Annotated in this window: 52 protein-coding genes (2 of these 52 cut by a window edge); 29 read left to right on the top strand and 23 right to left on the bottom strand. The window is 72.6% G+C overall.

Features of this window, described 5'->3' with window-relative positions; genetic code table 11:
* The 3 genes in view from JF597_RS18625 to JF597_RS18615 are tightly spaced (at most 60 nt apart) and all read left to right on the top strand, a layout consistent with a single transcriptional unit that may run on beyond the window.
* A protein-coding gene (locus JF597_RS18625; RefSeq protein WP_293996151.1) for a PepSY-associated TM helix domain-containing protein crosses the window boundary here: on the top strand, positions 1-244 show its final stretch. Its footprint begins 1,169 nt before the window's first position; the window shows 244 of its 1,413 coding nt (coding positions 1,170-1,413); the start codon falls outside the window, past its left edge; it ends in the stop codon at positions 242-244.
* Between the two features lie 60 nt (positions 245-304).
* Positions 305-721, top strand: coding sequence for a BlaI/MecI/CopY family transcriptional regulator (locus JF597_RS18620; RefSeq protein ID WP_293995980.1), 417 nt, complete (start codon positions 305-307; stop codon positions 719-721).
* A gap of 6 nt (positions 722-727) precedes the next feature.
* Entirely contained in the window at positions 728-1,648 is a 921-nt protein-coding gene (locus JF597_RS18615) for a M48 family metalloprotease (protein ID WP_293995978.1), read from the top strand.
* Between the two features lie 67 nt (positions 1,649-1,715).
* Here JF597_RS18615 and JF597_RS18610 read toward each other — a convergent pair whose 3' ends face one another.
* Together JF597_RS18610 and JF597_RS18605 are read right to left on the bottom strand one after the other, a co-directional pair.
* The gene (locus JF597_RS18610) at positions 1,716-2,075 is read right to left on the bottom strand and encodes a tetratricopeptide repeat protein (RefSeq protein WP_293995976.1); all 360 of its coding nucleotides are present in this window, start codon (positions 2,073-2,075) and stop codon (positions 1,716-1,718) included.
* Positions 2,076-2,302: 227 nt separating this feature from the next.
* Positions 2,303-2,599, bottom strand: coding sequence for a hypothetical protein (locus JF597_RS18605; protein WP_366916419.1), 297 nt, complete (start codon positions 2,597-2,599; stop codon positions 2,303-2,305).
* 214 nt (positions 2,600-2,813) lie between these two features.
* On the opposite strand from JF597_RS18605, the gene JF597_RS18600 reads away from it, so the two are divergent.
* Positions 2,814-3,386, top strand: coding sequence for a dihydrofolate reductase family protein (locus JF597_RS18600; RefSeq protein WP_293995974.1), 573 nt, complete (start codon positions 2,814-2,816; stop codon positions 3,384-3,386).
* Between the two features lie 39 nt (positions 3,387-3,425).
* Here JF597_RS18600 and JF597_RS18595 read toward each other — a convergent pair whose 3' ends face one another.
* Positions 3,426-4,208, bottom strand: coding sequence for a DNA-formamidopyrimidine glycosylase family protein (locus JF597_RS18595; protein WP_293995972.1), 783 nt, complete (start codon positions 4,206-4,208; stop codon positions 3,426-3,428).
* Positions 4,209-4,398: 190 nt separating this feature from the next.
* Here JF597_RS18595 and JF597_RS18590 point away from each other — a divergent pair, with 190 nt between their 5' ends.
* Together JF597_RS18590 and JF597_RS18585 are read left to right on the top strand one after the other, a co-directional pair.
* Positions 4,399-4,614, top strand: coding sequence for a hypothetical protein (locus tag JF597_RS18590; protein WP_293995971.1), 216 nt, complete (start codon positions 4,399-4,401; stop codon positions 4,612-4,614).
* Between the two features lie 141 nt (positions 4,615-4,755).
* Positions 4,756-5,610: a chitosanase gene (locus JF597_RS18585; RefSeq protein ID WP_293995970.1), complete on the top strand. Its 855-nt coding sequence runs from the start codon at positions 4,756-4,758 to the stop codon at positions 5,608-5,610.
* 72 nt (positions 5,611-5,682) lie between these two features.
* On the opposite strand, the gene JF597_RS18580 is transcribed toward JF597_RS18585, so the two are convergent.
* Genes JF597_RS18580 through JF597_RS18570 form a run of 3 tightly spaced genes read right to left on the bottom strand, consistent with a single transcriptional unit; the run spans position 5,683 to position 7,670 of the window.
* Positions 5,683-6,489 (bottom strand): SAM-dependent methyltransferase, encoded by an 807-nt coding sequence (locus JF597_RS18580; protein WP_293995968.1) that lies wholly within the window; start codon positions 6,487-6,489, stop codon positions 5,683-5,685.
* Between the two features lie 36 nt (positions 6,490-6,525).
* Positions 6,526-6,798, bottom strand: a complete 273-nt coding sequence (locus tag JF597_RS18575) for a DUF397 domain-containing protein (protein ID WP_293995967.1) — start codon at positions 6,796-6,798, stop codon at positions 6,526-6,528.
* Complete coding sequence (locus JF597_RS18570; protein ID WP_293995965.1) at positions 6,795-7,670, bottom strand: helix-turn-helix transcriptional regulator; 876 nt, start codon at positions 7,668-7,670, stop codon at positions 6,795-6,797. The genes JF597_RS18575 and JF597_RS18570 overlap by 4 nt, the downstream gene beginning before the upstream one ends.
* Positions 7,671-7,956: 286 nt before the next feature.
* On the opposite strand from JF597_RS18570, the gene JF597_RS18565 reads away from it, so the two are divergent.
* From JF597_RS18565 to sbnA, 7 genes are all read left to right on the top strand, one after another.
* Positions 7,957-8,397, top strand: a complete 441-nt coding sequence (locus tag JF597_RS18565) for an ATP-binding protein (RefSeq protein WP_293995964.1) — start codon at positions 7,957-7,959, stop codon at positions 8,395-8,397.
* Positions 8,398-8,475: 78 nt separating this feature from the next.
* Entirely contained in the window at positions 8,476-8,751 is a 276-nt protein-coding gene (locus tag JF597_RS18560) for a hypothetical protein (RefSeq protein WP_293995962.1), read from the top strand.
* 335 nt (positions 8,752-9,086) lie between these two features.
* The gene (locus JF597_RS18555; protein ID WP_293995960.1) at positions 9,087-11,666 is read left to right on the top strand and encodes a Pls/PosA family non-ribosomal peptide synthetase; all 2,580 of its coding nucleotides are present in this window, start codon (positions 9,087-9,089) and stop codon (positions 11,664-11,666) included.
* 13 nt (positions 11,667-11,679) lie between these two features.
* A complete protein-coding gene (locus JF597_RS18550) occupies positions 11,680-14,961 on the top strand; it encodes a non-ribosomal peptide synthetase (RefSeq protein ID WP_293995958.1) in 3,282 nt (1,093 codons plus the stop codon).
* A gap of 39 nt (positions 14,962-15,000) precedes the next feature.
* Positions 15,001-16,005, top strand: coding sequence for a TauD/TfdA family dioxygenase (locus JF597_RS18545; RefSeq protein ID WP_293995956.1), 1,005 nt, complete (start codon positions 15,001-15,003; stop codon positions 16,003-16,005).
* Positions 16,002-17,072, top strand: coding sequence for a 2,3-diaminopropionate biosynthesis protein SbnB (sbnB, locus tag JF597_RS18540; protein ID WP_293995954.1), 1,071 nt, complete (start codon positions 16,002-16,004; stop codon positions 17,070-17,072). Before JF597_RS18545 ends, sbnB begins: the two co-directional genes overlap by 4 nt.
* A gap of 36 nt (positions 17,073-17,108) precedes the next feature.
* On the top strand, positions 17,109-18,200 hold the full coding sequence (gene sbnA, locus JF597_RS18535) for a 2,3-diaminopropionate biosynthesis protein SbnA (protein WP_293995952.1): 1,092 nt from the start codon (positions 17,109-17,111) through the stop codon (positions 18,198-18,200).
* Positions 18,201-18,282: 82 nt separating this feature from the next.
* On the opposite strand, the gene JF597_RS18530 is transcribed toward sbnA, so the two are convergent.
* Positions 18,283-19,488: a cytochrome P450 gene (locus JF597_RS18530; protein ID WP_293995950.1), complete on the bottom strand. Its 1,206-nt coding sequence runs from the start codon at positions 19,486-19,488 to the stop codon at positions 18,283-18,285.
* A 125-nt stretch (positions 19,489-19,613) separates the two neighbouring features.
* Positions 19,614-20,012 carry a VOC family protein gene (locus JF597_RS18525; protein WP_293995948.1) on the bottom strand — a complete coding sequence of 133 codons (399 nt, stop codon included), beginning with the start codon at positions 20,010-20,012 and terminating at the stop codon, positions 19,614-19,616.
* A 92-nt stretch (positions 20,013-20,104) separates the two neighbouring features.
* Here JF597_RS18525 and JF597_RS18520 point away from each other — a divergent pair, with 92 nt between their 5' ends.
* Positions 20,105-21,094 carry a YafY family protein gene (locus JF597_RS18520; protein ID WP_293995946.1) on the top strand — a complete coding sequence of 330 codons (990 nt, stop codon included), beginning with the start codon at positions 20,105-20,107 and terminating at the stop codon, positions 21,092-21,094.
* Positions 21,095-21,148: 54 nt separating this feature from the next.
* Here the strand turns inward: JF597_RS18520 and JF597_RS18515 are convergent, their stop codons facing one another.
* Both JF597_RS18515 and JF597_RS18510 read right to left on the bottom strand, forming a co-directional pair.
* Entirely contained in the window at positions 21,149-21,577 is a 429-nt protein-coding gene (locus tag JF597_RS18515) for a VOC family protein (protein WP_293995944.1), read from the bottom strand.
* Positions 21,578-21,623: 46 nt separating this feature from the next.
* Positions 21,624-23,111 (bottom strand): FGGY family carbohydrate kinase, encoded by a 1,488-nt coding sequence (locus tag JF597_RS18510; RefSeq protein ID WP_293995942.1) that lies wholly within the window; start codon positions 23,109-23,111, stop codon positions 21,624-21,626.
* A 355-nt stretch (positions 23,112-23,466) separates the two neighbouring features.
* Between JF597_RS18510 and JF597_RS18505 the strand changes: the two genes are divergently transcribed.
* On the top strand, positions 23,467-26,229 hold the full coding sequence (locus JF597_RS18505; protein ID WP_293995940.1) for a lectin: 2,763 nt from the start codon (positions 23,467-23,469) through the stop codon (positions 26,227-26,229).
* A 173-nt stretch (positions 26,230-26,402) separates the two neighbouring features.
* A complete protein-coding gene (locus tag JF597_RS18500; RefSeq protein ID WP_293995939.1) occupies positions 26,403-28,076 on the top strand; it encodes an esterase-like activity of phytase family protein in 1,674 nt (557 codons plus the stop codon).
* Positions 28,077-28,131: 55 nt separating this feature from the next.
* Here the strand turns inward: JF597_RS18500 and JF597_RS18495 are convergent, their stop codons facing one another.
* Positions 28,132-29,112, bottom strand: coding sequence for a D-cysteine desulfhydrase family protein (locus JF597_RS18495; protein WP_293996147.1), 981 nt, complete (start codon positions 29,110-29,112; stop codon positions 28,132-28,134).
* A gap of 55 nt (positions 29,113-29,167) precedes the next feature.
* Here JF597_RS18495 and JF597_RS18490 point away from each other — a divergent pair, with 55 nt between their 5' ends.
* The gene (locus tag JF597_RS18490; RefSeq protein WP_293995936.1) at positions 29,168-29,371 is read left to right on the top strand and encodes a hypothetical protein; all 204 of its coding nucleotides are present in this window, start codon (positions 29,168-29,170) and stop codon (positions 29,369-29,371) included.
* Positions 29,372-29,402: 31 nt separating this feature from the next.
* Here the strand turns inward: JF597_RS18490 and JF597_RS18485 are convergent, their stop codons facing one another.
* From JF597_RS18485 to JF597_RS18460, 6 genes are all read right to left on the bottom strand, one after another.
* Entirely contained in the window at positions 29,403-31,283 is a 1,881-nt protein-coding gene (locus JF597_RS18485) for a DUF2264 domain-containing protein (protein WP_293995934.1), read from the bottom strand.
* The gene (locus tag JF597_RS18480) at positions 31,280-32,260 is read right to left on the bottom strand and encodes a hydroxyacid dehydrogenase (RefSeq protein ID WP_293996145.1); all 981 of its coding nucleotides are present in this window, start codon (positions 32,258-32,260) and stop codon (positions 31,280-31,282) included. The genes JF597_RS18485 and JF597_RS18480 overlap by 4 nt, the downstream gene beginning before the upstream one ends.
* Before the next feature lie 23 nt (positions 32,261-32,283).
* A complete protein-coding gene (locus tag JF597_RS18475; RefSeq protein WP_293995932.1) occupies positions 32,284-33,147 on the bottom strand; it encodes a carbohydrate ABC transporter permease in 864 nt (287 codons plus the stop codon).
* Entirely contained in the window at positions 33,144-34,124 is a 981-nt protein-coding gene (locus JF597_RS18470; protein WP_293995930.1) for a carbohydrate ABC transporter permease, read from the bottom strand. The genes JF597_RS18475 and JF597_RS18470 overlap by 4 nt, the downstream gene beginning before the upstream one ends.
* Positions 34,125-34,153: 29 nt before the next feature.
* Entirely contained in the window at positions 34,154-35,506 is a 1,353-nt protein-coding gene (locus JF597_RS18465; protein ID WP_293995928.1) for a sugar ABC transporter substrate-binding protein, read from the bottom strand.
* 103 nt (positions 35,507-35,609) lie between these two features.
* Positions 35,610-36,752, bottom strand: a complete 1,143-nt coding sequence (locus JF597_RS18460) for a substrate-binding domain-containing protein (RefSeq protein ID WP_293995926.1) — start codon at positions 36,750-36,752, stop codon at positions 35,610-35,612.
* Between the two features lie 351 nt (positions 36,753-37,103).
* Here JF597_RS18460 and JF597_RS18455 point away from each other — a divergent pair, with 351 nt between their 5' ends.
* Positions 37,104-39,059, top strand: a complete 1,956-nt coding sequence (locus JF597_RS18455) for a PAS domain S-box protein (RefSeq protein WP_293995924.1) — start codon at positions 37,104-37,106, stop codon at positions 39,057-39,059.
* A gap of 61 nt (positions 39,060-39,120) precedes the next feature.
* Here the strand turns inward: JF597_RS18455 and JF597_RS18450 are convergent, their stop codons facing one another.
* The 4 genes from JF597_RS18450 to JF597_RS18435 all read right to left on the bottom strand — a co-directional run bounded on the left by JF597_RS18450 (position 39,121) and on the right by JF597_RS18435 (position 42,937).
* The gene (locus tag JF597_RS18450) at positions 39,121-40,677 is read right to left on the bottom strand and encodes an oxidoreductase (protein WP_293995922.1); all 1,557 of its coding nucleotides are present in this window, start codon (positions 40,675-40,677) and stop codon (positions 39,121-39,123) included.
* A gap of 360 nt (positions 40,678-41,037) precedes the next feature.
* A complete protein-coding gene (locus JF597_RS18445; protein ID WP_293995920.1) occupies positions 41,038-41,739 on the bottom strand; it encodes a response regulator transcription factor in 702 nt (233 codons plus the stop codon).
* Between the two features lie 78 nt (positions 41,740-41,817).
* Entirely contained in the window at positions 41,818-42,495 is a 678-nt protein-coding gene (locus JF597_RS18440; protein ID WP_293995918.1) for a CBS domain-containing protein, read from the bottom strand.
* Between the two features lie 40 nt (positions 42,496-42,535).
* A complete protein-coding gene (locus JF597_RS18435; RefSeq protein ID WP_293996143.1) occupies positions 42,536-42,937 on the bottom strand; it encodes a cyclic nucleotide-binding domain-containing protein in 402 nt (133 codons plus the stop codon).
* A 325-nt stretch (positions 42,938-43,262) separates the two neighbouring features.
* Between JF597_RS18435 and pflB the strand changes: the two genes are divergently transcribed.
* From pflB to JF597_RS18410, 5 genes are all read left to right on the top strand, one after another.
* Positions 43,263-45,521, top strand: coding sequence for a formate C-acetyltransferase (gene pflB, locus JF597_RS18430; protein WP_293995916.1), 2,259 nt, complete (start codon positions 43,263-43,265; stop codon positions 45,519-45,521).
* On the top strand, positions 45,518-46,255 hold the full coding sequence (pflA, locus tag JF597_RS18425; protein ID WP_293995914.1) for a pyruvate formate-lyase-activating protein: 738 nt from the start codon (positions 45,518-45,520) through the stop codon (positions 46,253-46,255). Before pflB ends, pflA begins: the two co-directional genes overlap by 4 nt.
* 247 nt (positions 46,256-46,502) lie before the next feature.
* On the top strand, positions 46,503-49,199 hold the full coding sequence (locus tag JF597_RS18420) for a bifunctional GNAT family N-acetyltransferase/acetate--CoA ligase family protein (protein ID WP_293995912.1): 2,697 nt from the start codon (positions 46,503-46,505) through the stop codon (positions 49,197-49,199).
* Positions 49,200-49,219: 20 nt separating this feature from the next.
* Positions 49,220-49,948, top strand: coding sequence for a CBS domain-containing protein (locus JF597_RS18415; RefSeq protein ID WP_293995910.1), 729 nt, complete (start codon positions 49,220-49,222; stop codon positions 49,946-49,948).
* A 16-nt stretch (positions 49,949-49,964) separates the two neighbouring features.
* The gene (locus tag JF597_RS18410) at positions 49,965-50,459 is read left to right on the top strand and encodes a flavodoxin domain-containing protein (RefSeq protein WP_293995908.1); all 495 of its coding nucleotides are present in this window, start codon (positions 49,965-49,967) and stop codon (positions 50,457-50,459) included.
* Positions 50,460-50,560: 101 nt separating this feature from the next.
* On the opposite strand, the gene JF597_RS18405 is transcribed toward JF597_RS18410, so the two are convergent.
* Positions 50,561-51,430, bottom strand: a complete 870-nt coding sequence (locus JF597_RS18405; RefSeq protein WP_293995906.1) for a DUF1918 domain-containing protein — start codon at positions 51,428-51,430, stop codon at positions 50,561-50,563.
* 16 nt (positions 51,431-51,446) lie between these two features.
* Entirely contained in the window at positions 51,447-51,704 is a 258-nt protein-coding gene (locus JF597_RS18400; protein WP_293995904.1) for a DUF1876 domain-containing protein, read from the bottom strand.
* A 330-nt stretch (positions 51,705-52,034) separates the two neighbouring features.
* Between JF597_RS18400 and JF597_RS18395 the strand changes: the two genes are divergently transcribed.
* The 6 genes from JF597_RS18395 to JF597_RS18370 all read left to right on the top strand — a co-directional run.
* Positions 52,035-52,940, top strand: coding sequence for a universal stress protein (locus JF597_RS18395; RefSeq protein ID WP_293995902.1), 906 nt, complete (start codon positions 52,035-52,037; stop codon positions 52,938-52,940).
* Between the two features lie 406 nt (positions 52,941-53,346).
* Positions 53,347-54,414 (top strand): zinc-dependent alcohol dehydrogenase family protein, encoded by a 1,068-nt coding sequence (locus tag JF597_RS18390; protein ID WP_293996141.1) that lies wholly within the window; start codon positions 53,347-53,349, stop codon positions 54,412-54,414.
* A gap of 23 nt (positions 54,415-54,437) precedes the next feature.
* Positions 54,438-55,139, top strand: a complete 702-nt coding sequence (locus JF597_RS18385; protein ID WP_293995900.1) for a pyridoxamine 5'-phosphate oxidase family protein — start codon at positions 54,438-54,440, stop codon at positions 55,137-55,139.
* A 217-nt stretch (positions 55,140-55,356) separates the two neighbouring features.
* Positions 55,357-56,094 carry a CBS domain-containing protein gene (locus JF597_RS18380; protein WP_293995898.1) on the top strand — a complete coding sequence of 246 codons (738 nt, stop codon included), beginning with the start codon at positions 55,357-55,359 and terminating at the stop codon, positions 56,092-56,094.
* Entirely contained in the window at positions 56,091-56,693 is a 603-nt protein-coding gene (locus tag JF597_RS18375) for a hypothetical protein (protein WP_293995896.1), read from the top strand. The genes JF597_RS18380 and JF597_RS18375 overlap by 4 nt, the downstream gene beginning before the upstream one ends.
* A 112-nt stretch (positions 56,694-56,805) precedes the next feature.
* A protein-coding gene (locus JF597_RS18370) for a universal stress protein (RefSeq protein ID WP_293995894.1) crosses the window boundary here: on the top strand, positions 56,806-57,239 show its 5' portion. Its footprint extends 439 nt past the window's final position; 434 of the gene's 873 nt are visible here — the first part of the coding sequence; it begins with the start codon at positions 56,806-56,808; its stop codon lies beyond the right edge, outside the window.

The raw sequence follows: 57,239 nt of genomic DNA, 5'->3' as shown, positions 1-57,239 counted from the left end.
CTACCGCATGTGGTGGCAGCGCGGCCGCGGCTCCGCCTTCGGCCGGCCGATCCCGCGCGGGGCCTGGGCGGAGGTACCGCCGTACCTCCTCGTCCCGGCGATGGCGGTGGTCGCGGTGCTCGGCTACTTCGTGCCGCTGCTCGGCATCCCGCTGGCCGCCTTCCTCGCCGTGGACATCGTGCTCGGCGAGATCGCGCACCGTCGCGGCTGGCGGACGTACGGAGGCAGGGCCGGCGTGAAGTAGCGTGGTCAGACACGCTGGTGAGCGTGTCACCACACGCCGACGCCGGAGGGAGACGGGACTATGGCGCGGGCCCGGCGGGGGCAGGGGGAGCTGGAGGGCCAGGTGCTGGGCGCGCTGCGCGAGGCCGACGGTCCCGTCACCGCGGCCTGGGTGCAGGAGCGGCTCGGCGGCGACCTCGCGTACACCACCGTCGTGACCATCCTGACCCGGCTGCTCGCCAAGGACGTCGTCGCCCGGGAACGGCAGGGCCGCTCCTTCCTGTGGACGCCCACCGCCGACGTGGCCCGGCTCGCCGCCCTGCGGATGCGCCGCCTCCTCGACGGCGAACGGGACCGCGAGGCGGTGCTCGCGAGCTTCGTCACCGCCCTGCCGCCCGGTGACGAGCAGGTGCTGCGGGCCCTGCTGGGGGCCGCCGGGCCGGGCCCGGTGAACACTCGGAACGTCCCGCCCACGGACCACGGCGGTACGGAAGACTGACCGTCCATGGGGGTCTTCGTCTTCCTGCCGCTGGTCCTGCCGCTGTCCGCGTGGCCCGTCGCCCGGCTGGCCGAGGGGCGGCTGCATCCGCGCACCGCCACCCGGCTGCTCACCGCGGTGGCCGTGGTCATGGCCGGGTGCAGCACGCTCTGCCTCGCCCTGCTGATGGTGGTCGGCACCGCCCAGCTCCCCGGCAACCCCCTCCCCGACGGCTGGTCCGACCCGGAGGTGCGGGCCGCCGTCCCGCACGACGAGATCGCCGGCCGCCTCTCCATCCCCGCCCTCGCCGTGGTCGCGGTCCTGTGCGGCCGCGCACTCCACCGGCACCGCCGGGTCACCAGGCGGGCCCGCCGGGCGCTCACCGCACTGCCCGGCCGTACGGTCGCCGTGCTGCCCGACAGCACGCCCTACGCCTACGCGCTCCCCGACCGGACCGTCGTCACCACCGCGCTCCTGGCCGGCCTCGCGCCGGGCGAACGCCGGGCCCTGTTCGCCCACGAACGTGCCCACCGCGCGGCCCGGCACCACCGGCACCTGCTCGCCGTCCACCTGGCGGCACGCGCCAACCCCTTCCTGCGGCCCCTGCGCACCGCCGTCCGCTACACGGCCGAGCGCTGGGCGGACGAGGAGGCGGCCCGCTCGGTGGGGGACCGGCACACCGTCGCGCGGGCCATCGGCAAGGCGGCGCTGCTCTCCGTGGGCACCCCGGCGCCGACGCCGGCCGCGGCGGCCGCCTCCGGTCCGGTGCCGCGCCGGGTCGCCGCCCTGCTGGGTCCCGCCCCGGTGGCCCGCAGCTGGCCCTCCGCGTTCACCGCGGCCGGCCTGGCCGTCTGGGGCGCCGCCGCGGGCACCCTCGTCTCCGCGATGTCCTCGGCGAACTCGGCGGTGACGCTGTTCCTGATCCTGCGCGCGGCGGCGCCGCTGTGACCGCCGCGCGGACGGCGGCGAAAGGGGCCCCCGGCCATGCCGGGGGCCCCTCCTCGTCGGCTGCTGCTCACTCCTCGGGGAAGTCCCCGGCCAGCGCCGAGGCGATCCGCAGATGCGTCTCCGCCTCCTCGTGCCGGGCCTGCCGCTGGAGCGTACGTCCCAGCATCAGCCGGGCGTAGTGCTCGACCGGGTCGCGCTCGACGATCTCGCGCAACTCCGCCTCCGCGCGGCGCAGTTGGGCCGAGTGGTAGTAGGCGCGTGCCAGCAGCAGCCGGGGACCGGTCTGCTCCGGCGCCTCCTCGACGAGTCCGGCGAGCACCTGCGCGGCGCCCGCGTAGTCCCTGGCGTCGAAGAACAGCTGGGCCCGCGCCCAGCGCTCGGCGGCGGTTCCCTGGTCGTAGTAGGCCCTCTCGTACGTCGTGTCCACGCGTGACCTCCTTCGAGGCCGACAACGGACCGAGGTGGTTGAAAATTCCATCAACCTGGGAGCCGTCCCGGCCGGTGCCGCGGGAGCGCCCCGAAGCGACCGGCGGCCCCGGCCGCGAGGCCGTGGTCACCCTCGCCGCGATCCGTGCGGCCCTCGCCGTGGCGGCGGCCGCGGACCCGCTGGTCGTGCCCGCGGGCTGCGCCGGGAGCGGGCGTCCCCCGATGAGATCAGGCCCCGGCGGCGGGTCCCGTGAAGCGGCCCGGCGCGGTACGGGGGCTGCCCGCACGCGGGCCACGGCGGTGACGGACCGCGCCGCCGGTCATCACGGCCAGGGCGAGACAGAAGATCAGCGCCAGCGCGAGACCGGCACAGAAGATCGCCAGCGGGCCGAGGGTGGCGATGGGGTGGTCGAGGACCGACACCGTGTAGCCGGGCCCGCCGGACAGGTTGCCGGCGATCGCCAGGGCGGTGAACGCGACGGTCGCCGCGAGCAGAAGCAGTCCGAGGAACAGCATCCCGGTCATCTCCTCAGGTCCGCAGGTCCTCAGGTCCTCGGGAAAAGGCCCTGGCCGGTCGAGTACCTGCGGTACGGCGGATTACACGGCGTCGCGGGACTCCGGTGGGGCCGTCAGCGCTCTTCCGACAAGCCAAGTTTTCTTGACAAAATTAGTTGTCGGTTGGAGCCTGGGAGGGAACCGCGGGCCACCGCGGCGGACCCCGGACGGCGAGGAAACCCCGATGCGTACCCTCATCAGTACTGCCTTCATCTCCCTCGACGGCGTCGTCGAGGCTCCGGGCGGCGAGCCCGGGTACCGGAACGCCGGATGGACCTTCAAGGGCGTCGAGTTCGTCCCCGAGGCGTTCGAGATCAAGGAGCGGGAGCAGAAGGAGTCGACGGCGATCCTGATGGGCCGGGCCAGCTACGAGGCGTTCAGCCCGGTGTGGCCGGACATGGCGGAGTTCGCGCACTACAGGACGGTGCCGAAGTACGTCGTCTCCACCACCCTCGCCGAGGGCGACCTGGTGTCGAACTGGGGGGAGACCACGATCCTGCGCTCGCTCGGCGAGGTCGCCGCCCTCAAGGAGACCGAGGGCGGCCCCGTCATCGTCCACGGCAGCGCCTCGCTCAACCACGCCCTGTCCGACGCGGGTCTGATCGACCGCTACCACCTGCTCGTCTACCCGCTGCTGCTCGGCGCGGGCAAGCGGCTGTTCAGCGCCTCGGACAAGGACACCCGGCACCTGAAGCTGGTCGAGCACGAGGTCTACGCCAACGGCGTGCAGAAGAACGTCTTCGACGTCGTCCGCTGAGCCCGCGCCGCACCGCGCCGCCGTCTCCGGGTGGGCACGTCAGTGCTGGCAGGCCGGGCACCAGACCGTGCGGCGGCCGTTGATGCGGCAAGAGTGCAGCGGGGTGCCGCAGCGCGGGCAGACCGGCTCGCTGTCGTCGCGGTGGCCGGTGAGCCAGCTGCGGCGGGGCGGTACGCGGGCGGCCCGGCAGGAGGTGGCGAGCACCCGTCGCATCGCCGCGAACACCCGGCGGGCCTCCGCCTCGTCGAGGTCCCGCGCCGGCCGCCCCGGGACGACCCGGGCCCGCCACAGGATCTCGTCGCAGAGCAGGTTGCCGAGACCGGCGACGGCGGACTGGTCCATCAGCAGGCCCTTGACGGCGCCCCGCCGCCCGGCGAGCAGTGCCACGAAGTCCCCGCGGCCGATGCCGAGGGCGTCGGGTCCCAGACCGGCCAGCAGGTGCTCCACCGCGTCGGGTCCGTCGGCCAGCCGGACGCCCTGGAGTTTGCGCTGGTCGCGATAGCGCAGCTGCCGTTCGCCGTCGAGCGTGAGGACGACCCGGTCGTGCCGGTCCAGGGGGTCGCCGATCGAGGCCGCTACCAGCTCGCCGGTCATGCCGAAGTGCCACACCAGGGCCGGGCCGTCGCCGACCGGTGTGACCAGCAGCTTGCCGTGGCGGTGCGGCCGGCCCAGCCGCCGGCCCTCGACCTCGCGCCGCAGCCGTCGTGCGCCGACGCCGCGCAGGACACCCGCGTCCCGCACCTCGACACGCCGGACGCGGCGTCCCCGGCCGCAGGAGTCCAGCACCTCACGGAAGCCCTCGACGTCCGGCAACTCCGGCATGGTTCCTCCCGGCGGCGGTCTCGGCGCGCCCGTCGGGTCCCGGGTAGCCGCATCCGCCCCCGCCAACCGTCGCGAGGAGCGGGAGCCGGAGCGGGAGCCGGAGCCGGAGAGGCGCCGCCGCCCCTTCCACGGGCCGTTCACGAGCGCGGGCCGCCGCATGAACCGCGCCGCTCGGGGGCATCCGGACACTATGGAAGGCGCGCCTGTGATCGTGCAGCCGCCGGGCCCCGACGGCGGCCGGCGGGTCACCATCCGCGGGGAGTACGTCGGCATCGCGTACCACCTGCTCGACATCGTCGAGTTCCTGCGCCGCGCGGGCCTGCCCGAGGCCAGTACGACGGTCGACGATCCCGAGCTGATCGAGTGGCGCGGCATCGGCCCGAAGGCCTGGACCGCCACCGGCTGACCCGCGCCGGCCGCACCCGGACCGCACCGGCGGACTTGTTCGACCCTACGAACTTTTCGCGTGACGGGTACACACCAGTGGATTCGACTGATAGGAAACCTTCCTATCGGTGAAGTCCCCAACCCCCCACTGGAGCCCGCTGTGAGTCATCCGAACGACACCCCGACGAACCCGGTCCTGACCTCCCGACGCACCCTGCTCGCCCTGCTCGGGGCGTCCGCCGTCGGCGCCGGAGCCGTACTGCTGCGCCCGGCGCACGCCTCCGCCGCCGTGCCGGCCGCGAGCTGCGTGGGCCTCGACGACCCGGCGAAGAAGGAGATCGCCATGAAGCTGGTGTCGAGCGCGGAGAACTCCTCGCTCGACTGGAAGGCGCAGTACAAGTACATCGAGGACATCGGCGACGGCCGCGGGTACACCGCCGGGATCATCGGTTTCTGCTCCGGCACCGGTGACATGCTCGACCTCGTCCAGCTCTACACCGACCGCAAGCCCGGCAACGTGCTCGCCAAGTACCTGCCCGCCCTGCGCCGGGTCAACGGCACCGACTCGCACAGCGGCCTCGACCCGAACTTCCCCGCCGACTGGCGCAAGGCGGCCCAGGACACCGCCTTCCAGCAGGCCCAGAACGACGAACGCGACCGCGTGTACTTCAATCCGGCCGTGCAGCAGGGCAAGACGGACGGGCTGGGCACGCTGGGCCAGTTCACCTACTACGACGCCATCGTCATGCACGGCGACGGCGACGACCCCACCAGCTTCCGCAACATACGCAAGCGCGCCCTCGGTCACGCCAAGCCGCCGGCGCAGGGCGGCAACGAGAAGACGTACCTCAGCGCCTTCCTCGACGCCCGGGTGTGGGCCATGAAGCAGGAGGAGGCGCACAGCGACACCACCAGGGTCGACACCGAGCAGCGGGTCTTCCTGAACAAGGGCAACCTGTGCCTGAACACCCCGCTGGACTGGAAGGTGTACGGCGACAGCTACCACATCGGCTGACACCCCCGGGCTGTCGTACCGCACCCCCATGCGGTACGACAGCCCAGGGGCGGATCCCCCCTCGCAGTGGCCTTACGGCTTGATGCCCACCCCGGTCCACAGGCTGACCTCCGCGTCGGTGGCGGTCGGCTCGGCGTCGGGGCGCCAGCGGTGGCCCACCGAGACACCGGGGTCGAGCAGTTCGAGACCGTCGAAGAAGCGCGCCACGTCCGCACGCGAGCGGAACTGCACCGGGGTCCCGGCGTTGGTGTAGATGTCGGTGACCTTCTGCCAGGTGTCCGGGTCGAAGTCGGGCGTGCAGTGACTCAGGGCGAGCGCGCTGCCCGAGGGAACCACGTCCAGCAGCCGGCTCACGATGCCGTACGGGTCCTGCGCGTCCGTCACGAAGTGCATCAGGGCGTTCAGGGACAGCGCCACCGGCCGGCCGAGGTCCAGCACCTCCGCCAGTTCCGGGGCGTCGAGCAGCGACTGCGGGTCGTTGACGTCCGCCTCGATGTAGGTGGTACGGCCCTCGACGGTGCTGCGCATCAGCCGCTCGGCGTACTTGAGCACCAGCGGGTCGTTGTCGGCGTACACCACCCGGGCCTCGGGGACCACGGACTGGGCGACCTGGTGCAGGTTCGGCTCGGTGGGGATGCCGGTGCCGATGTCGAGCCACTGCCGGATGCCGTGCTCACGGGCGAGGACGCGGGTGGCGCGGTGCATGAAGGCACGGTTCTCCCGGGCGCAGACGAAGATGCCCGGGTAGGCGGACGCCACGGTCTCGGCGGCCACCTTGTCGACGTCGAAGTGGTCCTTGCCGCCCAGGTAGTAGTCGTACATGCGGGCGGAGTGGGGCCTGCTGGTGTCGATGTCCCGCGCCGCGGGCGAGTTGGTCATCCTGAACCTTTCAGAGGGGGGTGGGTGGGGGAGAGGTCAGCCGGTGGTGAGGTGGTCGGCGAGGCCCCGTTTGACCCCCGCGACGAACGCGGTGATCTCCTCCGGGGTGTAGATCAGCGCGGGGCCGGCCGGGTCCGTCGACTGCCGCAGCGCGATCCTGCCGTCGGCGAGTTGCTTCGTCTGCACGCACTGACCGCCGTTGGGGCCGCTCCAGGGCGACTCCCAGCCCTGTTCCCCCAGCTCCGATGCGGGCATGCCGTTGTACACGTCGTGGACACTGCCGTCGAAGGAGGTGTCGAAGGTGGTCATGAGTACTCCTTGCGCATGCGGTTCAGGAGCGCCCTGCTCTGCGCGTCGGAAGTGAGCAGGGACATGCGGTTGTGCGCCTCCAGGTGGGCGACGACGTCGGAGCGCTGGTCCAGGTACATCGCGCCGGAGAGGACCTCGGTGTAGACGACGTCCGGCAGTTCGGGCTCCGCGAAGCGGAAGTAGGTGAACGGGGCGCACACGCCCACATGGGCACCGGCGGTGAACGGGACGACGTCGACGCTGACGTGCGCCAGCTCCGAGACCTCCAGCAGCCGCTCGATCTGCTCCCGCATCACCTCGGGCCCGCCGACCACCCGGTGCAGGACGGCCTCCTCCATCACCACCCACAGCGTCGGCGCGTCGGAGCGCTCCAGCAGGGCCTGACGGCGCAGCCGCAGGTTCACCCGCCGCTCCAGGTCCTCGTCGCTGTCGTTGGGGAAGCCGCCGCTGAGCACGTGGCGCGCGTACTCCCGGGTCTGCAGCAGCCCCGTGGCGTAGTGCGGCTCGTACGTGCGCAGGGTCGTCGCGCCGGTCTCCAGGCTCACGTAGGCGCTGAACCAGGTGGGCAGCACATCCCGGTACGTGTGCCACCAGCCGGGCTCGTTGGCCCGCTCAGCGAAGGCGACGAACTCGTCCCGCTCCTGCCGGTCGGCGCCGTAGGTCTCGAGCAGTTTGTCCACGTAGAGGGGCTTGAGCGTGACCTCCGCCTTCTCCAGCCGGCGGATGGTCAGGGGGGTGACCCGAAGCGCCCGCGCGGCGTCCTCCAGCGACACTCCCGCTCCCTGGCGCCGCTCCTGGAGCCTGCGGCCCAGGATCATGCGCAGCACGGTGGGCGCACTGGTGCTCCCCGCGTTCGAACGGCCTTCGCTCACGCCCTACCTCCTGAGGGACTGTCACCCGCACGAGTGTGACAGGCACTTGCTGAAGCAGCCAGACCGATACCGGCATCCTGAAATTATCAGGGAGTCGGTTGCAGCCTGAACTTGCATGCGCGCATGATTACTTGAGTAAATCGCGGCCACGATCACGGGCGAGGTCCCGCTTCCCGTGCGGCCGTTGTCCAGTCGTGCCCGCTCTGCCGCTCTGCTCCGCCCGTTCTGCCTGCTCAGCCTGCTCTGACCGCTCTCCGCCGTGCCCGCCTCACGGAAGGCAGCCATCGTGTCCCCCCACGCGACCTCCCCCCGCGACCTGTTAGACGTAGCCGCGCCCGACCGTGCGCACTGGATCGAGCTGCCCTCGCACCGCTCCAGCGTCAAAGTCGCCCGGCGTTCCGTGAGAACCCGGCTCACCGAGTGGGGACTCTCCCGTGAGCTGTGCGAGGACGCGGTGCTGCTGGTGTCCGAGCTGGCCACCAACGCCGTCATCCACACGCTGAGCGTGCGGATCCTGTGCGGCATGGGGCTCGTCACCGACGGCTGCCTGCGGCTGGAGGTCCACGACCACGACTACTCCGGCCGCGGCCTGCCCCGGCGCCATCCCGGCCCCGACGACGAGGGCGGCAGGGGGCTGCTGCTCGTCGAGCAGCTCGCCGACTCCTGGGGTGTCGACCGGTCGCGGCTCACCAGCGGCCACGCGGTGTGGGCGACGCTGACGGCCTGACGGAGGAGCGAACGGGACTTCAGGGGGTGGCAGTTGCCGATTTCGTGCGGGTGTGCGAGCCCGCATATGATCTTGGTCGTGACTGTGCAGAACTCTGACAAAACGCTCTCCCGCAAGCAGCGACTCCAGGAGAAGCAGCGCCGGCAGCTGGCCGTGGTCGACACCGTGGACAAGGCCGAGGTCAAGCTCCGCAAGGCGGAGGCCGAACTGGCCGTGGCCGTCGCCGAGGCGGTGCAGGTGTTCGGTGACGAGCGCACCGCCTCCGAGGGGCTGGACATGCCCGTGGAGGCCGTGCGCCGCTTCGTCGGCATCGCGGCGCACGAGAGCGCGGAGGCGGACGGCCCCGACGCCTGAAGTGACCCGGTGATCCGTGCCCCGCGCCACCGGTGCCGACCCCCGTCGGCGCGGCACGGATCCGTCTGTGTACGACCACCGCACGCCATGGCCCACGCCATGGCCCAGGCCTCGGCCGATGCCGGTCCCCGCGACGGGGCTGCCGGCCGGGGGGCCGCCGTTCGGGTGATTCGCACGTTCCCCTTCCGGGCGTGAAACCAAGGGAATGCGGGCCTGGCGGCTCATGCCGGGCGCTCGACCATGCCCACGGGACAAGTGGCAGGTAACGCTCTTATCCGGACAAACTGAATCCGCCGGTTCGTGATCAGGAACATTCACGTTCTCCAGGAGATCGCATGGTGGAGCAGTCCTCCGAGGTCGTTTCGGAGCCGGATGAACCTGCCGTCGCCCCGACCGGCAGCGGCCCCAGGGGGGCGGAGACCGAGCGGAGGCTCGCGCAGGCACTGGCCGACCTCCTCGACGCCGAGACCGTCCCGGTCGACGGCCACTTCTTCACCGACCTCGGCGCCAACTCCCTGGTCATGGCCCAGTTCTGCGCACGAATACGCAAGGCCGCCGACCTTCCGTCGCCGTCCATGCGGGACATCTACCGGCACCCCACGATCCAGAGCCTGGCGGCGGCACTCGGCCGGTCCGCCCCCGCCCCAGCCGATCCGGTGCCCGCCCCGCAGCCGCCCGAGCCGTCGCCGGCACCGGGCCCGCGCCCCGCACGGTGGAGCCATCTGGTCTGCGGCACCCTCCAGTTGCTGGTCTTCCTGGGCTACTCCCTGGTCTCCGGATTCGTCACCGTCACGGGATTCGAGTGGATCGCCGCCGGCAGGGGACTGGCCGACGTCTATCTGCGGTCGCTGCTCTTCGGCAGCTGCGCGTTCCTGGCGCTGTGCGCCTTCCCCGTCGCCGCGAAATGGCTGCTCGTCGGCCGCTGGCGACCCCGCGAGTTCCCTGTCTGGGGCCTGACGTATCTGCGGTTCTGGCTCGTCAAGGCGCTGCTGCACGCGAACCCGATGGTCCTCCTCACCGGAACCCCGCTGTACGTGCTGTACCTGCGGGCCCTCGGCGCACGCATCGGCAAGGGCGTCACGATCCTCTCCCACTCCGTGCCCGTCTGCACCGACCTGCTGACCATCGGCGCGGGCACGGTGATCCGCAAGGACTCCTTCTTCCTCGGCTACCGGGCCTGCGCCGGACGGATCCAGACCGGCCGCATCACCCTCGGCACGAACGCCTTCGTCGGCGAGAAGACCGTCCTGGACATCGACACCTCCCTCGGCCACGGCGCCCAGCTCGGCCACTCCTCCGCCCTGCACCGCGGCCAGGCGGTCCCGGACGGCGAGCGCTGGCACGGATCCCCCGCGGAGCCCACCCGGACCGACTACATCCGGATCGCCCCGGCGAACTGCGGGTCCCTGCGCCGCGCCTGGTTCGGCCTCGGCACGCTGCTCCAGCTGGTCCTCCTGTACATCCCGCTGGCCATCGGCGGCGTCTACATGTTCTTCACCGAGGTACCGGCGATCGGCGAGCGGCTCGACCCCACCACGGTCGCGCTCGGCTGGTCGGAACTCCTTCCCGACGCCCTGCTGCTCTCCGCCGTGCTCTTCTTCGGGTTCCTCGTCCTGGGACTCGCGGCCCTGTGCACCCTGCCGCGCCTGGTGGGCCTCCTGGTCAAGCCCGACAAGGTCTACCCGCTCTACGGACTCCACTACGCGCTGCAGCGGACCACGGCCCGCATGACGAACATCAAGTTCTTCGCCTGGCTCTTCGGCGACAGCTCCTACATCGTGGGCTACCTTCGTGGCATCGGGTACGACCTGTCCCGGGTCGAGCAGACCGGGTCGAACTTCGGCACCGAAGTGCAGCACGAGACACCGCTGCTGGTCAGCGTCGGCAGCGGGACGATGGTGGCCGACGGCCTCTCCGTCCTCAACGCGGACTTCTCCAGCACGTCCTTCCGGCTCTCCCGGGCCTCGATCGGGGCGCACAACTTCCTGGGCAACAACATCGCCTACCCGGCGGGCGCCAGGACCGGGGAGAACTGCCTGCTCGCGACGAAGGTGATGGTCCCCCTCGACGGCGAGGTCCGCGAAGGCGTGGGGCTTCTCGGCTCACCGTGCTTCGAGATCCCCCGCTCGGTGGAGCGCGACGCCGGCTTCGACCACCTCCGCACCGGCGAGACGTTCCGCCGCCGGCTGGCCGCGAAGAACCGCTACAACCTCCGCTCCATGGCGCTCATGCTGTTCGTGCGCTGGCTGCACACCTTCGCGCTCACCCTGTTCGGCCTCGCCTCCGTGGACCTGTACGGCGTGGTCGGCCAGGTGGTGATCGCCGGCTACCTGGCGCTCACCCTCGCCTTCTCCGCCGCCTACTTCATCCTGGTGGAGCGCTGCATCGCCTCGTTCCGCGCGCTGCGCCCCCGGCTTTGCTCCATCTACGACCCGTACTTCTGGTGGCACGAACGGCTGTGGAAGGTGCCGGACCACTTCCTCAACATCTTCAACGGAACCCCGTTCAAGAGCCTGGTCTGGCGGCTGCTGGGGGTCCACATCGGCCGCAGGGTGTTCGACGACGGCTGCTACCTGACCGAGCGGACCCTCGCCACCATCGGCGACGACTGCACCCTCAACGCCGGCAGCAAGATCCAGTGCCACTCGCAGGAGGACGGCACCTTCAAGTCCGACGTCACCACGCTCGGCGCCGGCTGCACGCTCGGCGTCGCCGCCCACGTGCACTACGGCGTGACCATGGGCGACGGCGCGGTGCTCGCACCCGACTCCTTCCTGATGAAGGGCGAGGAAGTCCCCCCGAACGCCCGGTGGGGCGGCAATCCCGCGGTGGACATGCCGGACGGCGAGAGCCGGCCCGGCGGCGTCGCCCGGGTCACGACAGCAGCCGACGCCACCACGGCGACCGTGAGTTGAGGAAGGCCATCCGATGGGAACGCGCGTGGAGACGGACCGGGAGTTCTGGACCCGGACACTGACCGCCGGCGGTGCCACCGCCGTGCCCCGCTGGGTCCGGGAACCGGTGCCGGGAACGGCCGGGCACGACACCCCGCTGCCCGACGACGTGACGCGGGCGGTGCGTGAACTGGCCGCACGGCAGGGCCTGTCGGCCGGCACCGTGCTGCTGGCCGCCCACCTCAAGGTGCTGGCCGCGCTCTCCGGCGAGTCTGAGGTGGTCACGGGCCACGCCACCGTGCCGGGCGGCGCCCCGCTGCCGTGCCGGGTGCCCGTCCCCTCCGGAAGCTGGACGGCCCTGCTCGCGGCCGCCGCGCGGGCCGAGGCGGAGGTGCTCGCACACCGCGACCACCCGGTGGCCGGACTCCGGCGCGAACTCGGGCTGACGGAGCCGCCGTACGAGGTGGTCTGCGGTCCCCTCGGCGCCGAGGAGTCCCAAGCCGACCACGCCGACCACGGCGTCCTGCAGGTGCGCTGGACCGACCGGGACGGCCGGCTGACGCTGCGCCTGCGGTACCGCACGGACGCCCTGGACGCCGCGGCCGCCGCCCGCATCGGCGGCTACCACCTGACCGCGCTGCGGCTGCTGACGGCGGACCCCGACGCCGACCACACCCGGCAGAGCCTGCTCTCGGCCGAGGAACGGCACGAGCAGCTGGAAGGGCTGGCCGGTCGGCACCGCCCGCTGCCGGACGCCCGCGCGCACGAACTGTTCGAGCGGCGGGTGCGCTCGCATCCGCAGGCCGTGGCGGCCGTGCACGGCACGCGGGAGTGGACGTACGACGAGCTCAACCGGCGCGCCAACAGGCTGGCCCGCGCCCTGCTGGCCCGTGGCCTGGGCCGGGAGGACGTGGTCGCCGTCGTCTCCGAGCGCACCCTCGACTGGCTGGCGGCGGTGCTGGCGGTGTTCAAGGCGGGCGGCGTGTACCTGCCGATCGAGCCGCACTTCCCGGCCGGCCGCATCGAGGCCACCCTGTCCCGGGCCGGCTGCCGGATCGCCCTGGCCGAGCCCGGCAGCACCGGGACCCTCGACGGGGCGCTGGCCGCCCTGCCGGACGTCGAGAAACTGCCGTTCGACACGGCGTACGCCGAACGGCACGCCGACGACGACCCCGGGATCCGCGTCGACGCCGGTCAACTCGCCTACATCTACTTCACCTCCGGCTCCACGGGCGAGCCCAAGGGCGCGATGTGCGAGCACGCGGGCATGCTCAACCACCTGCACGCCAAGATCGACGACCTGGAGATCGGCGAGGGGACCGTGGTCGCGCAGACCGCCCCCCAGTGCTTCGACATCTCCCTGTGGCAGCTGGTCGCCCCGCTGCTGGCCGGCGGGCGGACCCTGCTGGTCGAGCAGGACGTGATCACGGACGTGGCGCGGTTCACCGAGACCCTGGAGCGCGGCCGGGTCGGCGTGGCCCAGCTCGTGCCGTCGTACCTGGAGGTCGTGTGCTCCTACCTGGAGCAGCACCCGCGCACGCTGCCCGACCTGCGGTACGTGTCGGTGACCGGCGAGGCGCTCAAACGCGAACTCGTCCAGCGCTGGCTGGCGGTCCAGCCGGGCATCGGCCTGCTCAACGCCTACGGCCTCACCGAGACGTCCGACGACACCAACCACGAACTCCTCCGTGAGGTGCCCGACCGGGTACTGCTCGGGCGGGCCGTGAACAACGTCCGCGTCCTCGTCGTCGACGAGCACCTGTCACTGGTACCGCTGGGCGCCCCGGGACTGATCGCCTTCTCCGGCGTCTGCGTGGGCCGCGGCTACGTCAACGACCCCGAGCGCACCCGGGAGGCGTACCGCACGGACCCCTACCGGCCGGGCGAGCGCCTCTACCTGGGCGGCGACTGGGGGCGCTGGCACCCCGGCGGCAAGCTGGAGTTCCTCGGCCGCCGGGACAGCCAGGTCAAGATCCGCGGGTTCCGGATCGAGATCGGCGAGATCGAGAACTGCCTGCTGCGGGTGGCCGGCGTACGCGACGGCGCGGTGGTCGTCGCCGAGCGGAACGGCGGCGGCAAGCAGCTCATCGCCTTCTACTCCGGCACCCGGCAGCGGCCCGAGGTCCTGCGCGAGGCGCTCGGCGCGACGCTGCCCTCCTACATGGTCCCCTCGGCCTGCCACTGGCAGGACAGCCTTCCGCTCACCGCCAACGGCAAGATCGACAAGAAGGCCCTGACCAGGCTGGCCGAGACGACACCGGCCGGCGACGTCCACCCGGCGCCCGGCGGCACCGAGCGGGCGACCGCGGGCCGGCTCAGCGCGACCGAGCGGACAGTGGCCGCCGCCTGGGCCGAACTGCTGGGAGTGCCCGTGGAGCAGGTCGGCCGCACCGACCACTTCTTCGACTCCGGCGGCACCTCCCTGACCGCGGTCAGGCTCAGCCTCGCCCTCGACCGGGCCGTGTCCCTGAAGGACATCACCCGGCATCCGGTCCTCGCCGACCTGGCCGCCCTCCTCGACGGCCCGGCCCGGCAACGACCGGAGCTGCTGCTGACCCTGGCGGACGGGAGCGGCACCCCCGGGTGTGCCCTGGTCTGCTTCCCGTACGCGGGCGGCAACGCGGTCAACTACCAGCCGATGGCGAGCGCCCTGGCGGGCAGCGGCCTCGCGGTTCTCGCCGTGGACCCGCCCGGTCACAACCTGGCCGCACCCCCCGAACCGTTCGCGCCCGTCGAGGAGGTGGCCGAACAGGTCGCCGCCGAGATCACGGCACGCGGCCTGACCCGGGTCATGCTCTGGGGCCACTCCTCGGGAACCGCACCGGCCGTCGAGACGGCCAGGAGACTCCAGCAGCGCGGCGTCCACGTGGAACGGCTCTTCCTCGGCGCGCAACTGCTCGGCACCGCCGCCGAACGGCACACCGCCGTCACCGAACTGGCACGCCTGAGCGACGCCGGGATCGCGACGCGCCTGGCCGCGGACGGCGGCCACCCCGAACTCGCCGAGCTGAACCCGCAGCACGCCGCCCACATCGCCGCCGCCTACCGGCACGACTGCGCCGCGGCCCACCGCTACTTCGGCGCGGCCCTGCAAGATCCGCCGCCCGTGAAGCTGTCCGCCCCGGTCTCGGTGGTCGTCGCCGCCGACGACCCGCACACCGCCGGCCACACCCGGCACCACCGGGACTGGCTGCTCCTGGCCGACCGCGTCGAGCTGCACGAACTCGCCGACGGCGGCCACCACTTCCTGCGCACGCGCCCCGCCGAGGCCGCGCAGGCCGTCCTGACCACCGTCCTCCCCCTCGCCTCCTCCTGACCCGTCACACCCCAGGCGGTCGACCGAAAGGAACCCGAGATGCCGTTCTCCTCCCTGGCATCACCGCTCGACGTGGAGCTGCGGCCGGACAAGCCGGCACTGCTGCGCGTCGAGTCCACCGACGACCCCCCGAAGTGGGCGGCCGAGCACCGCGAGGCCCTGCGCGCCCAGGTCACCGAACACGGCGCACTGGTCGTCCGCGGCCTCGGACTCCGCGACCCCGGCCAGGTCGGCGCCGTCTTCGAACGCCTGGCCGGGGAACTCATGACGGAGCGGGAGGCCTTCGCCCCCCGGGAGACCCACCGTCCGGGCGTGTACGCGTCCACGCCCTGGCCGGCCAACCAGCCCATGTGCATGCACCACGAGCTGAGTTACCAGCAGCAGGTGCCCGGCCTGATGCTCTTCGCCTGCCTCACCGCGCCCGAACGGGACGGGGCGACGGCGGTGGCCGACGCCGAGGAGGTGCTGCGGGCCCTGCCCGGCGGGCTCGTCGAACGCTTCGAGCGGGAGGGCTGGATCCTGACCCGCACCTACAACGACGAGATCGGCGCGAGCCTCACGGAGTCCTTCGGCACCGACGACCGCGCCGGGATCGAACGTTACTGCCGGGCCAACGCCATCGACTTCACCTGGCAGCCCGACGGCACCCTGCGCACCGAACAGCGCCGCAACGCCGTCGTCCGGCACCCGCTCACCGGCCGGCGCTGCTGGTTCAACCAGATCGCCTTCCTCAACGAGTGGACCCTCGCACCCGAGGTGCGCGAGTACCTGGTGGACGTCTACGGCGCGGACGGACTGCCGTTCAACACCCGCCACGGCGACGGCACCCCGATCGGCGAGGACGTCGTCCAGCTGATCAACAGCACCTACGAGGCGCACACCCGGCGCGAGCCCTGGCAGCAGGGCGACCTGATGCTGGTGGACAACATCCGCACCGCGCACAGCCGGGAGGCGTTCACCGGGGAGCGGCAGGTGCTGGTCGGCATGGGCGAGCCCCTGCGGCCGGCCGAGGATTGCCCGGCGACGGAGGCGAGCGAGCGATGACCGACACCCTGTCGACCACCACCCGGTCCGCCACCCCCGGGCGGCCCGCCGTACCGACCTTCGCGGTCGTCACCGGCGAGCAGGTGCACCAGGTGCTGAGCGGCCGCGAGAAACAGCTCACGGAGCTGGTCGAGACCGTCTACCGGCTGCACGACGCCGGCGACTCGGTCAACCCGCCGTCGTACTTCCTGCGCTTCACCGACCGGCCGACCTCGCGGATCATCGCGCTGCCGGCCTCCCTCGGCGGCTCCGTCCACGTGGACGGCCTGAAGTGGGTCTCCAGCTTCCCGGAGAACGTGAGCAGCGGGCTGCCCCGGGCCTCCGCGGTGCTCATCCTCAACGACCAGGAGACGGGCTACCCGTTCGCCTGCCTGGAGAGCTCGATCATCAGCGCCACCAGGACCGCGGCCTCCGCCGCCCTGGCCGCCGACTGGCTCAGCCGCAACCGCACCCGCCCCACCCGGGTCGGCTTCTTCGGAACCGGCCTGATCGCCCGCTACATCCACACCTTCCTGGCCGGCACCGGCTGGGACTTCGACGAGATCGGCGTGCACGACCTGTCCGCCGACAGCGCCGGCGGCTTCCGCGGCTACCTGGAACAGACCGGCACCGGTGCGCGTATCACCGTCCACGAGCGTGCCGAGGACCTGGTCCGCGGCAGCGACCTGGTGGTCTTCGCCACCATCGCAGGCCGCCCCCATGTCACGGACCCGGCCTGGTTCACCCACAACCCGCTGGTCCTGCACGTGTCCCTGCGCGACCTCGCCCCCGAGGTCCTGATGGGCGCGGCCAACTTCGTCGACGACGTCGACCACTGCCTCAAGGCCGACACGTCACCCCATCTGGTCGAACAGCTCACCGGTGACCGCGACTTCCTCAACGGAACCCTCGGCGACGTCATGGCCGGCCGGGCCGCCCCACCGCCCGACCGCCCCGTGATCTTCTCGCCCTTCGGACTCGGCGTCCTCGACCTCGCGGTCGGCAAGTACGTCTACGACGAGGTGTCCCGGGCCGGGGACCTCTGTCTCATCGATGACTTCTTCCACGAACTGCGCCGCTACGGCTGAGGCCGTCGTCCTCGGCCCGGCACCAGGAGGCCCGCCGTGCCTGTCATCTCCGCTCCCTACGCCTTCAACGAGGGCGATCTCTACGTCGACCTGGAGTCGATCTGCGGACACCAGCTCTACCTGAAGTGCGAGGCCTTCAACTTCGCCGGATCCATCAAACTGAAGGCCGCCAACGAGATGGTGGAGAACGCCGAGCGGGACGGAATCCTGAAAGCGGACTCCGTCCTCGTCGAGTCCTCCTCCGGCAATCTCGGCGTCGCGCTCAGCATGATCGCCGCGAGCAAGGGTTACCGGTTCCTGTGTGTGACGGACTCCCGTTGCAACCTGTCGACCAGGCTCCTGATGGAGGCGCTCGGCAGCGAGGTGCACATCGTGGCCGACCAGGACTCCAACGGCGGGTTCCTGGGCACCCGGATCGAGTACGTCCGCTCGCTGTGCGCGTCGGACGACCGGTACGTGTGGCTCAGCCAGTACACCAACGCGGGCAACTGGACGGCGCACTACCGCACCACCGCCCCGGAGATCGCCCGCCGGTTCCCCCGACTGGACGTGCTGTTCGTCGGGGCGGGCACCACCGGAACCCTCATGGGCTGCGCCCGCTACTTCCGCGAGTGGCACCGGCCGGTGCGGATCGTCGCGGTGGACGCGGCCGGCTCGGTGGCGTTCGGCGGCGAGCCGGGCCGCCGGATGATCCCGGGCCTCGGCATGAGCATGCGCCCGCCGCTGCTCGACGAGTCCTTCGTGGACGAGGTGATCCGGGTGGAGGAGCCGGACACCATCCGGATGTGCCACCGCATGGCCCGGCACGGCTTCCTCTTCGGGGGCTCCACCGGGACCGTGGTCAGCGGCGCGACGGACTGGCTGACCCGGCACGACGCCCGCGACCTCACGGCGGTCGCCATCGCACCGGACCTCGGCGAGCGCTACCTCGACACCATCTACCAGACCAACTGGCTGCAGGACCTGTACGGCGACCAGGTGCTGGCCACCGAGGACGGCGACCGGGTGCCCCACGCCGGGGACGACGACCAGGCGCTCGACGCCAGGGACACGGCACCGCCGAAGCCCCTGCCCCGGGAGCCCAAGCCCGCCTCCCGGGCACCGGCCCGCCGGCGCAGCAGCACCTGACGGCTACTCAGGCCGGAGCCCGGCCCCCCGGGATGCGCCCGCGCGGTGCGCCCGGGGGGCCGCGGCGTGCCCGCCGGACCTCTCAGTAGCGCACGGGCAGCGCGAGCAGCCCGCGGGTGCGCATCGACGGACGCCACTCCAACCGCTCGACCGGGACGTCGAGTTCGAGGCGGGGGAAGCGTTCGAGGAGCGCGCCGAGGGCGATCTCGGTCTCCAACCGGGCCAGCGGTGCGCCCAGGCAGTAGTGGATGCCGTGACCGAGGGCCAGGTGCCCGGTGGCGTCGCGGCCGAGGTCGAGCCGGTCGGGCTCGGGGAAGCGGCGCGGGTCGCGGTGGGCCGCCGCCAGGGACAGCAGCACCGTCTCGCCGGCCGGGACGGTGACCCCGCCGATGGTGACGTCCTCGGTAGGGAACCGGCGGATGGCGAGCGGCGCGGGCCCGTCGTAGCGTGCCAGTTCCTCCACGGCCGGCCCGATCCGGTCCGGATCCGCGCGCAGCGTGGCCAGCTGCCCGGGGTTCCGCAGCAGCGCCAGCGTGGCGTTGCCGATCAGATGGACGGTGTTCTCGTACCCCGCGAGCAGGATCAGGAAGGCCAGCGACATCAACTCGTCCTCGCTGAGCCGGTCCTCGTCGTCCCGTACGGCGATCATGGCGGAGAGGAGGTCGTCGGCGGGCTCGGCCCGCTTGCCGGCGAGGAGCCGGGCGAAGAAGGCCAGCAGCGCCCCGACGGCCTCCTTCGCCCGCTCGGGCCGGGCGGGGTCCGGGACGACGAGGGCGTCGGTCCAGGCCCGGAAGTCCGGCCGGTCCGCCTCGGCCACGCCCAGCAGCTCGCAGATCACGGTGACGGGCAGCGGCGCCGCGTACGCGGCGACCAGATCGGTGCGGCCGAGGGGGGCCATGGCGTCGAGCAACGCGCCGGCGGTCCGCCGGACGGGTTCGCGCAGCAGGGCGACACGGCGGGGCGTGAACGCCCGGGACACCAGGCGCCGGACGCGGGTGTGGTCCGGCGGGTCCATGTTCAGCAGGTTGGCGTCGAGCGCGGGCGGCAGCGCGAGCCCGCGGTAGCCGCCCGGCTTGGCGTTGGCCTTGTCGAGGGAGAGCCGCGGGTCCGCCAGGGCCTGGCGCACGTCCTCGTACCGCGTCACCAGCCAGGCCGGCAGCCCGTCGGTGCCGGGGACGCGGTGCACGGGCCCGGCCTCCCGCAGCCGGGCGTACCCGGCGTACGGGTCGGCGAGCAGCTCCGCGGGGTCAACGGCGGCCGGGGCAGGGGGTGTTGTACTGGCGTCCATGCCCCCAACCCTAGACAGCGCGGGCGCAGGCGGCGGCCGGCCCGCACGGCGAAGCCGCCCGCGGGACAGGGTGCACTCTGCCCACGAGACGGACGCCGTGTACTCCAACGGCCCCGGCTGGGCCGTCAGCGGCCGAACTTCGCGACGGCCGCCGGAGTCACGGGTGTGAAGAAGTTGACGAGGTTGCCGTCGGGGTCGCGGAAGAGCAGCGACCGGTTGCCCCAGGGCATCGTGGTGGGCTCGGTGACGAAGTCGGTGACGAAGCCCTTCAGGTTCTGGTGGACGCGGTCCACGTCGTCGACGAGGAACTCGGTGATCACGCTGTGGTTCTCCGCCGGGCGTGCCGAGCCCGGGGCGAACAGCGGGACGGTACGGGTACCGGCGATCGCGAGGGTCGCGCCGGCCGTCCTGAGCTCGGCGAAGTCCTCGGTGGCCCAGGTCGCCGGTGCCCCTGTGGCGCGCTCGTAGAACTCGACGAGGCGGGCCACGTCGCCGGTGATGATGCGGATCGAGACGAAGTCCATGGGATCTCCTTGGCCGTGCGGAAGGCGTGCACCGCGCAGGCTAGGAGAAATAGCGGACAGAATCGGTCCGGTATTGGCGCTAGGTTGTGTCCATGTCCCGACCCACCGGCCGCGTGCTGACCCTCCTGGAGCTGCTCCAGTCGGGCGGCACCCGGACCGTGGCCGAACTCGCCGACCGGCTCGGCGTCGACGGCCGGACCGTGCGCAGGTACGTGGGCCAGCTGATCGACCTGGACGTGCCGGTGGAATCGGTGCGCGGCCGCTACGGCGGGTACCGGCTGGCCCCCGGGTACCGGCTGCCTCCGCTCATGCTCGGCGACGACGAGGCGCTGGCCGTGCTGCTCGGCCTGGTCGCCGGCCGCCGGACCGGGCTGACGACCACGGAGCTCACGGCGGGCGAGACGGCGTCGGCGAAGATCCGGCGGGTGCTGCCCAAGCACGTCGCCCGTCGGCTCGACGCCCTCCTGGAGGCCCTCGCCTTCACGGACCGGCCCGGCGGGTTCGACACCCCGGACGCCGAGGTCCTGCTCACCGTCGCCGATGCGGTACGCCACCGCCGACCGGTGTCGGTCCGCTACACCGACCGCGAGGGGCGGCCCAGCGAGCGCACACTGCACCCGTACGGGATCGTCGCCCACGCGGGCCGGTGGTACGTCACGGGCAGCGACGCCCGGATCGGCGAGGACCGGACCTTCCGGCTCGACCGCATCGCGGAGGCGCGGACCCTGCCCGGCTCCTTCGAGATGCCCGCGGGTCCGGATCCGGCGGAGCGCGTGCTCTCCGGATTCGCCACGGCCGCATACCGGCACGAGGTGACCCTGCGGATCCACGGGACGGCCGAGCAGATCCGGGCCCGTCTGCCCGCCGGCGTCGCGACCCTGGAGGAGGACGAGCCGACGGCGGGCCGGGACCCGGCGGCCGAACGCTGGCTGCGCGTCGAACTGCGGGCGGAGCGGCTCGACTGGCTGCCGCCGGTACTCGCCGCACTGGACCGGCCGTTCGTCGTCGAGCGCCCCGACGAACTGCGCGACCTCGTCGCCGCCCTCGCCGCCCGGCTCGCGTCCTACGCCCGCCAGGCCTGACGGCGAACGGGCCGGCACCGGGCCGTTCGCCGTCAGGCCGCGTCCGAGGAACGGTCAGTCGATGCAGAACTCGTTGCCCTCGATGTCCAGCATCGGGATGCACGCGTCATTGCCGTCGTACAGCGTCCGCACGTGCACCGCACCGAGCGGGACCAGCCGCGCGCGTTCGGCCTCCAGCGCGGCCAGGCGCTCCTCGCCCACGAGGCCGGTGCCGACCCGCACGTCGAGATGCACCCGGTTCTTGACGGCCTTCCCTTCGGGGACGCGCTGGAAGTAGAGCCGCGGGCCGACCCCGGAGGGATCTGTGCACGCGAACCATGAATCCCGCTGCTCGGCCGGCTGCGCACGCTGGTACTCCTCCCAGGTGGCGAACCCCGCCGGCGGAGGCGGTACGACGTACCCCAGCACCTCGCACCAGAAGCGGGCGAGGCGCTCGGGTTCCGCGCAGTCGAAGGTGACCTGGAACTCCTTGATCGCAGACATCGGCGCACCATAGCAGCCGGCCTCGGCCCCTGAACGCCCCGCGGCGTCAGGGAGTTCGTCCCGCGAGGCCGGTGACCTGCTCGTGGGCCAGGGCGTGCGTGACCGCGGTGGTGCTCTCGTACAGGGCCCGGTACTGGGCGAACCGCCGGTCGTAGACGTCCGCGGTGGCGGGATCGGGCCGGACCACCGACTCCGGCGGGTTCCAGGCCGTGATGTCCGGTCGGCCGACCAGCCCGGCGGCGAGGAAGGCGGCGCCGTAGCAGGCGCCGATGGTGGTGCGGGCGACGATCTGTTCGAGGCCGGTGACGTCGCTGACGATCCGGGGCCACAGCCCGCCCCGGGTGCCGCCGCCGACCGCGACGATCCGCCGGATGTCGGCGCCGGCCGCGAGCATCGTCTCGACGTTGTGCCGGACACCGTAGGCGGTGGCCTCCAGCGCCGCCCGCATCAGGTCGCCCCGGGTGTGACCCAGGGTCAGGCCCGCGATCACCCCCCGGGCGTCGGGGTCCATGAGGGGTGTGCGTTCCCCGGCGAAGTAGGGCAGCATCACGAGGCCGTTGGCACCCGGGGGCGCGGCGGCCGCCTCGTCGAAGAGCACGCCGGGGCCGATGCCGCCGAAGAGGTGCCCCAGCCAGTCGGTGACGGCTCCGGAGGTGGCCATGCCGCCGGCCAGGCAGCGGGTGCCGGGCAGGGCACCGACCGTGGACCACATCGACGGGCTGGTCACCAGCCTGTCGACCGTGTTCACCAGGAACATCGTGGTGCCGTACATCAGCATCAGGTCGCCGACGCCGTGGCCGCCGACGCTGACGGCCTCGCTCCAGGCGTCGATCGTCCCCACGACGACCGGCGTCCCGGCGGGGATGCCCGCGACGGCCGTGCGCACCCGGCCGGCCTCGTCGCCCGGCCAGCGCAGGGGCGGGAGTTCGATGCCGGGCGCGATGTGCTCGGCCCACTCGGGGATCCAGCGCTGCGCGTGGATGTCGAACAACGGGGTGCACTGGCTGGCGGAATGCAGGTCCAGCACGTAGGCGCCGGTCAGCCGGTGCGCGAGCCACGACGCGGGCATGAGCAGGCGGCGGGCGCGTGTCCACGCCTCGGGCTCCCGCTCGCGGATCCAGGCGAGTTTCGGTCCGACGGCCTGGGACGACAGCGCCGAACCGCACCTGTCGAAGATCTTCTCCGGCCCCAACTCCCCGTCAAGCCGCGTGATCTGCTCCTCGGCGCGGGTGTCCACGCCGTACAGCACCGCAGGCCGCACCGGCTGTGCCGCGTCGTCGACCAGCAGGGTGCAGGGGCCCATGCCGCTGACTCCGACGGCTCGGACGGCGATGTCGTCGCGGTCCAGCAGTTCGGCCGCGATCGAGACGAACTCCTCCCACCACACCTGGGCGTCCATCTCCACGTGCCCCGGCCGCGGACGGTCGACCACGTGACCGCGTACGGCCTCGCCCAGGACGTGGCCGGCGGTGTCCACCACCACGCCCTTGGTGCTGGAAGTGCCCACGTCCACTCCGAGGACGACGTCGATCATGCGCTGCCTCCTTCACCGCCGGATGCGCCACCGTAGCCTGCCGCTCCGCGGTGCCGCCGGATGCGACCCGCACGCCGGTGCCGCGCTCACGCCGCACTCGGCGGACCGGCCTGCGGCAGTCGTTGACATGCCCCTGCCTTGTGGCTAGCTTCACGGACAGTTCCCGCTCTGCTCCTGGGGCGCACGCAGCCCCGGGATCCGTCGAAGCGTTCGTATCTCAGGCACCTCGTCTCCATGGTTGGACAACGTTGTCAGGCTCGGGGATCAAGACACTCGGCGCGTCGTTCGTCATCCGGGGTCACGTTCCCCGACAACGTTGTCGGGCCTCCACTCCCGAGTAGAGGAGCAAACCCCCGTGATCACACGACTGTCGAGACCTCCCGGAACCACGGCGATCGGTCTCCTCGCGGCCGCGGCGCTCGCCGCGGCCGGGCTGTGCACGCCGGCGTGGGCGGCCGGGAAGGCCGCGCTCGTCACCGCGCCGGCGACTCTGGTCAATCCGTTCATCGGTACGTCGAACCAGGCCGACGACTTCCCTGGGGCCGACGTCCCGTTCGGCATGGTGCAGTGGAGCCCGGACACACCGTCGCGTCCCGACGGCGGGGGCTACGAGTACAACGACTCGTCGATCACCGGTTTCAGCCTGACCCACATCGCCGGCCCCGGCTGCGGCGCGGCCGGCGACATACCGGTGCTCCCCACGGTGGGAGCCGTGAACACCGGCGCCACGGACGCGTTCTCGCACGCGAACGAGTCGGCCTCCGCCGGGTCGTACAAGGTCGCGCTCAACAACCAGGTGACCACCGAGCTGACCACCACGACCCGCAGCGGCATGGCCCGCTTCACCTTCCCCTCGACCAGCCAGGCCAACCTGCTCTTCAAGTTGACCGGCAGCCAGAACGGCGCCAGTTCGACCCAGTTCACCAAGGTGTCGAACACGGAGGTGAGCGGGCAGGTCACCAGCGGCCACTTCTGCGGCGCGGGAAACACCTACACCGTGTACTTCGACATGGTCTTCGACCAGCCGTTCGCCGCGCAGGGCAGCTCGCTCGCCAAGGCGTCGACCACCACGTCCCCGGCAACGGGCAGGGCCTCGAAGAACGCCGCCGAGACGCCCAACAAGCCGGTCCTGCACGGCAACTCAGCGAAGTCCGCCAAGGACGGCGCCGCCCCCGACGCCGCGGCCTCGAACGGCTACGTCACCTTCAACACCACGAGCAACCCGGTCGTGCAGGCCAAGGTCGGGATCTCCTACGTGTCGGTCGCCAACGCGGTCGCCAACCGGACCGCGGAGAACACCGGCTGGGACTTCGACGCGACCCGCACCGCGGCGCAGAGCGCGTGGAACAGCACGCTCGGCAAGGTACAGATCGCCGGCGGGACGGCCGCACAGCAGCAGAGCTTCTACACGGCGCTCTACCACTCCCTGCTGCACCCGAACGTGATCAGCGACAGCAACGGCCAGTACTACGGCTTCGACGGGAAGACGCACACCGTGGACGCCGGGCACGGCGCGGTGTACGCGAACTACTCCGGCTGGGACATCTACCGCTCGCAGGCCCAGCTCGAAGCCCTCGTCGCGCCCCAGGCCGCCTCGGACACCGCGCAGTCGATGGTCGACGACTACACACAGACCGGGGTCTTCCCCAAGTGGTCGGAGAACAACGGGGAGTCGTACGTCATGGTCGGTGACCCGGCGGACGCCGTCCTCGCCGACTACTACGCCTTCGGCGCCCGGAACTTCGACACCACGACCGCCCTGGCCGACATGGTCAGGCAGGCGAGCACCACCAACAACGACCGGCCCGGACTCGGTTACCTGAACTCGCCGGGATACCTGCCGCACGACGGCAGCTACGGCTGCTGCAACTTCTACGGTCCGGTGGCCACCACCCTGGAGTACGACACCGCCGACTTCGCGGTCTCCGCGATGGCCGGGGCGCTCGGCGACACCGCGGACCAGAAGACCTACGCCAACCGCGCGCAGGACTGGCGCAACGTGCTCAACCCCGCCTCCGGATTCGTGGAACCCCGTAACGCCAACGGCTCGTGGACCGGCGGCTTCGACCCCACCAGCGGCACCGACATGGTCGAGGCCGACTCGTGGATCTACACCGGGATGGTGCCCTTCGACATCGGCGGCCTGGCGCACGCCAAGGGCGGCAACACGGCGATGACCCACTACCTGGACACCGTGCTGCGCAGCTACACCGGCGCCAACGGCTACGCCTGGGTCGGCAACGAGCCGAGCATCGAGCTCCCGTGGGAGTACGACTACACCGGGCAGCCCTACAGGACGCAGGGCACGGTGCGGGCGATCCAGGACCAGATCTGGTCGAACACCCCGGGCGGCCTGGCCGACGGCAACGACGACCTCGGCGCGATGAGCGCCTGGTACGTGTGGTCGGCGCTCGGCATGTTCCCCGAGACGCCCGGAACCTCCGACCTCGCCCTCGGCTCACCGCTGTTCACGCAGGCCGTGGTCACCCTTCCCTCGGGCAAGTCGCTGACGATCAACGGCAACGGCGCCGCCGACAACGCCCCGTACGTCCAGTCCGCCGCGTGGAACGGCACGGCGTGGAACAACGCCTACGCCCCCACCACGGCGATCACGGCCGGCGGCATGCTGGACTTCACGCTCGGCACCAGCGCCAACACGTCGTGGGCGGCCGCGGCCACGGCGGCACCGCCCTCCTACGCGGGGGACACCACCGCGCCGGCCTCGCCGCGGATCGGCCCGCTCGACTCGGCGGTGGCCTCGAACCTGTGCGCGGACGTCGCGTCCTCCGGCACCTCCGACGGCACCCACGTCCAGGTCTGGGGCTGTGACAGCACGTACGCCCAGGACTGGATCGTGGCCGGCGACGGAACGATCCGGGCCCTCGGCAAGTGCCTGGACGCCGACCGCAGCGGGACCACCAACGGCACGCTGATCCAGCTGTGGACGTGCAACGGCACCGGCGCCCAGCAGTGGACCGCCGGCGCCAACGGGTCACTGGTCAACCCCGAGTCCAAGCTGTGCCTCGACGACCCCAACTCCTCGACGGCGAACGGCACCCAGCTCCAGCTGTACACCTGCAACGCCACGGCGGCCGAGAACTGGCGACTGCCGAGCTGAGCCGGACGACGGGGGAGCCGGCCGACCCGACACCCCCGCGGGCAGGCCGGGCAGTCGCACGCCCGGCCGGCCCCCGCGGACCGCGGCCCGAGGAGCGAAAACAGGTCCGCTCTGAACTGCCGGTTCACCCAAAGGTGACTCAGAGTTCACCACTGACCTGCAAGTTCATGGGCATGACCTCAAGACCTCGCTTGCGCAAGCGCACCCGGATCGGCATAGCGATCCTCGTCACCGCCGCCGTGGCGGGCACGGGCACGGTCGTGGCCCAGGCCCACGGCTGGGTGTCGGCCCCGACGCACGACTTCGACGCGGTCGCCGACTCCTTCTCCGGCCACGCCAAGTTGACGGGCGACGTTCTGCGCAACGACTCCGGCGCGACCGCGGTCGTGCGGCACACCGACCCGTCCCACGGCACGGCGACGGTCGACGCGGACGGCACGTTCACGTACACGCCGAACGCGGGCTTCAAGGGCACGGACACCTTCACGTACACGGCGACCGACGCCGTACAGCTGTTCAAGGACACCCGGCGGAACGGCGACCCGCTGCCCGCGCTCGCGACGGTCGCCGGACCGGGCGGCACCACCACCCGGATCTCCGGCGAGGGCTACGGTTCCTCGCTCGCCCCGGTGCCGGGGAAGCCCGGCCGTTTCTACGGACTGACCGACCGCGGTCCCAATGCCGACGCCCCGGACGGCAACAAGTCGGAGATGCTCACCGGCTTCACGCCGCAGATCGGCGAGTTCAAGCTCGACAAGGGCAGGGCCGAGCTGGTCGGGAAGATCACCCTGAAGGGGCCGAAGAGTCTCGGGGGCGTGCAGTACAGCGGCCGTCCGCCGCACGACACGAGCGAGGTGATCGACGACGTCAACGCCACGAACGCCAACGGCGGCACTCCCGTGCCCGTCGCCCGCGACCCCTACGGCTACGACTCCGAGGGCCTGGTGGCGCTGCCCGACGGCACGTTCTGGGTCTCGGACGAGTACGGCCCGTACCTCACGCACTTCGACGCGGACGGCTACGAACTGGGCCGGCTGACGCCGTACAAGGACAGCCAGGACAACCAGTACCACAAGATCGTCGGCTACCTGCCGGCCGAACTGGCCAACCGCCTGAAGAACAAGGGCATGGAAGGCCTGACGGTCACGCCGGACGGCTCGACCCTGGTGGGCGTCATGCAGGCCGCGCTGCAGCAGCCGGACCTCGGCGGCACCAAGGCGTCGAACGTCGCGCCCACCCGCATCGTCACCGTCGATCTGCGCACGTTCAGGACCAGGCAGTACCTGTACCTGCTGGACGACCCGGCCACCACCGGTGACGCCAACAGTGAGATCACGGCGCTGTCCGGCACGAAGTTCCTCATCGACGAACGCGACGGCAACACAGAGCCGTTCGCCCGGAAGTCCCTCTACGAGGTCGACATCAACGGCGCGACCGACGTCAGTGGGCTGACGATCGGCGGCAAGTCGCCCGAGGCGTTCGTCGGCAAGGTCGGCACCAACGCCGCTCTCACCGCTCTCACCGGTGCCGGCGTCCAGGTCGCGCAGAAGCAGCCGTACCTCGACGTCGGGACGCTGGTGAGCCAGCTCGACCCCAGCGGGAAGTTCTTCGCGCACGACAAGGTCGAGGGCGTCGCCACCGTGGACGCCGGCAGGACGCTGTACCTGTCCAACGACGACGACTTCGGCATCGACACCGTCACCGTCGACCCCGACGGCACCTGGACTGTCCACCAGAAGGTGCTGCCGGCCACGGGCCAGGCCGACAGCGGCGAGATCCTGAAGGTCGACACCACCAAGTTGCCGGCCGTGCTCAAGACCGTCACGGTCACCGTCCGCGTGAGCTGACGCACTCCCCGCCCCGCCCCGCCCCGGGCCCGCCACTGGCAGACGGACCCGGGGTTCACGCGGTGCGGTCCGACAGGACCTCTCCAGCCCGTCGCAGTGCCTCCGGGTGACCGAAGAGCCCGGGCAGTCCTCCGGTGTGGACGAAGACCGTGCGCTCACCCGGGCGGATGTCCCCGTCGCGGACGGCCGCGACGAGACCGGCCATGGCGCGCCCCGTGTAGACGGGATCCAGGACGAGTCCCTCGGTCCTGGCGGCGAGGAGCACCGCCTCCGCCACCGGTTCGGTGAACCGGGAGTATCCGGCCCCGACCTGGTCGAGCCGCAGCCGTGGCCGCCGCGGCGCGGGGGAGGGCGCGTACAGCTCCGCCAGGAGCAGGCCGAGTGTGCGTCCCGGATCCGCCACGGCCCCGCAGTGCACGCCCAGGACGCGGTCCTCGCCCAGGGCTCGCACCAGCCCGGCCATCGTGCCACCGCTGCCCAGCGCGACCACGGCGGTGGCCAGGTCGGGAGCCTGCGCGAGGAGCTCGCGCCCGCCGTCGACGTAGCCGAGGGCGCCGACGGGACTCGATCCGCCGAAGGGAACGAGCGCCGGAGCGGCGTCCTGGTCGCGCAGTTCCCCGACGACACGGTCGACGGCGGCGGAGAGTCCGGCTCCGTCCACCGCGCCGGCCCACACGACCCTCGCGCCGAGGAGGCCGTCGAGCGCCAGATTGCCCTCGGCCGTGCCGGTGGGCTCGCCCGCGAGGACGAGTACGACGTCCATGCCGAGCCGGGCCCCGGCCGCCGCGGTGAGGCGGGCGTGGTTGCTCTGCGGCGCCCCGCTGGTGACGAGGGTCCGCGCACCCTCGGCGAGGGCCTGCCCGCAGGTCCACTCGAGCTTGCGGACCTTGTTCCCGCCGCCGCCGAGCCCGATCAGGTCGTCCCGCTTGATCCACAGGTCGTCCGGTCCGAGTCCCAGGGCCCGCGCGAGCCGAGGGGCGGGTTCGAGCGGTGTCGGCCAGGAGGCCAGGGTGACCTTGTGGTGCTCCTCGTGCATCGTGCCCATGCGACAACCCCTTCGACTCCGCGCCCGCTGCCGGCCCGTGCATCCCATGCTGCCGCCCGGACACGCCCGCCGGGTATCCACCTCGCCCCGCACCGACCTCGCGGTGACCGTCCCCTACAACACGGAGGCCGAGATCTGGGTACCCACTCGGGGCAGACCCGTCACCGCCCCCTCGGGCGTGACCTTCGTCCGCGACGACACCTCCGGCGGCGCCGCCTACCGGGTGTACCGGGCGCGGGCGGGGTCGTAGCGCTTCAACGCCTGACCGCGCGAGCGGGCCGTCAGGGCAGGGCCGCTTCGACGCGAAGCGGCTCGAAGGACACGACGGTCCGCAATCCGCCGGCCCAGCGCACCCGCAACTCACCGTCCGACCAGTCCACTTCGGCCACGGCGTCGGCGAGCGGCGGCGCCTCCGGTCCGGCACCAAGGGCGGCCAGCGCGGCGAACACCGCGGTCCCGTGGAGCTTTGCCGACAGCCGGGGCAACCGCACCCACGGCTCGTAGGCCGTGCCCTCCGGGGCGCGCACCCTGTCCTGCGTGCTCCAGCCGTGCAGCCCGACCAGCTCGGAGCGCACCGCTTCGGTGGCCCAGCCGGTGAGGGTGACCCGTGTTCCGTGCGGTGCCCCGACCACCCGGTGGACCCGCAGCTCGTGACGGCCGCGTGCCACGGTCACGCTCTCGACGCGCAGCCCCGGCACCATCGGCGGCCCGGACGCGAACACCGGCCGGTGCCAGGACGCCGCCCAGCCCCAGCCGTCGCCCTGCCCCGCGCCGAGCGGGTGGATGCGCCGGCGCACGCTCGCGACGCCGCCGACCGCCACGGACAGATGGTTGTCCGCGATGTTGTCCCGGGACGTGGGACCGGTGTGGGTGGAGTACGCCTGGCGGCCGTACAGCGGGTCGTCCGCCGCCGCCGACTCGCCTTCGTGCGGCCGGACATGGTCGCTGCCGTGGTTGTGCAGGCGTACGATCCCGTCGGCACCGGTCGACTGGACGAGCAGTCCGGGCGCGGGCAGCGCCAGCACCCGGTCGGGGCCCTCGCTCGGCGCCGGCTCCTCGGTCGCCGTCCACAGGGGATGGTCCTGGGGCGCGAGCAGTGCCACGAAGGCCTTCGACGCCCAGTAGGGCGAGGCGGGGCCGGAGTAGTCCTGGAGGGTGGCGGCGTGCGGACCGTGCCATCCCAGGCTGAGGAGCCCCTCGTCGGTGACCGCGCCCCGGTCGAGGAAGTAGCGCAGGCTTCCGCTGATCAGCCGGCGGGAGGCGCCCGGGGACAGGGGGGTGTGCCCGGTGACGGCACCCAGGCCGACCGCGGCCGTCGCCGCGAAGCGGTAGGTCAGCGAGCGCCCGAAGTGGATCGGGGCCCCGTCCGCGCCGAAGAGGAGCGAGAAGCCCTCCAGGTGCTCGCGCAGCCGTGGCCCGAACCGTGCCGCGAGCGCCGCGTCGCCGGTCAGGTGGGCGTGCAGCAGCGGATACAGGTGCAGTGCCCACCCGTTGTAGTGGTCGAAGGCCCGTCCGTCGCCGTCCGCGTACCAGCCGTCGCCCCGGTACCACGTCTCCATCAGGCCGAGCGCCCGTTCCCCGGCCCGCGCGGTCTGCGCGTCACCGCGGCCGACGGACTCCAGGAACGCCGCCACCGTGAACGGGAAGAGGTACCAGTTGTTCGGTGCCGGAGTGTGTGTCAGGGCTCCGCGCAGCCACAGCTCGGCGCGGTCCTGTACACCGGCGTCGAGCCGGTCCCACAGCCACGGCCGGGTCAGGTACAGGCCGAGTGCCACCGACGCCGACTCGACCATCGGCTGGCCCTGGACATGGTGGTCGAGGATCAGCGGCCAGGACTCGGCGTCGTCCCGTCCGGGAGAGCGGGTGCCCGCCGCGAGGCCGGTCGCGTAGCGTTCCAGCCAGCCGTGCGGGTCCTTGCCGTCGGCCCCCGCGATCCGGAAGCCGGCCGCGAGGAACGTACGGGCATAGCCCTCCAGGCCGTCCGAGCGGACACCGGACCTCGAGGGACGGCCCGGCAGGTCGAGCAGGGCGCCACCGGGGGTGGCCCAGCGCCAAGCGGCACCGAGCAGCTTGTCGGCGACGGCCTCCCAGTGCTCGCGGGTGTAGCCGGTACGGGGGCTCAGCCGGCGGTTCTCGGCCGGAAGGTCGAACGGGATGCTCATGCCAGGAACGCCAGCCTCTCGCGTCGTACGGGATGGGCGAGACCGTCGCCAGCGGCCCACCGGGCGACCTCGCCCACGGCCGTGTCGGCGAGCCGTCGCCACTCGTTGCCCTGGGAACCGGCCAGGTGCGGGGTGATCAGGGTGTTCGGGCAGTCCCACAGGGGATGGTCGGCGGGCAGGTTCTCGGGGTCCGTCACATCGAGCACCGCCCGGATGCGGCCCGCGCGCACCACCTCGACGAGCGCGTCCTGGTCGACGACCGCGCCGCGCGAGGTGTTGATCAGCACGGCCCCCGGGCGCATCGCGTGCAGCAGGTCACGGGCGACCAGCCCGCGGGTGGCGGGCAGCAGCGGGGTGTGGACGCTCAGCAGGCCGGCGCGGGCGAAGAGGTCGGGCAGTTCCACCGGCTCCACGCCCAGCGCGGTGGCCTCGGCCCGGGTGACGTACGGGTCGTGCAGCAGCACCTCGTAGTCGAAGGGGCGCAGCAGTTCGACGACGCGTCGCCCGATCAGGGAGGCGGAGAGGATGCCCACCGTGCGCCGGTAGTTGCCCACCTGGTCCGGGACGCGCAGCCAGTCCTCGCGCGTACGGGTCCGCCGGAAGTCGCGGGCGCGTTCCAGTACGTGCTTCCCGTGCAGGAGGATCATGCCGAGCGTGTACTCGGCGACGGGCAGCGCGTTGGCCGCGGCCGCCGACGACACCTCCACACCCCGGTCCCAGCAGGCGTCGGTGACGTGTGCCCGCACCGAACCGGCCGCGTGCACCACGGCCTTGAGCCGGGGCGCCGCCGCGAGCACGTCCGCGTCGAGCGGCGGGCAGCCCCAGCCGGTGACGAGCACCTCGACGCCGGCGAGGACCTCCCGCGCGCGTGACGTCGTCAGATCGTCGAGAACCGGCGGCGGCGCCAGGTCGCACACCTGCGCGAGGGCGGCCAGTGAGGGTGCGGGAAAGACCGCTGCCGCCGCGGCGGTCGACATGGCCAAGGCCGCGCGGGGCTTGCTCACTTGACCGCTCCCGCCGTCAGGCCGGAGCGCCAGAACCGCTGGAGGAAGGCGAAGGCGAGGACGAGGGGGAGGACCGCGAGGAGCGACCCCGTGATCACCACGGGGTAGTACTCGGGGGAGACGGTCGCCTGGCTGTTCCACTGGAACAGGCCGAGGCTCACGGGATACAGGTCCTGGTCGGACAGCATCACCATCGGCAGGAAGAAGTTGTTCCAGATCGCCGTCAGCTGGAAGAGGAAGACCGTGACCAGGCCGGGCCCCAGCATGCGCAGCGACACCCGGAGATACGTCGTCAGTTCGCCGGCGCCGTCGACGCGGGCCGCCTCCAGGACCTCGTCGGGCACATAGCCCTGGGCGAAGATGCGCCCCAGGTACACGCCGAACGGGTTGAACAGGACAGGGATGAACACCGACCAGAAGGTGTTCACGACACCGGTCTCGGACGCGATGAGGTACAGCGGCAGCGCGAGGACCGTCTGGGGCACCATGACGGCCGCCAGCACCAGGCCGAACAGCTTCTCCTTGTGCCGGAAGTGGTACTTGTCGAAGGCGTATCCGCAGGCGACGCTGATCAGCGCGCCGAGCGCCGCGCCCAGGACGGCGTACAGCAGGCTGTTGCCGTACCAGCGGCCGTACAGCCCGCCGTCCATGGCGAACAGGTCCCTGACGTTCTGGACGAGGGAGAAGTCCCTGAACGACAGGATGCTGCTGCTGAACAGCGCGTCGCGGGACTTGGACGCGGCGAGCACCAGCCACGCCACCGGCAGCAGCGTGTAGAGGACGGAGACGGCGACGACGACGTTGACGGTCGCCCTGCCCAGCACACGCGGGCGCAGCATGGTGGAGTGCGGGGTGCTCATCGGGTGTTCTCCTCGGCCGAGTCGACGCGGTTGGTCCAGCGGGTGACGCCGTAGGAGAGGGCGATGGTCAGGAGCAGGAGGATCACCGACGCGGCGGCCGCGAGGGAGTAGTTGTTGCGGCTGAAGGCGGCGTCGTAGATGTACATGCTGGGCGAGAACCGGCTGTTGATCATCTGCGAGGACTGGTGGAGCAGCATGGGCTCGGTGAACAGTTGCAGCGCCCAGATCAGCGTGAACATCGCGACCATGACGACGGACGAGCGTACGAGGGGGGCCTTGACCTGGAGCGCGGTGCGCACCGGCCCCGCGCCGTCCACCACGGACGCCTCCAGCACGTCGCGGGGTACCGCCTGGAGGGCCGCGTAGAAGACGACCATGTTGTAGCCGAGGTTGCTCCACAGCGCGATGTTGACGATCGACGGCAGGGTGGTGTGCAGGCCGAGGAAGTCGACCGTGAGGTCGGCCCTGCCGAGCGCCTCGATCACCGGGCTGATGCCGGGCGTGTACAGGTACAGCCAGATCAGGGCGGCGATGATGCCGGGCACCGCGTGCGGCAGGAAGAGGCCCAGCTGGGCCCAGGAACGCAGCCGCACGACACCGGAGTCGAGCAGCAGGGCGAGCGCCAGGGAGCCGATCACCATCAGCGGGATGTAGATCACGCAGTACAGCCCGACGGTGCCGAGCCCGGACAGGAACGTCGGGTCGGTGAGCACGGCGGCGTACGAGCGCAGGCCCACGAACACGGTGCGCTCCGGGCCGAATCCGAGCCCCGGCTCGTCGGCGCTGAAGAAGCTCAGCCACACCGCGGTGCCGACCGGGACCAGGAACACGAGCGTGAGGAGGACGAAGAACGGTGCCATCAGGACACCCGCGGCGCCGTGGCGGCGGCGCCGCGCCGAGCGCCGTGCCCTGCGCCGGGAGACCTCCGCCGGCTGTGCGGCGGCCGCGGCGCCGGCCGCGGCTGCTGTCGCGGTCATGGGTCACCTGCCTTTCTGGAAGCGGGCGTTCACGTCGAGTGCTGGGTGGTGGCCAGGCCCAGTGCCCTGAGATCGGGCATCGTGCCGTCCTGCGCGGCCCGCATGGCGGACAGGATCGTCCCGGAACCGGCCCCCGCCCGGGCGAACGCGTCCTGCATGACGGAGCCGGTGGCGGTCATCCGCGGGCCCCACACCCAGCCGTCGCGGATCTTGTGCGCCTCCTGCTCGAACAGCCGGTAGACGTCCTGGCCGCCGTAGTACGAGCGGTCGAACGCGGCGCGTCCCACCGGGACGAGTCCGGTCGCCGCCGGGTACTGGCTGCTCGCGCCGCTGGACAGCCGGGCCTTGAGGGACGCGGGGTCCGCGACCTGCCACTCGATGAACTCCATGGCGGCCTCGGGGTGCCTGCTGTCCTTCGTGACGGCGAACGTCGAGCCGCCGTGCGTGCCGAGCGCCGGTGTGCCGGGGGCCCACTGGGGGAGCGGGGCGATACGCCACTCGCCCTTCTGCTCCGGGCGCGCGTTCATCTGCGCCCCCGCGTCCCAGGCGCCGCTGAGCCGGGTCAGCACCAGACCGTTGCCGATCTGGGCGTCGTAGAGACGGGCGCTGGAGGCGTTGCAGTAGACGAGGTCCTCGTCGATGAGCCGCTGCCAGTAGGCGGCCACCTTTCGCGTCGGGGCGTCCGCCAGGGACACGTTCCACGCTCCCGTGGAGGTGCCGAACCACTGCGCCCCGGCCTGCCAGCACCAGGCGGCCATCTGCGTCATGCCGTCGGTGGGGAAGGTGGCGATCCTGCGGTCCCCTCCCGTGCGGCGCACGACGCGGGCGAGTTCGGCGTACTCGTCCCAGGTGGCGGGCACGTCGAGCCCGAACCTGTCGAACAGGTCCTTGCGGTAGTGCATCACCATGGGCTCGATGTCGAGCGGCACGCTGTACGTGCGCTTCTGGAACGTCGTCTGGCCCAGCGACTGCGGCAGCAGCTTCGCCCGCAGGCCGTCGCTGACCAGCGCGGTGATGTCGCGGGCGACGCCGTCGATGGCGAAGCCCGGAAGCTGGGGGTACTCGATGGTGGCGACATCGGGGGCGTTGCCCGCCCGTGCCGCGTTGCTGAGCTTCAGGTACCCGCCCTGGGAGCCGGAGGGTATCTGCTCGAAGTCCACCTGGATGTGACGGTGCGTCCGGTTGAACGCGTCCACCACCTGCTGGCTGCCGCGCAGTGAGGACCAGAAGGTGATGGTGGTCGTGCCTTTGCTGCCGGACCTGCTGCTGCTCCCGGATCGGACGGACGCGCTGTCGTCCCCGCCGCAGGCGCTCAGGGCGCCTGCGAGCGGCAGCGCGGTGATCGCGGCGAGCACGGACCGACGGCTCTGCCGATCAGGCATGGGCGCCTCCCGCGGCTCCTACGTGTTCGAGTCACGGGAATACTGATTGCCTGAGCGAATATGGTCAATAGATCGCTCAAGAAAGGAATAAACGCGCAAACGCTCATTCCGTGACGGGAGTTGCACCCGGGGTCGTACCGGCGTACGGCGCCTGGGCCGACCCCCGGACCTTCAGGACGGGCAGCAGGTCCAGCCGCTGCACCGGCGCGTCGGCCCTCCCGGGATCCCGTGGGCCGAGCCGGCGCAGCAGCAGTTCCGCCGCCGCGCGGCCGACGGCAGCCTTCGGCGGGGACACGGCGGTCAGCGGAGTGCTGCCGAGTGCGGCGACCACGTCGTCGTACGCGATCACGGAGCAGTCCTCCGGCACCCGCACGCCGTTGTCCCGCAGCGACTGGACCAGCATCAGGGCGTCCACGTCCCCGTGCAGCACGGCCGCGGTCGCCCCCAGTTCGGCCATCAGCGACGGCAGGTCGACCGGCTGGTTCCCGGCTGCCGCCGCCGGATCCGGTACCGCGGTCGGTGAACTGAGCGTCACGGCCCACTTGTCGACGCCGGGATGGTCCGCCGCGATCTCGGTGAAGGCCGCCCGGACCGCGCGCGCCGTCGGGCTGTCGTCGCGGGCGGCGAGCACGATCCGCCGGTGGCCGAGCCCCGTCAGGTGGTCCACGGCGAGACGGACTCCGTACCAGTGGTCGGTGCACACGGTGTCGACGGCGTGCAGCGCGCTGCCGCGCCGCGGCTTGCGCTCCATCAGCACCACGGGCACGTCCAGCCGCGAGAGCCAGGCGTAGTCCGCCTCCTCGGTGTCCCGGCCGCGCCACCGAGGAGCGATCAGCAGTCCCCGCGCGCCGTCCGCGAGCGCCCGCTCAACGAGCGGTTGCTCGGCCCCCGGGACAGGCGGCGCGATGTGGAGCGCGATACGGACCCCGGCCTCCTCGAACATGGTCCGGGCGCCGTGCAGCGCCTCGTAGAGATAGGCGTGGCGCTCGGGCACCACCACCGCGACGGGACCGCCGTCGCCGGACGGCGGCGGGGGTGTGTCGGCCGGCTCCGCCTCGGGCACCAGCGGCCGGGCCACCCCGTGCCCCCGGCGCAGTCTGCCCTCACGAGCCAGTTCCTCCACGTCGCGCCGGAGCGTCGCCACGGACACCTGGAGCTCCGCGGCGAGATCGGTGACCCGGGTCGCGCCGCGCGACTGCACCGCGGCGAGGATCCGCTGCCGTCTGCGATCGGCCGGTTCGCGCATGAGGGCACCCCACAACCCGTTGTTCGTTTGAGCGATTCGCTGAGCGCTTCGTCGGCAGCATACCCAGCGGACTGACGGCGCCGATCCGGTGCGAACGATTCGGGCGGAGACCGCCGCCCGCGCACCCGGTGCCGGAGGGGCGCACGCGGATCCCAGGTGCGGAGCGGCGGCACACCGGCTGCCCGTGCGACGGTCGCCGTACGCGGGCCCGGGGTCATGGAACCGTGCCGCAGTGAGTCGTCGACGGACGGTTTCGGCCGGACGGCGGACAGTAATTGACATGCCGCCCCGGTCGCCGTCCCGATGCGCTGAGATGACCTGATTCATCACGACCGGCGGGAGGGGGCGGACATGGGCACGTTTGCCGAGTCGGGTCTGGCTTGTGCGGCGACCGGAGCGGACCGGGAGGCCTGCCGGTGCGGCGAGGCCGTCGGAGCGGACGGGCCGAAGGCTGCCGAAGAAAGGTTCCGCGGCCTGCTGGAGGCGGCACCCGACGCCATGGTGATCGTGGACGACACCGGAACCATCAGGCTCGTCAACGCCCAGACCGAGGCCCTCTTCGGCTACGGCCGCGAGGAACTCCTGGACCGGCCGGTCGAGTTGCTGATGCCGCACCGATTCCGTGGCCACCACACGTTCCACCGCGACGGGTACGCCGCCAACCGCCAGGTCCGTCCGATGGGCGCGGGGCTCGACCTGCACGGGCTGCGCAAGGACGGCACGGAGTTCCCCGTCGAGATCAGCCTCAGCCCGCTGGAGACCGCGGACGGGCTGCTGGTCTCCGCCGCCGTCCGCGACGTCAGCGACCGCAAGGCGGCCGAGGCCCGCATCAACGAACTCGCCGCGCTCGTCGAGTCGTCCCAGGACGCGATCCTCGCGAACACCCTCGACGGCTACATCACGTACTGGAACGCGGCCGCCCAGCGGTTGTACGGCTACACGGCGGAGGAGGTCATAGGCCGGCACGTGTCGCTGCTCTCCCCGCCCGAACTGCGCGGCGAGATCAGTGCGCTCCTGGAGCGGCTGCTGCACGGCGAGAAGGTCGAGCACTTCGAGACGCTCCGGCTGACCAAGGGCGGCGGCCTCCTCGACGTGGACGTCACCCTCTGGCCGACCCGCGACACCGACGGCACGGTCGTCGGGGCGTGCGCCATCGTGCGGGACATCAGCGACCGCAAGCGGGCGGAGGCCGAACTGACCGCGCTGTACGAGCAGCAGCGGCACATCGCGCTCACCCTGCAGCGCAGCCTCATGGGCACGCCGCCCGCGATCCCCGGGCTGGCCACCGCGAGCCGCTACCGGCCGGCCACGCAGGGCGCGGGCGTGGGCGGCGACTGGTTCGACCTGATCCCGCTGGGCGCCGGGCGGGTCGGCGTCCTGATCGGCGACGTGATGGGCCGCGGCCTCGAAGCCGCCGCGGTGATGGGGCAGTTGCGCTCGGCTGCGCACGCGCTGGCCAAGACCGGCATGCAGCCCCGGCAGCTGATGCAGGCCCTCGACACCTGCGTCCAGGACCTCGACGTGCCGGACCAGCTGGTGACCTGCTGCTACCTCACCATCGCCCCGGACACGGGCACGGTGACCGTCTGCTCCGCCGGTCACCTCCCGACCCTGGTGGCCACCCCCGGCGGCTCCGTGAGCAGGCTTCCGGCGCAGGTCAACGCCCCGCTCGGGGTAGGTGACATCCTCTACGAGCAGTCCTCGACGTCCGTGCCGCCCGGCGCCACCCTCATCCTCTACACCGACGGCCTGGTCGAGACGCCCGGCAGCGACATCGAGGTCCGGATCGCCGAACTCACCTCGGTCCTGGGCGGGTTCTTCACCACCCCGCCGAGCCTGGAGACCGCCGCCGACCACGTCCTGACCCGGCTGCTGCCGGAGGCCGACAGCCACGACGACGACGTGACGCTGCTGCTCGCCCAGCTCCCGGCCGCGCCCCCGGCCGCCGTGACGACCGACCTCCCGGCCGTCGCCTCCTCCGTGCCCGAGGGCCGCGCCTTCCTCAGCAAGGCGCTGCTCTCCTGGGACTGCACGGGCCCGGCGGACGAGGCGCTCCTGCTGCTGTCCGAGACCCTCACCAACGCCGTGCAGCACGCCGAGGGCCCCATCGGCCTGCACCTGTGCCGCACCGCCACCGAACTCACCGTCGAGGTCAGCGACCGCAGCCCGCACCTGCCCCGGCCCCGCAACGCGGCCGGGGACGAGGAGTCGGGCCGCGGCCTGTTCCTGGTCCGCACCCTCGCCGCCACCTGGGGCGTACGCCCCACCGACGACGGCAAGACGACCTGGTTCACACTGCGGCTGTGACTGCGCACGCACGCCCTGACGTCCCAGAGGGACCGGGACGCCCGGACTGCGCTGCCGCCCGCTAGTTCTTCTGCAGTGCGCGGGTGACACCCGCGATGACGGCGGTCGTCAGTATCCAGCCGAAGGCGATGAGCAGGTAGGCCAGCGCCTGGAGGCTTTCGTCCGGCCAGTACCAGGCGCTGCGCTGGCCCAGGCCGCCGATGGGGATCAGAAGGTCGAGGGTGTAGACGAGGGGCTGGAACGGGGCGCCTTCGCCCTGTTGGACCGGACGGGGGGAGTGACCGCCGAAGGACAGGGTGCCCAGCAAGGTCAGCGCGAGGAGCCAGACGCCGGCCAGCCAGGGCCGGTAGCCGTAGCCGACGGTCACGTCGAGCAGATGCCCCCACGCACGCGCGGCGGGGGGCAGGGTCTGACGCCGGTGGCGCTGTTTGGCGAGGAGGACGCGGCGGGCCTCGTCGTCGTGGCCGGCCTTCCGGTACCAACTCGCCAACTGCTCGTAGGGCTGGGGGTTGTAGCCGGGGCTGCGCCGTATCCACGCCACGCGGTGGGCCACGGAGTTCCGGCGCCCCGCTGCCTCCGTACCTGCGCCCGTCTCGTCCCCCCTGATGGAGCCGTACACGAAGCCGTCCAGCTCCACGACCTCGGGCCAGCTGTGCTGGCTGTCACGCAGGTAGGACACCTGCGCACCCCGCAGGTCCACGGCACCGGACGGCGGTTCGGCGAGGGCGAAGTCGAGGTCGACAGCCTGCATCAACGGGGCCGACAGACAGGGGCCGTCACCGGACGGTGGCGCTTTCAGCACGGCCCCCGCCAGGCTCAGGCCGGCCGAGATCCGGGCGCCCCGCAACTCCACGGTCCCGTTCGCGAGGAACCCGCTGGAGAGAACGACCGTCGAGATCACCGAGTTCTCCAGATTGAGCGCCAGACCACGCGGACCGGGCTCCTCCAACCGCGCGCCGTTCATGTACAGCCCGCCCGGCAGCTGCGCACCCGGCAGCCGTATTTCACCCCGCGCGACGAACCCGGGCCGGCAGAACAGGCCCCCCTCCATGACCAGGCCGCCACCGGCAAGGGCCCATCCGCCGGGCGCGTTGAGCTCGGCCTTGTTGAGGATCACGCCGCCGGCCACCCGGGCGTTGGTGAGGGACAGGGCGGTGACGCGATGGTGGAAGTGGGAGGGCGCACCGCTCTCGACGACCGAGCGCCCCAGGTCGAGGTTCCCCTCGATACGCGTTGCCCCGGCCTCGATGCCGGGCACCCGGCAGCCCTTGAACACGAGCGTCCGGGTCGTCGCCCCGAGCAGGTTCACCGCCTCCTCGAACCAGCACTCCTCCAGCCAGAGGGCGTGGGCGAGGTGCGCACCGGCGAGGTTAAGCGGTCCGACGATGCGCGCCCCGGCGAGTCGCAGACAGGGCACGGCACCCGGCTGCCCGCCGTGCGCGCCCAGCATCAACGCGGCGACGACGGGAGCCCGGACCGTCCGTTCCGGCCCCCACTGCCCACCCTCGGCGACACGGTCGTCACCGGGGACAGCCCCGCGCAGGTCCACGGTCCGCCCTTCGGGGTACGCGTTCCACAACTCGCGTTCCGGCGAGGTCAATTCGTCAAAGGAGAACACTCGTGCAGAGTAGTGACCCTGCTACGCGTTCACCCTGTCGTCGTTTCCGTGGCGCGTGGGCCGGTGCCGTGGCGCACCGGCCGGGAGAGGAGGTCCGCCCGTACGGCAGACGGATCGCACCGACAGCCGGCGCGGGCTCGGCGGAGGGCCCGAGTGGCCCTCCCGGGCGCACCGGTCGGGCCCGAACGGCTCCGTCGCCGGGCTCAGCCGATCGCGTGGCTCGGGCCATTCGGGCGCCCGGCGGAGCAGCGAGTGCCGCGAGCCGAGCACGGTGGCCACCGGCAGGTCGCGTTCGAGCCCTGCCCCGTGCGGGCACGGACCGTGATCGTACGGTCCCGCAGGCCCGTCTCCCCGCACGGCTCACCTCGCCGGCCGCCCCCCGCTCTCCGGCTGTTCCAGGTGGGAGGCGAGGACGGCGGCCTGGACTCGGCGCTGGACGCCCAGTTTGGCCAGGAGGCGGGAGATGTGGTTCTTGACGGTCTTCTCGGAGAGGTAGAGCTTCTTGCCGATCTCGCGGTTGGTGAGGCCGTCGCCGATGAGGGCGAGGATGTCGCGCTCGCGGGGGGACAGGCCCGCCAGCTCGGGCGGCGTGGCGGGGGGCTCCGCGGGGTCGGCGCGCAGGGAGCGCATGAGGCGGGCCGTGGTCGCCGGGTCCAGCATGGACTGGCCGGTGGCGACCGTGCGGACGGCGGAGACCAGGTCGGAGCCCTTGATCTGTTTGAGGACGTAGCCGGAGGCCCCGGCCATGATCGCGTCGAGGAGGGCTTCCTCGTCGTCGAATGAGGTGAGCATGAGGCAGGCGAGGCCGGGCATCTGGTCGCGCAGTTCCCGGCAGACCGTGATGCCGTCGCCGTCGGGGAGACGGACGTCGAGGACGGCGACGTGCGGGCGTAGCGCGGGGCCGCGGGCGAGGGCGTGCTGGACGGTGCCGGCGTCGCCGACGACCGAGATGTCGGGTTCCGCGTCGAGCAGGTCGGTGAGGCCGCGCCGGACGACCTCGTGGTCGTCCAGCAGGAACACACGGATCGGGTCCTGCTCCGAGAAGGTGCGCGGCTCTGTCATTGAGGTCCCCTTGTTCCCCGAATGATGGGCGTACTGCGTACCGCCCGGGACGATCATCGCTCGCCGGGGCCGGGCGCACTAGGGCCGACCGGCCCCACTTGCCTCCTCCGGACGGTCGGCCGACAGCTCGACTTCCACGTCCACCACTCCTTCGACGGCCCGCACCAGCCGCGCCGCGACGGGGACGAGGGCGGTGTCCCGGATCCGGCCGACGAGCTTCACCACTCCCTCCCGGACGTCGACGCGCAGCACCGAGGAGGGCGGCGGGAAGAGACGGGAGACGACCTCGCGCCGCACCTCCTCGGCGATCTCCTCGTCGCCGCGCAGGAAGACCTTGAGCAGGTCGGCCCGGCTCACCACACCCTGGAGCAGCCCCAGCTCGTCCACCACGGGGAGCCGCTTGACCTGGGCGCGCGCCATGGTCCGGGCGGCCTCGGCGAGGGTGGCGCCCGGGCGGGTGGTGAGGGCGGGGGAGGTCATCAGCGCTTCCGCGGTCACCGCACCGGCCTTCGCCGGGTCGGCGATGCGGCGCGGCTGCGTGCACCGGTCGGGGCCGCCGTCGCGGGCCTCCTCCCTGCGCAGGAGGTCCGCCTCGGAGACGACCCCGACGACGCGGCCCTCGCCCTCGACGACGGGCAGGGCGCTGACCTGCCAGTCCTGCATGAGCTGGACGAGCTCCTTGAAGGGCGCCTGCCGTCCGACGCTGACGACGGTCTGCGTCATGACGTCGCTCACGATGTGCGGTGTGCGGTGCATGGTCACTCCCAGGAGAGCCGAAGGGGCCCGGGGCGCGCCGTCAGACGCCGGCGTCGGCGCCGTACGGGGCGTACAGGTCCAGCAAGCGGGTACGTGCGGCGCGCGGGCGGTGGGCGAGTACCTGGCCCACCCACTGGCCGACGGCGTTGCCCAGGGCCGGGTCGTCCTGGCACAGGGACCGGACGGCGACGGCGTCGAACTCATGGGCCCGGACCGGTGTGGCGGTCTCGGCGCCCAGGTGCCACACATGGGGTGCGAGCAGCCAGGACCAGCCGATCAGCTCGTCGTGGCCGAGATTCTCGATCACGGCCGCCCGGCGGCCGGGAACGTGCATGTCGAGTTCGACCCGGCCGGAGCGGATGATCCAGAACCGGTCGGCGCGCGCGCCTTCCTCGAAGAGCCGGGTTCCCTGGGGGAAGGAGACCTCCCGGGCGAGGCGCATCAGCCGTTCCCGCTGTCCGCCGGAGAGGCCGACGCCGGCCCGGGCCGGCCGCGCGGCGGCGGTCTCCCGGCGGGCTCCACGGGCCCCACGGCGGAGGCGGCCGCCCGCTTCGTGCAGCGGACCGGGGGACCGGCCGCCATCGGGGGTCTGGACGCGGCGTACGAGCTCGTCCACGGCCGCTCGGGCACCCCGGTCCGCCCGGCCCCGGACGGCGGGTGACGGCCGGGCAAGGCCGTCCGGCCCCGCCGCCGGGGACCGGACGGCACTGCCGCCGCATGCGGCGAGCGACAAGCATCCCCGGTGAGAGAAGGGGAGAGGACCGACGATGACCGCAACCACGACACTCGGCAACCGCGCCACGGAGGCCTGGCGGGGCTTCGCAGGCACCCGCTGGCGCGAGCGGATCGACGTACGTGATTTCATCCAGGCCAACTACACCCCGTACGAGGGCGGCCCGGAGTTCCTGAGCGGCCCCACCGACCGCACCCGCGCGGTCTGGGCGAAGGTCGGCTCGCTGTTCCCGGAGGAGCGCCGCCGTGGCATCCTCGACGTCGACACCGCCACCCCCTCCACGATCACCTCGCACGCGCCCGGCTACATCGACCGCGACCGCGAGCTGATCGTCGGACTCCAGACGGACGCCCCGCTCAAGCGCGCGATCATGCCGGGCGGCGGGCTGCGGATGGTGGAGAACGGGCTGCGGGCATACGGCTACGAGCCCGACCCGTTCGTCACCCGGGTCTTCGGCACCTACCGCAAGACCCACAACGACGGGGTCTTCGACGCCTACACCCCCGAGATGCGCGCCGCCCGCAAGGCCGGCGTCATCACCGGACTGCCCGACGCCTACGGCCGCGGCCGGATCATCGGCGACTACCGGCGCGTCGCGCTCTACGGCACGGATCGGCTGATCGAGGCCAAGAAGGCCGAGCGGGCCAAGCTCGACGCCTGCGCCTCGGGCTCCGAGGTCATCCGTGACCACGAGGAACTCGCCGAGCAGATCCGGGCGTTGGGCGAGCTGGCGCAGATGGCGGCGGCGTACGGCTGTGACGTCTCCCGGCCGGCCGCGACCGCGCACGAGGCCGTGCAGTGGCTCTACCTCGGTTACCTGGCCGCCGCGAAGGAGCAGAACGGCGCCGCGATGTCGCTCGGCCGCACCTCCACCTTCCTCGACGTCTACCTCCAGCGGGACCTCGCCGACGGCGTCATCGACGAGACCCGTGCCCAGGAACTGGTCGACGACTTCGTGATCAAGCTGCGGATCGTACGGTTCCTGCGCACCCCCGAGTACGACGCCCTGTTCTCCGGCGACCCGACCTGGGTTACGGAGTCCATCGGCGGCATGGGCGAGGACGGCCGCACCCTGGTCACCCGCACCTCCTTCCGGTTCCTCCAGACCCTGTACAACCTCGGCCCCGCCCCGGAACCCAACCTGACCGTCCTCTGGTCTCCCCGGCTGCCCGCCGGTTTCAAGGAGTTCTGCGCCCGGGTCTCGGTCGACACCAGCGCCGTCCAGTACGAGTCCGACGAGCTGATGCGTCCGCGTACCGGCGACGACACCGCGATCGCCTGCTGCGTGTCGGCGATGCAGGTCGGCCGGCAGATGCAGTTCTTCGGTGCCCGGGTCAACCTCGCCAAGGCGCTGCTGTACGCGGTCAACGGCGGCCGCGACGAGATGACCGGCGAACAAGTCGCGCCCTCCATGCCCCCGCTGACCGGGGAGTACCTCGACCACGAGGAACTGTCGGCGGCTTACGACCACGTCCTGGACTGGCTGGCCCGGACGTACGTCAACGCACTCAACGTCATCCACTACATGCACGACAAGTACGCCTACGAACGCATCGAGATGGCTCTGCACGACTACCCCGTGCACCGCTTCATGGCGTGCGGCATCGCCGGTTTCTCGGTCGCCGCGGACAGCCTGTCCGCCGTCAAGTACGCCCGGGTGAAGGTGTTCCGGGACGCCACCGGGCTCGCCGTCGACTTCCGCACCGAGGGCGACTTCCCGGCGTACGGCAACAACGACGACCGCGCCGACGACATCGCCGTCGGACTGGTGGAGTCCTTCATGGCGAAGGTCCGCCAGTACCCCGCCTACCGCGACGCCGAGCACACCCTGTCCGTCCTCACCATCACCTCGAACGTCGTCTACGGCAAGCACACCGGCAACACCCCCGACGGCCGCCGTGCCGGAGAGCCCTTCGCCCCCGGTGCCAACCCGATGAACGGCCGCGACCGTCACGGCGTCGCCGCCTCCGCGCTCTCGGTGGCCAAACTGCCGTACGAGCAGGCCCGGGACGGCATCTCCCTGACCACGACCGTCACGCCCGAGGGCCTCGGCCACAACCCGGCCGAACGCGCGGGCAACCTGGCCGGCGTCCTCGACGCCTACACGGCGGCCGGCGGCTTCCACATGAACGTCAACGTCGTCGACCGGACCACCCTGGAAGACGCGATGGAACACCCGGAGAACCACCCGGACCTGACCATCCGGGTCTCCGGATACGCCGTCAACTTCGTCCGCCTGACCCGGGAACAGCAGCTCGACGTGATCAGCCGCACCTTCCACGGATCGCTGTGAGCACCGTGGTGCGCGGCCGGATCCACTCCTGGGACCTGTCCACCGGCGTGGACGGTCCCGGGACCCGGTTCGTCCTCTTCCTCAGCGGCTGCCCGCTGCGCTGCCTCTACTGCGCCAACCCCGACACCTGGCACATGCGCGACGGCAAGGAGGCGACCGTCGACGAGGTGATGGCGGAGATCGAGAAGTACCGTGCCTTCGTGACCGCGGCCGGCGGCGGGGTCACCCTCACCGGCGGCGAACCGCTGCTCCAGTCGGCCTTCGCGGGGGCCGTACTGCGCCGCTGCAAGGAGGCCGGCCTGCACACCGCGCTCGACACCTCGGGCTTCCTCGGTGCCCGTGCCACCGACGGGCTCCTCGCCGACACCGACCTGGTCCTGCTCGACATCAAGTCCTTCGACGTCCCCGCCTACCGCGCCCTCACCGGCGGCGAACTCACCCCCACCCTGAACTTCGCCACCCGCCTCGACCGCCTCGGCGTCCCGATGTGGATCCGCTACGTCCTGGTCCCCGGCTGGACCGACGCCCCCGAGCCCGTCGATGGCCTGGCCCGCTTCGTCGCCGAACTCCCCGCGGTCCAGCGGGTCGACGTGCTCCCGTTCCACAGACTGGGGGCCCCGAAGTACACGGCGCTCGGGATTCCCTTCCCGCTGCGGGACACCCCCGTCCCGCCGCCCGAACTGGTCGAGCGGGTGCGTGGGCAGTTCCGTGCGGTTGGCCTGACGGCCTGCTGAGCACCGGCGGGGCACCCCAGCGGCCGCTGCGGACACGGCCGTTCAGCCCCGCCCCGACGACGGCCCCGCCCGCCGGGTGCTGCCGCCGCCTCCCGCACCGCCGGCCTGCTGGTCGTCGGCGCCCGGGAGCGACACACGGGGAGCCGTCTGATCAGGGCCGATCGGCCCTCGCGTCGCCCCGGACAGCCCATGCGAACGGGCCGCGCCGCGCCGGATGCTCGTAGTGCCGACTCGGAGGAGAACCGCGATGACCGATTTCCTGCTCGAACGATCCCCCGCCCACGCGTTGCTCGCGGACGGCACCACCGTGTGCATCCGGCCCGTGACCTCCGGCGACCACGACCGGCTGAAGGGGTTCTACGACGAGATGTCCGCGGAGAACCTCCGCCTGAGGTTCTTCTCGGTGAGCCGGCGCTCGGCCGAGACGGCCGCCGACCGGGCGTGTGCCCCGGCCCGTCCCGGCTACCGGGCGCTGCTGGCCGAGACGCGGGGCCGGGTGCTCGGGCTCGCCGAGTACGACGAGGGAGAGAGCGGCGAGGACTCGGCGGAGATCTCCGTCGCCGTGGCCGACGGACTGCATCACCGCGGGGTCGGCACGCTCCTCGTCGAGCACCTGGTCTCGGCGGCCCGTGCCGACGGCATCACCGTCTTCACGGCCGACGCCCTGAGCGAGAACCGCGAGGTGCTCCGGCTCTTCGCCGACCTCGGCCTGCGTACCGCCCGCCGCTTCGAGGGCACGGAGACGCGCTGCACGATCCACCTGGACCAGGACGACGCCTACCTCTCGGCCGTCGAGTCCCGGGGCCGCTCCGCGGACGTGGCGAGTCTGCGGCCGCTGCTGTGCCCGGAGGCGGTCGCCGTCGTCGGCGCCGGACGCAGACCGGGCTCGGTCGGCCGGGCGATCCTCCACCACATCCACTCCGGCGGCTACACCGGTCGCCTCTTCGCCGTGAACCCCGGCGTGACCTCGGTCCTCGGCGTTCCCTGCCACCCGTCCGTCAGCGCCCTGCCCAGGACCCCGGACCTGGTGGTCGTGGCGGTCCCCGCGGCGGCGGTCCCGGTCACCGCGGAGGAGTGCGGCAAGGCCGGCGTCCGCGCCCTCCTCGTCGTCACCTCGGGCCTCGACCCCGACCAGGCGCAGGCGCTGCACACCACCTGCCACACCTACGGCATGCGGCTCGTCGGCCCCAACTGTCTCGGCATCTCCCACACCGAGCCCGGCCTGCGCCTCGACGCCACCTTCGCCGACGGCCACCCGCGCCCCGGCAGCGCCGGTGTCGCCGTCCAGTCCGGAGGCATCGGCATCGCCCTGCTGGACGGCCTGTCCCGGCTCGGCATCGGCGTGTCCTCCTTCGTCTCGCTCGGCGACAAGTACGACGTCAGCGGCAACGACATGCTCCAGTGGTGGGAGACCGACGGCCGCACCGACCTCGCCCTGCTGCACCTGGAGTCCTTCGGCAACCCCCGCGCGTTCTCCCGTACCGCCCGCCGGGTGGCCCGCCGGATGCCGGTGCTGACCGTGGACGCCGGCCGGTCCACGGCCGGCCGGCGGGCCGCCGCCTCGCACACCGCGGCGGCCGCCACCCCCACCATGACCCGCAGGGCCCTGTTCACCCAGGCCGGCATCACCGCCACCAGCTCGGTCGGCGAACTCCTCGAAGCGGCCGCACTGCTCCACTCCCAGACACTGCCGGAGGGCAACCGCGTCGCCGTCGTCACCAACGCGGGCGGCGCCGGGGTCCTGGCCGCCGACGCCTGCGCCGAGGCGGGGCTCGACCTGCCGCCGTTCACCCCGGCGACGACCGACCGGCTGCTGGCCGCGCTGCCCGAAGGGGCCGCCGTCGGCAACCCGGTCGACGCCACCGCCGCCGTGACCGAGGAGCAGCTCACGGACTGCGTCGACGCGCTCATGGAGTACCCCGGCGTCGACGCCGTCCTGGTGGCCCTGGTCCCCACCGCCCTCGCCACCGCGACCGGCGACCACCTGATACGCGCCCTCACCGCGGCGCCCGGCCGCAGGCCCAAGCCGGTCCTCGCCGTATGCCTGGAGCAGGACCTGCCGGTGAAGCTGCTGCCCGCCGCCGACGAGGGCGGCAGCATCCCGTCCTACGCCGAACCGCAGGCGGCCGCACGGGCGCTGACCCATGCGGCCGACCGCGCGGCCTGGCTGGCCCGCCCGGCCGGCACCGTACCGGCCCTCGACGTCGACACCGGGCACGCCCGCACCGTCGCGGACGCCTACCTGGCCGCGCACCCGGACGGCGGCTGGCTCGACCCGCGCACCTGCGCCGACCTGCTCGCCTGCTACGGCATCCCGCAGATCCCGTGGGCCTGGGCCGAGACCGAGGACGACGCCGTGCGCGCCGCCGGCCGGCTGAGCGGCGCCGACGGCCGGGTCGTCATGAAGGCCCACTGGCCCGGCCTCGTCCACAAGAGCGAGGAGCGGGCGGTCCACCTCGACCTGCGCGGCGAGGCGCAGGTCCGCGCAGCCTTCCGGGACCTGGAGACCCGCTTCGGCCACCTGATGACCGGAGTGGTCGTCCAGTCGCTCGCCCGGCGCGGCACCGAACTGTTCGCCGGCGTCGTCCAGGACGAGGTGTTCGGCCCGCTCGTACTGTTCGGGCTCGGCGGTACGGCCACCGAGGTACTCGCCGACCACGCTGCCCGGCCGGCCCCGCTCACCGACCACGACGTGCACGACCTGATCACGTCCCCGCGCTGCGCCCCCCTGCTCCTCGGCACCCGCGGCACCGGACCCGTCGACCTCGGAGCCCTGGAGCAGCTGCTGCAGCGGCTGTCCCGGATGGCCGCGGACCTGCCGCAGCTCGCCGAGGCCGACTTCAACCCCGTCCTGGCCACACCGGACGCCGTCACCGTGCTCGACGCACGGGTGCGACTGCTGCCGCGCCGGCCGCAGGACCCCTATCTGCGCCGACTCCGCTGAGGGTCGAGGAGGGAACCGAGATGAGGCACGACAAGGTGGGCTCCGTGATGACCACGGACGTCGTCCACGCCGCCTACAGCACGCCGTTCAAGGAGGTCGCGCGCCTCCTGGCCGACCACAGGATCAGCGGACTCCCGGTGATCGACGACGACGACAAGGTCATCGGGGTCGTCTCCGAGACGGACCTGATGGCCCGCCAGGCCACCGCCCCGGGCCCCTACGGGGCGAAGGACCGGGCACCGCTCGGCCGGCTGACGCGCAGCGCCAGGAGGCAGGCGGCGAAGGCGCGGGCCCGCACGGCCGGAGACCTGATGTCGGACCCGCCGGTCACGGTCCACGCCGAGAACACCATCGTCGAGGCGGCCCGCACCATGGCCGAGCGCAGTGTGGAACGGCTCCCCGTCCTGGACGAGGAGGACCGGCTGGTCGGCATCGTCACCCGGCGCGACCTGCTCCAGGTGTTCCTGCGCCCCGACGACGAGATCCGGGACGAGGTGGTCGACGAAGTCCTCGTCCGCGCCCTGTGGCTGCCGCCGCGCAGCGTCGCCGTGGCCGTGGCCGAGGGTGTCGTCACGCTCACGGGCCACATGGAGCGCAAGGCCGAGACCGAGATCGCCGTCTCCATGACCCGTCAGATCGACGGCGTGGTCGACGTGATCGACAGACTGACCTACCGCCTGGACGACGCCCGCATCCGCGAGGAGCAGGCGCTGCACGGCGCGGCCGACGACTGGCTGCGCGGACTCTGAGAGGGGGAGCCTCACCATGGCCGGCACGGTGTTGGTGACGTACGGCAGCAGGAACGGATCGACGGCGCACATCGCCGAGTCGATCGCCGACGCGCTGCGCGAGAAGGGGCTGACCGTCGAGACGATGCGAGCCGCGTCCGTGCCCTTCGTGAGCCGGTACGACGCGGTCGTGGTCGGCGGCGGGCTGTACGCCGGCCGCTGGCACAAGGAGGCCCGGACGTTCGTCCGCCGCCACCGCAGCGACCTCGCCGAGCGGCCCGTGTGGTTCTTCAGCAGCGGCCCGCTCGACGACTCCGCCGCCGGGCGGGACATCCCGCCCGTGCGCGCGGTGCGCCGCGCGATGCAGGACCTGCGCGCCCGGGGGCACGTCACCTTCGGGGGCTGCCTCGAAGAGGACGCGGACGGATGGCTGGCCCGGAGGATCGTGCGGGCCGGGAAGGGCGGGGACTTCCGGGACTTCGACGCCGTACGGGCGTGGGCGTCCGGGATCGCGGCGGAGCTGAGGAACTGACCCTGCGCCCGCCGGCGGGTCTCACCGGCCCGTCCCGGCGAGACCCGCCCCGGCGCTCGCTCACGACCGCTGTGGACCGAGGCGGCCCTCGTGCCGGCCGGCTACTGGTCCGCCGGTGCGATGCGACGGCCCGTCAGGCTCCTGGGCCGGATCGACACCCACATCGCCCGCTCGTCGCCCGCCCAGGGGGTGGTGTGAGCGCGCCGCACGAGTCCGCGGACCACCTCGGGCCGGGTCACGACGCTCGCGTGACCGACGGCGAGCACGCTCCAGCCCCGGCTCAGCGCCTCGTCGACGTGATCGACCTCGAAGGCGACGTCCTCGTCCACGGTGAGGGCGGTGACGGAACCGGGCGCGGTACGGAAGACGATGGCGCCGTCGATGACGTCGTAGTTGACGGGCACGACCGCCGGCCCGCCGTCCGGCGTCGACAGCGTGACGCGTCCGATCCCGTGCGTGGAGAGCAGGGCCCGGCACTCGTCCGGACCGAGGTCGAGCAGCCGGGGGCGGAACAGGGCGTGCCCCTGTCCGGGCGGTAGTTCGACGCCGCCGCCGTGGAGTGCGTCGACGCTGGTACCGAGCGCGTCGGCCAGCCTGATGAGGGTCGCGAGGGTCGGGGTCGCGGGCTGCTCCTCCAGGTAGGCGAGGTAAGCCGGAGCCATCCCGGCGCGAGCGGCCGTCTCCTCCCGGGTGAGCCCCCGGCGCAGCCGCGCAGCGGTCACCCGCCGGCCGATGTCACCGGGGTTGGCTGCTCCGGCCGGCGGCGGAGGGGGCGCGGGGCCGGTCTCCAGGTGGTGGATGTGTGCGTCGGGCCCGGGAAAGACGAGGGTGATCTCGTCCGAATCCGACCAGCGCACGTCGTAGGGAGGCGTGCCGTCCTCGTGGTGGAGGCCGACGATCTCCCCGTCGCGGCGGGTGGCGCCGGTGGCCGGGCTTTCGATGACGAGCTGGTCGCCGAGGTGAGCTCGCATGATCGCCGCCCTCTCCTCACAGTGGCTGGTCCGCCGCCACACTCTGGATGTCCTGTTCGGCGATGCGCAGCAGCTGCTGGGACAGGTCGTTCATGGCCCGGCCCGCCGCCAGTTCGTCGCCGATCTCCGGCACGTTGCGGTCCGTCGGGCGGCAGTGCGCACTGCCGTGGGCGGTGAGCGATGTGGTTCCGGTCTCCAGCACCGCACGTGCCTTGGTCGTTCCGTCGTCTTCCTCGAAGAGGTTGAGGTTCACCTTCCACTGCGCCGTGTGCATCGCATTCCTCCTCGGATCGGCAAGGAGGGCGCCCGGCGGCCCTGCGGCCCGGCGGGTCGTGCCGGCGCCGGACACCCGTCCCAGGAGTCCGCTCCGTCCGTCGTGTTCGTCCACCATCGACCGGCTTCGGACCCCCTTCACAGGGCCGAAGGTCCCTGCCGTGGCGCCGTCCGGCCCCGCCGTCCGGGCAAGCGGAGCGAACACTTCCATCATGCGGTGGCGGTCGGCGGCGCGACAGGGCCCCTCGGCTCCGGACCGGGCCGTTCGGCCCCTACCGGCCCACCGGCGTGCCGTCACGCTGGAAGGGAACGCTCCCCGGAGGTGGAGACCATGTTCCGAACCGTCACCGTAGGTCTCGACGGGTCGCCCGAGAGCCGGGCCGCCGCCGAGTGGGCGGCGCGCGAAGCGCAGCTGCGCGGCCTGCCGCTGAAGATCGTGCACGTGGCCGAGCCCGCCCCCGCTCCGGTGGCGCAGGCTCCGCTGGTGGGTCCCGAGACCCATCAGGACTGGACCCCGCGGATGCCCCGCGACTCCGCGGAGGGCATCCGTCTGCGGCATCCCGGCCTCGAGGTGCTCACCGAACAGCTGACGGGGAGTGTGGCCGGAGCGCTGTGCGCGGCGGCGGGCCCGGCCGAGCTGCTCGTGCTGGGATCGCGGGGCTTCGGCGGCATCGGCGGCTTCGTGGTCGGCTCGGTGAGCCTGGCCGTCGTCGCCCGGGTGGAACGGCCCGTGGTGCTGGTGCGCGGGGGCGAGCAGGCCGCGGACGAGCACAGGATGGATCCGGCGGGAGTGCCGTCGGCCGCCGCACCGTTCCGGCCCGTCGTGCTCGGCCTCGACGTCGGTCACCCTGACGACACGCTGCTGGAGTTCGCCTTCGACGCCGCGGCCCGGCGGGAATCGCCTCTGCGCGTGGTGCACGCCTGGCCGGAGACGATCACGTCCGGCTACCGGTTCCCTGGCGACGTGCCACTCCGGGACGACCTGGAACGGGGCCACCGGGCCGCGCTGGCCGAGGCGCTGCGTCCCTGGCGGGAGAAGTTCCCGGGCGTCGACGTGATCGAGGCGAGCCGCTGCGGCAGCGCCGCGCAGGCCGTCGTCGACGCGGCCCACGACGCGTCCCTGGCGGTCGTCGGCCGGCGCATCCGCACCGGCCCGCTCGGCCTCCACATCGGCCATGTCACCCACGCCGCCCTGCATCACATCGGTGCACCCGTCGCCGTCGTGGCCCACCGCTGAGACGGCGCGCCTCCGGACAGCGCGCGTCCGCGTACGGCCCCGTGCGTACCGTTCGGCGCGGGTGCCCGGTGTGCTCCCGGCGCGGCCACCGTCGGCCGGGGGGGCGACGCCCGCGACGGCCGCCATGTGCACCGGCCCGGCTCCCGGGCCCCGCTGCCCCGCGTGTCGGCCTCGCGGGCCGCCCGGCCGCGCACGGGCCGGGGGAGGTGCCGGACCCCGGGCGGTCCTGCGTACGCGGCCGTCCGGCAGGTGATGAGGGCCGGACGGCCCAAGCAGAACCGTCCGGGACGAGGACAGGCTGGATCTGTGGGGCGATACCGGCGATCCCCCGACGTCCGGCCGGCACCCGCCGCCGCCGTCCGCCGGCCCCGTGCCCCGCAGCGAGCCAAGGACGGTGAGCGACCCCATGAAGGCCTTCGTCTTCCACGGCCCCGGGCAGTCCGCCTGGGAAGAGGTCCCCGATCCAGCCGTCAAGGAGCCCACCGACGCCGTAGTGCGCGTGGACGCCGTCACGATCTGCGGCACGGACCTGCACATCCTGAAGGGCGACGTCCCCGAGGTGCAGCCCGGCACGGTCCTCGGGCACGAGGCCGTCGGCGAGATCGTCGAGGTCGGCGGCGACGTGCGGACGGTACGGCCGGGAGACCGGGTCCTGGTCTCCTGCATCAGCTCCTGCGGGCGCTGCTCGTACTGCAGGGAAGGGATGTACGGCCAGTGCCTGGGCGGCGGAGGCTGGATCCTCGGCCATCTGATCGACGGCACGCAGGCCGAGTACGTCCGGGTCCCCTTCGCGGACCTGTCCGTCCACGCAGTGCCCAGCACGGTCGACAGCAAGGACGCCGTGCTCCTCGCGGACATCTTCCCGACCTCCTACGAGGTGGGCGTCCTCAACGGCCGGGTGCGCCCCGGCGACACCGTCGCCGTCGTCGGCGCGGGCCCGATCGGTCTCGCGGCGATCACCACGGCGCGGCTGTTCGCCCCCGAGCGGATCGTCGCCGTGGACCTGGCCCCCGCCCGGCTGGAAGCGGCCAGGCGCCTGGGCGCGGACGCCGTCGCGGACGCCCGCGAGGTCCCGGAGCAACTGATCGCCGACCTCACCGACGGACTCGGCGCGGACGTCGTCATGGAGGCCGTCGGCGTGCCGGAGACCTTCGAGCTGTGCACGCGCATGGTCCGGCCCGGCGGCCGCGTCGCCAACATCGGCGTGCACGGCAAGCCGGCCACGCTGCACCTCGAAGACCTGTGGATCAAGAACGTCACCATCACCACCGGCCTGGTGGACACCCACTCCACCCCCACCCTGCTGCGGATGGCCGCCGCCGGCCGGCTGCCCACCGCACAGCTGGTCACCCACACGTTCCCGCTGGACCACATGGCCGAGGCGTACGAGGTCTTCGGCCGGGCCGCCGACACCGGCGCGCTCAAGGTCGTGCTCGGCGGGGAGCAGCACGAGGTCGCCGTCCGCGTGACCTGACCGACGAGAGGACGTGACCGGTCATGGCCGAACAGGTACGGCCGCACACGGCAGGACGACCGCCGCTGGGAGACCTCGGGCGCCGCGTGGCGGCCCGCCGCAGGGAACTCGGCCTCACCCGCGAGCAGACGGCCGAACGGTCGGGCATAGCGGCCGGCTACCTGCGGTACCTGGAGGAACACCCCGGGGCCGCGCCGGGCACCGGCGCCCTGCTCAGGCTCGCCGACGTCCTGCACACCACCACGTCGCACCTCACCGGAGGTGATCTCGACACCCCGCCGGGACCCGCCCGGGCCGGGTACCGCCCCGAGTTCACGGAGCTGAGCCCGCCCGAATGCAGGGCGCTGCTCGGCTCGCACGGCGTGGGACGCCTCGGCGTCGACACCGCGTCGGGCCCGGTCATCCTGCCGGTCAACTACAGCGTCGCCGACGGCACGATCGTCTTCAGGACCGCGGACGACACCACACCGTCCATGGCCCCGGGCCGCCAGGTGGCCTTCGAGGTCGACCGCATCGACGACGCCTTCGGAGAGGGCTGGAGCGTACTGGTACGCGGGCCGGCGAGCCGGGTGAGCGAGGCGGAGGAGGTGCGCCGGCTCAGCGCGTCGGTCCACAGCGCCCCGTGGGCGGGCGGCGACCGCGACCTGTGGGTGCGGATCGAGCCCCGCTCCGTGACCGGGCGCCGTATCACGGTCCGATCCGGCCCGGACCGCGCGCGGGAGTAGCCCCCCAGGGCGCAACTGCCCCCAGGCGCGCCGGGGACGTGGGCACGGCGCCGGTGCGGCAGCCGCAGGCCCGTGATCGGGGCGGGCGGAACCCGCCGTCGCGTTCCGGCCCGGGAAGCCCGTCACCGGGAACGGGACCGTTCGGCTCATGCGTTCCGGCGCGCGATGGCCGATTCTGGGGGTGTCGGAGCACGGCAGCCGAGACCTGGAGGTCGCCATGACCGGCGCTCCACACGTCGTGAGCGACGTGATGACCCACACCGTCCTCGCCCTGCGTCACGGCGCGGCCTTCAAGGACATCGTGAAGGCCCTGCAGCAGTGGCAGGTGAGCGCGGCCCCTGTCCTGGACGACGGCGGGCACGTCGTCGGCGTCGTCTCGGAGGCCGATCTCCTGCGCAGGGAGGAGTCCCGCACCGGCGCCCCGGCCGGTCCCGGCCGGCCCCGGCCCGACCTCGCCGAGGCCGCATCGGTCACCGCCGCGGCGCTGATGACCACTCCGGCCGTCACCGTCCGCGCCGAGGCCCCGCTGCCCGAGGCCGCGCGCACGATGGCCCGGCACGGGGTCAAACGGCTTCCGGTGGTCGACGCGGCCGGACTGCTTCAAGGGGTCGTCAGCCGTGCCGACCTGCTGAAGGTGTTCCTCCGGGACGACGAGGACATCGCCGAGGAGATCGGGCGTGATATCCTCCCGCACCTCTTCCCCGACTCGCCCGAATCGGTGCGCGTGCAGGTCCGCGACGGCGTCGTCACCCTCACCGGCCGCGTCCCGGACACCGCGCTGGTCCCGGTGGCCGCCGGGTGGGTGCGGGGCGTCGACGGCGTGGTCGCCGTGGACTGCGCGCTGGCGGGCCCGCCCCGCCGCCCGGACCTGGACCCCGATCTTCCCGAGGTCGAGCACGTCCCACCCGTCCGAGGCGGTACGCCCCGGCCCCCGGAAGGAGGAGGCGGACCATGAGCGGCACCAAACCCGCCCACGTGACCGGCGGACCGTTCTGGCGCTGGCGGCGCAGCCCGCTGCGGCGCCGCAGCGACGTGGTCGAGGCCTGGGTCGTGCTCGCCGTGTGGACGGTGACCCTCCTCGGCGGGCTGTTCGCCGGATGGGCGGCGGGTGCGGCCGTGGACCACACGTTCGCCGAGCGGCGTGCCGCCCTCCACGTGGTGTCCGCCGAACTCACCGAGAACGCCACGCACGGCGCGCCCGTCGTGACCGGTTACGACGAGGGAAAGGTGTGGGTCACGGTGCGCTGGACGGCCGCGGACGGCGCCACGCACACCGGCCTGGCCGAGGCCGACCCCGCCGCCACCGCAGGCAGCCGGCTCCAGGTCTGGGTGGATCACGGTGAGCAACTCGCCGCTCAGCCGACGAGCGGGAGCGAGGCGACCCTCGACGCCGTCGCGGCCGCCGCCCTCGTGGCACCGCTCGCGGCCACCGCGGCATGGGGCGCCGGACGGCTCCTCCGCAGCCGGCTGATGCGCCGCCGCCTCGCCGAATGGGAAGCGGAATGGCAACAGATCGGACCCCAGTGGCGGAACTTCAGCGGGGGCAAGGGATGACCTTCCCGAAACGGGCCGAGTGGCCCCTCCAGCCGGTCGCCGGAAGGTGGCACGGTGACATCGGAGCCCCCTGCTGCACGACGTGGCGGTCCGACGAAAGGCGGTGGGGACGATGACGCTTCCCCTGGTCGTGGGCGTCGACGGATCGGACGGGAGCCTGCTCGCGGTCGACTGGGCGGTGGACGAGGCCGCTCGCCACGACCTGCCGCTGCGGCTGGTGTACGCCTCCCGCTGGGAGCGCTACGAGGCGGGCGTGCCGTCGGAGGGCACCGAACGCCCCTCGGAACGCGTGCTCGCCGAACACATCGTCGCCTCCGCGGCCGAGCGCGCCGCACAGCGCTGCGCCGACGTGAAGGTCACCGCGGACATCCTCCCCGATGACCCGGTGTACGCCCTCCTGCGCGCGGGCGACCACGCGCATGCCCTGGTCACCGGGTCCCGCGGCCGGAGCGAGCTGACCGGGCTGCTCCTGGGGTCGGTCGGCACGGCCGTGGCGGCCAAGGCACACTGCCCGGTGATCGTGGTCCGGGGCGACGGGACCGGCCT

The sequence above is a fragment of the Streptomyces sp. genome (genome assembly GCF_019510245.1).
Taxonomy (GTDB): domain Bacteria; phylum Actinomycetota; class Actinomycetes; order Streptomycetales; family Streptomycetaceae; genus Streptomyces.
The sequence above is the reverse complement of the archived record's forward strand: the minus strand, read 5'-3'. Positions and strand labels throughout refer to the sequence as shown.

Coding starts and splice junctions, on each gene's coding strand:
- JF597_RS18620 (WP_293995980.1), top strand. CDS start 305: ATGGCGCGGGCCCGGCGGGGGCAGGGGGAGCTGGAGGGCCAGGTGCTG.
- JF597_RS18615 (WP_293995978.1), top strand. CDS start 728: ATGGGGGTCTTCGTCTTCCTGCCGCTGGTCCTGCCGCTGTCCGCGTGG.
- JF597_RS18605 (WP_366916419.1), bottom strand. CDS start 2,599: ATGACCGGGATGCTGTTCCTCGGACTGCTTCTGCTCGCGGCGACCGTC.
- JF597_RS18600 (WP_293995974.1), top strand. CDS start 2,814: ATGCGTACCCTCATCAGTACTGCCTTCATCTCCCTCGACGGCGTCGTC.
- JF597_RS18595 (WP_293995972.1), bottom strand. CDS start 4,208: ATGCCGGAGTTGCCGGACGTCGAGGGCTTCCGTGAGGTGCTGGACTCC.
- JF597_RS18590 (WP_293995971.1), top strand. CDS start 4,399: ATGGAAGGCGCGCCTGTGATCGTGCAGCCGCCGGGCCCCGACGGCGGC.
- JF597_RS18580 (WP_293995968.1), bottom strand. CDS start 6,489: ATGACCAACTCGCCCGCGGCGCGGGACATCGACACCAGCAGGCCCCAC.
- JF597_RS18575 (WP_293995967.1), bottom strand. CDS start 6,798: ATGACCACCTTCGACACCTCCTTCGACGGCAGTGTCCACGACGTGTAC.
- JF597_RS18555 (WP_293995960.1), top strand. CDS start 9,087: ATGGTGGAGCAGTCCTCCGAGGTCGTTTCGGAGCCGGATGAACCTGCC.
- JF597_RS18550 (WP_293995958.1), top strand. CDS start 11,680: ATGGGAACGCGCGTGGAGACGGACCGGGAGTTCTGGACCCGGACACTG.
- JF597_RS18545 (WP_293995956.1), top strand. CDS start 15,001: ATGCCGTTCTCCTCCCTGGCATCACCGCTCGACGTGGAGCTGCGGCCG.
- sbnB (WP_293995954.1), top strand. CDS start 16,002: ATGACCGACACCCTGTCGACCACCACCCGGTCCGCCACCCCCGGGCGG.
- JF597_RS18530 (WP_293995950.1), bottom strand. CDS start 19,488: ATGGACGCCAGTACAACACCCCCTGCCCCGGCCGCCGTTGACCCCGCG.
- JF597_RS18525 (WP_293995948.1), bottom strand. CDS start 20,012: ATGGACTTCGTCTCGATCCGCATCATCACCGGCGACGTGGCCCGCCTC.
- JF597_RS18520 (WP_293995946.1), top strand. CDS start 20,105: ATGTCCCGACCCACCGGCCGCGTGCTGACCCTCCTGGAGCTGCTCCAG.
- JF597_RS18515 (WP_293995944.1), bottom strand. CDS start 21,577: ATGTCTGCGATCAAGGAGTTCCAGGTCACCTTCGACTGCGCGGAACCC.
- JF597_RS18510 (WP_293995942.1), bottom strand. CDS start 23,111: ATGATCGACGTCGTCCTCGGAGTGGACGTGGGCACTTCCAGCACCAAG.
- JF597_RS18500 (WP_293995939.1), top strand. CDS start 26,403: ATGACCTCAAGACCTCGCTTGCGCAAGCGCACCCGGATCGGCATAGCG.
- JF597_RS18495 (WP_293996147.1), bottom strand. CDS start 29,112: ATGCACGAGGAGCACCACAAGGTCACCCTGGCCTCCTGGCCGACACCG.
- JF597_RS18490 (WP_293995936.1), top strand. CDS start 29,168: ATGCTGCCGCCCGGACACGCCCGCCGGGTATCCACCTCGCCCCGCACC.
- JF597_RS18485 (WP_293995934.1), bottom strand. CDS start 31,283: ATGAGCATCCCGTTCGACCTTCCGGCCGAGAACCGCCGGCTGAGCCCC.
- JF597_RS18480 (WP_293996145.1), bottom strand. CDS start 32,260: ATGTCGACCGCCGCGGCGGCAGCGGTCTTTCCCGCACCCTCACTGGCC.
- JF597_RS18475 (WP_293995932.1), bottom strand. CDS start 33,147: ATGAGCACCCCGCACTCCACCATGCTGCGCCCGCGTGTGCTGGGCAGG.
- JF597_RS18470 (WP_293995930.1), bottom strand. CDS start 34,124: ATGACCGCGACAGCAGCCGCGGCCGGCGCCGCGGCCGCCGCACAGCCG.
- JF597_RS18465 (WP_293995928.1), bottom strand. CDS start 35,506: ATGCCTGATCGGCAGAGCCGTCGGTCCGTGCTCGCCGCGATCACCGCG.
- JF597_RS18460 (WP_293995926.1), bottom strand. CDS start 36,752: ATGCGCGAACCGGCCGATCGCAGACGGCAGCGGATCCTCGCCGCGGTG.
- JF597_RS18455 (WP_293995924.1), top strand. CDS start 37,104: ATGGGCACGTTTGCCGAGTCGGGTCTGGCTTGTGCGGCGACCGGAGCG.
- JF597_RS18445 (WP_293995920.1), bottom strand. CDS start 41,739: ATGACAGAGCCGCGCACCTTCTCGGAGCAGGACCCGATCCGTGTGTTC.
- JF597_RS18440 (WP_293995918.1), bottom strand. CDS start 42,495: ATGCACCGCACACCGCACATCGTGAGCGACGTCATGACGCAGACCGTC.
- JF597_RS18435 (WP_293996143.1), bottom strand. CDS start 42,937: ATGCGCCTCGCCCGGGAGGTCTCCTTCCCCCAGGGAACCCGGCTCTTC.
- pflB (WP_293995916.1), top strand. CDS start 43,263: ATGACCGCAACCACGACACTCGGCAACCGCGCCACGGAGGCCTGGCGG.
- JF597_RS18420 (WP_293995912.1), top strand. CDS start 46,503: ATGACCGATTTCCTGCTCGAACGATCCCCCGCCCACGCGTTGCTCGCG.
- JF597_RS18415 (WP_293995910.1), top strand. CDS start 49,220: ATGAGGCACGACAAGGTGGGCTCCGTGATGACCACGGACGTCGTCCAC.
- JF597_RS18410 (WP_293995908.1), top strand. CDS start 49,965: ATGGCCGGCACGGTGTTGGTGACGTACGGCAGCAGGAACGGATCGACG.
- JF597_RS18405 (WP_293995906.1), bottom strand. CDS start 51,430: ATGCGAGCTCACCTCGGCGACCAGCTCGTCATCGAAAGCCCGGCCACC.
- JF597_RS18400 (WP_293995904.1), bottom strand. CDS start 51,704: ATGCACACGGCGCAGTGGAAGGTGAACCTCAACCTCTTCGAGGAAGAC.
- JF597_RS18395 (WP_293995902.1), top strand. CDS start 52,035: ATGTTCCGAACCGTCACCGTAGGTCTCGACGGGTCGCCCGAGAGCCGG.
- JF597_RS18390 (WP_293996141.1), top strand. CDS start 53,347: ATGAAGGCCTTCGTCTTCCACGGCCCCGGGCAGTCCGCCTGGGAAGAG.
- JF597_RS18385 (WP_293995900.1), top strand. CDS start 54,438: ATGGCCGAACAGGTACGGCCGCACACGGCAGGACGACCGCCGCTGGGA.
- JF597_RS18380 (WP_293995898.1), top strand. CDS start 55,357: ATGACCGGCGCTCCACACGTCGTGAGCGACGTGATGACCCACACCGTC.
- JF597_RS18375 (WP_293995896.1), top strand. CDS start 56,091: ATGAGCGGCACCAAACCCGCCCACGTGACCGGCGGACCGTTCTGGCGC.